A 57671-nucleotide genomic window follows, 5' to 3' on the forward strand; every position below is an offset into this window, starting at 1 on the left:
AAGCAGGTACAAAAGCGTTCCTATGTTATATTATTGGTATTGCCATTGCTTTCTTTGGGGCTGCGGCTATGACGATGTTATTTGGTTTTAAGGATATTCCTGAAGAAGAGGATGCTACGGATGAAGGGTTTGATGAGGCCAAAGAGGATACTCCAAATACCGTAACAGACGCAGAAGTAACCATTCCTTCACCCGTCCAGGGAAAGCTGATCCCATTGTCCGATGTAAAGGATGAAGTTTTCGCATCAGGCGCATTAGGAGAAGGAGCAGCGGTTTACCCGACTGCAGGTGAGGTAGTAGCCCCAGCCAACTGTAAGGTATCCGTTCTCTATCCGACCTTACACGCGATCGGGCTGCAGCTGGAAAATGGCGCTGAATTATTAATTCATATCGGCTTTAACACCGTGGAATTAAATGGTGACGGATTTGAAGCACATGTAAACGCTGGTGATGAGATAAGTAAAGGAACTAAAATTGTCTCATTTAATATAGAAGAAATAGAAACAAAAGGCTATGATCTCACCACCCCAATGGTTGTCACCAATTCTTCACAGTTCCAAGGTGTCTCCATTGTAGAAAGTAATTAGGATAGAGCTGCTTAATAAATAATTATTTAAAAATATATAGGAGTGATGATAATGACAAACTATTTCAGCAAAGATTTCTGGTGGGGAGCTTCCTCCTCCGCCTTTCAGGTTGAAGGAGCATGGGACGAGGATGGCAAGGGCAAAACGGTAGCTGACTACAATGCTTTCCAAAAATCAGATGTACAAGCAGATACCCGCGTTGCCAGTGATTTCTACCATAACTATAAAGAAGATATTCTTTTAATGAAGGAACTTGGGTTAAAGGCTTACCGCTTCTCTATTTCCTGGGCGAGAATTATTCCAGATGGAGACGGAGAAGTGAATCAAAAAGGAATAGATTTCTATAATAACGTGATTGATTTCTTAATAGAGAATGATATTATTCCATTTGTAACGCTGTATCACTTTGACCTCCCATTTGCCCTTGTTGAAAAGTACAATGGCTGGGAAAGCCGTGATTGTGCTTTCGCTTTTGAAAGGTTTGCCAGAACCTGTTTCGAAGCTTTCGGCGATCGTGTAAAGCATTGGCAGGTGCATAATGAACAAAATCTTATGATTCGTGTTAATATCCGCATGAATATGTATGATGTGCCAAGTGAACAGGCTGAAAAAGTAAGAGCACAAATGGATTATCATATGTTTCTAGCACATGCGCTCGCTACTAACGCTTGCCGTGAAATGCTGCCAGGTGTACAAATCGGACCAGCCGTATCTTCAACGATGACGTATCCAAGCTCGAACCGCCCGGAAGATGTATGGGCAGCCAGAATGAATGATAATTTCAAAACAAACTATGCCTTGGAAATGTATTGTTTCGGAGAGTATCCGGGATACTATAAAGAATATCTGAATAAATGTGATATTTATCCGGAAACAAAGCCAGAGGATGAAGAAATTTTAAAGGCATCGAAGCCGGATTATATTGCCGTAAACTACTACCGTACTTTGGTAGCCAGCTATCTTCCTGCGGATGAAGCTCATCCATTTGGAACAAAGAAAAATGATATTGATTTTGATTTATATGGATACTTTAAAATTGAGAAGAACCCAAATCTGGAAGTAACAGATTACGGGATTCAAGTAGATCCAACAGGCTTAAGACTTTTACTAAATGATTATTATGAAAAGTATCGCTTACCGATGATTATCACAGAAAATGGCTTAGGAACTGGCGATCAGCTAACAGAAGATGGTAAAATACATGATGACTACCGTATCGAATACTTGGAGGATCATATTGCTGCTTGTAATGATGCTATTTCAGATGGTGTAGAGCTGTTTGGGTATTGCCCATGGTCTGTCATGGACCTGCTAAGCTCCCGCCAAGGCTTCATGAAACGCTATGGTCTGGTTTATATAGACAGAGAAGATTTTGACCTCAAAGAATTGCGACGAATTAAGAAAGACAGTTTTTACTGGTATCAGGATGTTATTAAAAATAATGGATTAAATTAATCAGCAAAGGAATAGGAACGTGGCCATGCAGATCGTAAAAGTGATGAACAATTCCTTAGTATTGGCAATCAATGATTCAGGAAATGAATACATTTTAATGGGCAAGGGAATCGGATATAAGAAATCAATTGGCTGCAACATTCAAGATTCTGAAATACAGAAAACATTTATCCTAAAAGACAAAACAATTTTGAAGAACTTTATCCAGCTGGCAAGTGAGCTGGATGATACGTATTTTAATCTTGTGAAGGAAATCATTGAATTTGCGACAAAAGAATACGACATGGAAGTGATGGATTATTTATATCTATCCCTGTCTGATCATATTTCATTTGTTGTCCGCCGATTTCATGAAGGAAACCTTGGAGAGAAATTTAACTATGTTGAGGTTGTGAAATACTATCCAAAGGAATATGCAATTGGTAAATTCGCAGTAAGCCTAATCAATCAAACCATGGGTATTGAGCTGCCGGAAAGCGAGGCCTCTGCCATTGGAATGCATTTTGTCAATGCGCGTTTAAATTCAGAATCCTATAACGAGGAAGCGCAAATTGCCAGACTGATCGATCATCTTGAAGCAATCGTTCAAAGAAAAGCCAATGCCAATTTCGACAAAGCTAGTCTTTCTTACACAAGATTTATTACGCATTTAAAGTTTTTTGCGGAGAGAATCATAAAAAATCAAATTTTTAGAGATACCGATACAGACGTACTATTTGATCAATTGAGTCAATCAATGGAGCTGGAAAATAAGATCATTGAGAGCATTACGCATTTTGTGAAGCAAAAATATAATATTGATTTAAGTCGACAGGAGAAGCTTTATTTAATTATTCATATTAACCGGATCTTAAGAGTTGAACCGGATAAATCGTAAGTAACTGCTGTTATAAAAATATCCTCACGGGCTAAAGCCTTTGAGGATATTTTTATCTGATAGAGGGAATTCGTTACCTTCTTATGCAAGGGATTTAAAATCACAAATGCTTATTCCGCTTCGCCGACAACTGTAAAGCGCTCATTTATATGCTTTGGATTTTCAATTTCATCTAATACCGCAATAGCATAGTCTGCATAGCTGATGTAGCTTTTACCTTTTGAATTAACTAAAAGATTATCTTTTCCAGACTGATAGGAGCCGGATTAGTAAAAGTTCAGCCTGGAATTGCAGGAGCTGAACTCGCAAAGAATTTATCTGATATAACATTGTTTGAATGTCGTTTTTTATTTACTATTAAAATCCTTCAGTAATTCAGTTGTGGGGGATGAACTTGTAAAGACCGCCGCGGCGGTACAACAAGGTGCCTTGTATTTCACACACCTCATTATTTTATTCATCTATACCTGAACGTATTTCTTCCGATTCCTCTAAAAATTCACCAATCAGAGCTATTACCGAGCCGGCAGTTTGTATCCAGCTTCCCGCAACTCCAAGCTGTCCTTGATTTATGCTGTTTCCATACAGCACTTGAACACCGCTGAAGGCCTGCAGAGCATTTCCAATACCTTGTAACAGATTTCCAATGATATTCTCCGCCCTGCCCTCCTCTGTACTATCAAAAAATTCATCCGCAAGTCCGGTAAAACTTCCTAAAGCCTGTATCCAATTTCCTGAAATGATTAATTTTTGTTCTGCCTCTGTATCAGATGTGCCATAAAGCAGCAGTCCAGTAATAACCGCTGAATTACCGACAGCCTGTATATTATCTCCAAGTCTTTCAAGCGAAGGCCCGCCCTGCCCGTCAGCTGATAAGGCACTTCCCAACGCCTGCAGTACATTTCCTATCAATCTCCATTGATAGCTTTGATTTTGATTGAAATGAAATTGCGGCGTACTGCCAATAGCTGCTTGTATGGTGCCAATTGTTGAGAGAGAATTACCAAGTATTTCTTTCCAATGGTTGTTCATATGTAAGCCATCCCCGCTCATATTGGTTCTGATTATTGTATTCTTTGTTGGGGTGTTTGGTTCGTTAGATATGAACAATATTTTAATCCGTCTCCTTTAGTTCCCCTTTCATACAACGGCTTAAAAAATCTTTCATCTTCTCTTCAATGTGACCTTCAACTGTCTTTAACCTAAGGATCGGGATATTTACCCTGTTTAGAATAGCATTTTTTTGAGTATCTCTTTCTATTTGAACAGGTTCATCATGACTGCCTCCATCAACTTCAATAACGCCTAAAGGAGCCTTACCCACTTTGTAATAGATTACAAAATCGCAGTTGGATTTTTGCTGCATAAATTCCTTTTCGCGTGGTGTAAAGGAATTATTCACTATAGAAACAAGTTGGATTAAATCTACTTGCATATGAAACTTTAATAATTTAAAGTTATCTTGATTCAGAATATCTTTTAATAGTAGACGAACAATTTTTTCTGACTTTTTCTGAGGATCTGAATAATCTAATCGGGCATTTAATTCATCCAATGACTTGTCGTATTCATCATAAAGTAGATCAAATGCCGACACTACCGGGCTATCATAAATATGCTCTGATTTTGCATAATATTTGATATATCTTGTTAGAGCCGCAATACTTTGATTATTCTTTGTAAAAACTTCATTTCCAGTTACTAATGTGAATTTATTAATTGCTCTTGAAACAGCAACATTGATTAAAGAAGGATTGTCTACAAAGCTCATATGCTTTTGACTATCCTTCTTTTTATCGAGAACTGTAGAGAATATAATTTCCTTACACTCTCTCCCCTGAAATTTATGTGTTGTATCTTTCGTAATTTCTTGCGGAAAATATTTTTCGGATAAATTCACTTGTTTTCTATAAGGAGCAATAAAACCGACATTATCTTTATCACTCCATCCAATTTCCAATATCGATTCAAGTTCCCTTAGATTGGTAAGATTTCTTGTATGGGTTCCTTTTGATGTAATAATTAATTCAATGGAAGACTCTCCGTTATCATGTGTCATTGGAATAAGCTGGTTATCGTAAAATTGTTGATTACAAAACTGAATAATTCTCGGATGGCATCTATAATGCTCTTTTAACATTGTCGAAGGAACTTCTTCTTTGAAAAGCTCAACAAAAGAATCCAATAAGCTATATTTGCCACAGTCATAATATTCAGCCGGGCAACTAACCTCTGCTTTTTCAGGTATATGAGGTAATTGCTTGCGATCACCAACAACAATTACATTCTTTGCACAGCCTAAGCTCAAAATCCCTGGTACAATATCCTGTTGCGAAGCTTCATCAATGATAATATAGTCTAATACCGCTCCATCAGCGATTGAATTAACGATAGAGTGCGTGCTGCTTCCTATTACCGGAAACCGCTTTATGAACTTACTAAACTCTTTTCTATTTTTATAGCTTTTAGTTGTAAAAGGCTCTGTCGATGATAGGATTGTTTCTGCCAACTGATTTTTTAAGTATTTCATGGAATTAACGGTTAGCTCTTCAAGTAAGTTTTGGAAGCCACTTTCCTTTAACTCCTCTTCACATTCATTTAATTGTTGTTCTTTTTGCTGTAGCATCTTGTCGTAATAAGCAAATTGCAGTGAATAAATAAAATTTATACGCTCAGAGTAATTACTTAAGAATCGGGTTCTAATTATTTTGAATTCTAAGAGCAAACGGCATTTATTTTTAAATGAAACCCGTTCTTTCAATAGGGTGTTAATGTAAGCCATTAAATCAGTTATTTTTTGAGGTCTCAACTTATATTTTCCCAAATCCTTTAACTCGACAGATGTATTCTTTTTTAACCATTCCTCCAAATACTGTTTTTCGATACTTAGTTCGTTAATTTCCGCTATCAGTTGAGAAGCTGTGTTTTTTGTTTTCAAATGCCGCTTTATTTTTTCGAGCATATTATCTATTGCTTCTATTTGAATGGTTTCATTTGCTGTTTTAGCGGAAGGCGGTTTTCCTATATTAGCAAAAAAAGCATCTTTATTATCAGCGTTTCCAAGCTTAGCAACCAAATACTCCAAATCATCTTTCGCCATTTTTTCATAGACGTTCTCAACAGCAGTATTATTGTTTGAAACAACTGCGACCGTTTTTTGATTTACTAAAATATTAGATATAATATTAAGGATAGTTTGTGTCTTCCCTGTTCCTGGAGGTCCTTCTATAATACTTATTTGAGATGAAAAGGCATTTTTGACAGCTTGAAATTGACTTTCATTCAATCCAAACGGGAATATAAGATGCTCTAACGCAGTTCTTGTTGTATTTTGCCCATAGCAGTATGCATGTAGCGCTGTTTCTGAATGAGGAGTAACCTTTTCTAGTTGACGAAGGATATTTTGAGCTATAGGTTTATTTTTCTGATCAGCGTTTTTTACTCGTTCTTTTGTAACATTTAGGAAGTAAGAGAACACGTCTTCATTTTTAAAATTACTTTCAGAATTGATTTCGATGTCTGCTGATTTCATTATGTATGACTTTTCCGAAGCTGGATATTTTATTATCACATACTTATCTCCATATTCAACAGCACTTTCTATATTTTGATATATATTCTGCTCTCTACATAAAAGCGTCCCAGTCAATTTTTCCTGTGGAGTAATGCTGCATTCTTCTATAGGTAGAGTAAATTCTTTTCCTGATGGAAACTTTACTGACAGCATTACTTTTTTATCCATTTCTTTGTACCAAAGCCGCCAATCAATTATTTGGTTTGTCTTGTTTTGTCCTTTCATAAAAATAGTAACCATTATATCCCGACACACCTTTTATTTATATATTAATCCCAATTATAACTAAATATTGGTATTTATTCTATTATTGTATTAAAATCATAGTTTATTTGCTGAAAAACTCAATCAATTACATTGCACTTGCCTTTATGGAGCATTTATAAACAGTGTCTCCAAAAGACCGGACATCGCTGAGATAATCGTATCCTTCCGGCGAACCATAACGATTGAACATTCTTACGGCTACTACATTTTCCTCTGGAATGACGAGCAGCGTTACATTTGTATAACCAAGTAATTGATAAGAACCCTTTGGAACTTTATCGCCTATTTGGTTAAAGGTGTTATTTGTGTCTTTTACAAACCATAAAAATCCATTCTTATGAATAGGAAGATTTGGATTCGGAGTCTGAATGGATGTTGCCATCTCAATGATTTCTTTAGGAATAATCTGTCTTTCACTCCACTTCCCTTCTTTTAAATGAAGGTATCCCCATAAGGCCAGCTCTTTTGCAGACACATACATATTCATTCCGGAACCATCTGCTACATCCGTTTCGGTCCAGAAGATGTTATCAGCATCTCGAATAGTATCTGTAATTTTGGAATGAGGCTGGCTCATCTTAATCCATTCTGTCGATTGAAAGCCGGCTGGATTAAGAACCTGTTCTTTTACAATATCAGCAATAGATTGCCCCGTTGTATTTTTGATAATCGTTGCCAGCAATTCGATACTTGGACCTCTGTATGCCCATGATGAACCAGGTTTATATTCACTTACTAATTTACCATCCGCTATTTTAAGGCCATGTGTATGAGTTAATAAGTGGCGAATAGTAACACCTTCATATGCGGATAAATGCGCGTCTTTAACGAAACGGCGAATTGGATCATCCATGGAAAAATAGCCATGATATATCGCATAAGCAGCTGCAAATCCAATATAAGTCTTTCTTACAGATGCAATGTGGAATTGGGTATCTGCTTGAACATCCCAAGCATGTTTCGTATTCGATTGTTTACCAAAATAAGACTCTGTTACGATTTTGTCGTTATGGATAATAAATAGAGCACCACCACTGGAACCCATCTTTTCAGCACTTTCTTTTACATGAGTATGTACATCTTCAAACAAGCTTGCGTATTCTTTTTTTAATAGCAATTTATCCACTCTCCTTTAAAAATAAAGAAAGTGCCCCCAATACAATATGATTGGAGGCACTGCGCAACATTACTGTTTTTAACCGTAAGGACACCAACATAAGTTATCTCACTTATGTCACCTGTATAATTATTATGAGTGTAGCATGGTACAATATTTATTGCAATAATCTGTTAATAAATTTAAAATCGTGTACACTTTAATTAAAACTTGCTTTAGATAATATTATATTAATTTACTTGGTTTTGTTATTTCATGTTTAATGCATAATAAAAGTACAGAGTATTGCAACCAAAATGTTAGAAGGTTGCACAAATAAAAAAAGGCTTGCCAGCCCTAACAAAATACTCTACCGTTAATAGCGACTAAACAAATTAATGGTGGAGGTAAGTGAAAGGATGCTAGCAATGCCCGAAGTTAATCATATCAAAAATTTACGTAATAATAAATCACTATCAATTAATGAAATAGTAAAAAGAACAGGTTTTGCTTGGAAAACCGTTAAGAAATATGCGGATGAAGATCAATTACCCGAGGAAAAAACACCCATAAAAAAAGGTATGATGTATGAAGAAGAGTGGGGAGAAATTGTTTCTGATTGGCTAATGGAGGACCAAGCACTTAAAAAGAAATTGCGAAGGAATAATAAAAATATATTTGAAGAATTACAGCGATTAAAGTTCCCGGGTTCTTATCGAACCGTTTGTAACTATATCGCTGAATGGAAAGATAAAATGTTAGATGAAACTGACACAGTAAAAGAGGAATATGATAGGTTAACACATCCTCCGGCGGAAGCCCAGATAGATTTTGGAGTTACAGAAGTCGTACATGAAGGGAAAGTAAAAGATACGCATTGCTTGGTCTTGAGTTTCCCCTTTAGTAATGGTGGATTTGTAGCACCCTTACCGGCAGAAAATCAAGAATGCTTTTTGGAAGGTATTAAAATACTTTTTGAACAAGCTGGCTTTGTTCCAAGGACACTGTGGTTAGATAATCTATCAGCTGCCGTTGTAAAAGCTAGAGTTCATAATCAGGAAACCATTTTCAATGAGGGTTTTCAACGGTTTGCCAATCACTATGGATTTGAGCCGGTAGCCTGTAATCCAAGAAAAGGAAATGAAAAAGGGCATGTAGAAAATAAGGTTGGTTATGTTCGATATAATTTCTTTACGCCATCACCCGTTGTTCAGGATCTGACACACTTACGTGCGTTATTGCTCAAACATTGTCAGGATGATCATTTAAGGGTGCATTATAAAAAAGGAATTTGTATCGCGGATCTAATAGAGGAAGAAAAGAAATATGGTCTCGCATTACCTGAGAAAGAGTATCCAGTATTTAATAAAACACTGACTTCAGCTAATAAATATGGTGAGGTAAAAATTGATGGACAGGAAATCCACATACCGAATAGTTATCACTATACACAATTGTATGTAATTAAGTACTGGGATGACTTTAAAGTGATTTCTCCACAAGGAGAGGTACTTTATAAGGGACCTAGACAATATATGAATCGGTCTAGGGAAATTCCATGGCAATTCATTTTGAAAAATTGGATGAGGAAACCAAGATCAATTACCTATTCTAGATACTTCCCATATCTTCCAGGAAGAATCGCGCATTATTTGAATAGTGAATCAATGGAACTCAGAAAAGAACGTGTCGATTGGTTACAGAGCTTCATAATAAAATACAGTATGCAAGAAATAGATGAGCGTTTCTATGAATTGTTACCAGTGGATGATAAAGAAAATAGAAATGAATCATTACATGCTTCGGTTGCACATCCGTATGATATAAATTGGAGTATCTACGACTCTCTTCAACCCTTCAACCATTCGTTGACAGGAGAGGAAGTATAGAATGTCTAATTTGATTAGAGAGAAATGCAAATCGTTGCGTTTAGCATATGTCGCAGACATATACGAGCAGATTCCCTTCGAGAATCCTGAGCAGTATATCTCGGCTTTATTACAACAAGAATTAGAACATAGAGAGGTAGCTAAAGGAGAGCGTTTGATCAAAAAGGCGAAATTCATGAATGAAAAAGAACTAAAGGATTACCGGTGGAGTGAACATATTCGTCTCCCTCCACAATTGGATAGAGAAAGTCTCGAATCATTATATTTTATCGATAAAAAAGAGAATTTAATTTTAACAGGTGCGCCTGGGACTGGGAAGTCTCATCTGGTTACAGCGCTTGGTCGAAAGGCATGTAGATCTGGATATGAAGTCCGTTTCTATCGAGTGGCCGATTTGGTAGAACTACTTGAAAAGTCTTGGAGAGAAGGACGCTTTCAAGCCTTACGCAATAGGTTTAATAAAGTAGAGATGATTATTTTAGACGAGATGGGATATGTTCCATTTAGTAAGGAAGGCGCTGAATTATTATTCCAATTGATATCTGATTGGTATGAGAGGTCTAGCCTCGTGATTACATCCAATTTAGAATTTAGTCAATGGAATAGAATATTTACAGATGCGCGTTTAACAGCTGCATTAGTAGATCGAGTTATTCACCACGCGCACATTTTGAGCTTTACTGGGGATAGTTATCGCGTCACACATGCGCTTTCCAATCATCAATCATAATAAAATACGGGCTGGCAAAGTTCTAACCTTTTCATTGCAATCTTGTAACCTTTTAAGTTGCAAAACACATTTCAGCACACCCCTCAACCAACTTTAATCCCAAAAGCAATCCATCTTCCGTCTATATCTTCAACTACAAATTCTTTATTATTGTAATCTGTATCATTTAATGAACGGACTATCTTCACACCAGAGCTGATCATTTCTTCTTGAAGTTCTTCTTGATTTTTTGTAATAAAGTAAGCATCATACCCATAACCATACAAGTCTCTATTCGGAATTACCTTTTGCCCATTCGTTTTGATTAGAATTATTTCTGTTGTATCACGATACAAACAAATATGGGGCTCATTCGCATTCAAATAAGGAATAGCCTTAAACCCCATTTTCTGTTCATAATAATTTGCGGTTTTGATTATATCCTTTGTTGGAAATATACAATGTGACTCTATTAAAAGGTTCTTCATTTTCTATCTCCTTACATATTGGTTAGATTTTTATTCATTATTTTATTGATCCGAAACACACGCAGACGTATACCAAAATGGCTAAACATACCATTGGTGACTCCTAAATTGATTAGAATTACTATTCTAATTAAGATACAACCAAATTAAGATTTCAAATAAAATAAGGAATATAGTATAGGAAACTACATAATATTCCAAGAATGGAAAACAAATAAATCCCTATTAAAACCGGATTAAGCCTTAACCTGAAAATTTTAACTTTATAATCTGTCCCGCCTTGATACCTATCTGTGACTTGCTGATTATTTCCATGGTAATTACCAAAATAGGAGATAATCCAAGTCAGGCATAATATTAAAAAGCATGCAACAAAGAGCGTATCAATAAAAGAGAAATGGTATACTACAGTTATTGCTAAGATGAATAGTAATTGAATAATCATTGTTATCCCTATCGTTATTACTTTTCTCACTTTCATTACACCACCCTGTTCATTTTAAGTTTAGCTGCAATATAATCCCATAAGAAAGCAATGGAAATAACTAAAGATTTAAAAATTCCTACTATCATTATTCTTGTAAAGCAGTAAATAGGATCTACTCCTTTACTTTAGCTGATTACCATCTCGGCACGAAGTCAAAATTATAAAATGTTATTAACCCCCATGTATGTCATATAAGCTATGTAGGATAATTGAAGGAATGATGGATCTTGTTTTGTACCAAAGAAAAAAAGCAATAAGTGCGAATAAACCAGTTAGAACCGGTTTATCTATATGCAGCAAAGCAAAAATCACAGATTGAACGATTACTCCTGACCAAACTGGAATAAATCTGGATAAGAAAATCATTGCACAAACCCGATTAACCAGCTCCTCCCAAACAGGAATGAGAAGGCAAGAATTTAATAAGTACAGTAAAAATTCCGGAAAAGAAATAAATGTATATCTAAACCCTAAGCTATGGAAATTAACTAACTCCTCATTCATAAAGAATCTATATTTAAAGAAAATATGGTTGAGATAATAAAATAATAAATAAGCCAATACAATCCAAAAATAGGTAGAGATTTTTTTCATTACCGAAAAATCTAATACCCTTGTATACAATTTTCTTGTTGGTTTATAGAGGAAGCTAATCAAAATAATAGCAAATGCTGAAACTATTTTAATAGTACTTGGATATAAGAAATAAGATTTATTTAAAATATCCCCTGCGCTAAAAATAATTATTACTGCAAATATGTATATTAACAAAGAAGTGGTGGAAATATCCTGCCCCAGTTTTTTATATTCATCGTACACCTCATATTTATTAGCGAACAATCTAATTATACCCATTTTAGAGAATATTTCCAATATAATTTTATTGCAAAAATATAAGTCGGAGCAAATTCCTTTGATCTTTTATTGAACCAGACTAATCGATATTGTATTCTCATTGTCTTTAGAAGCTGTAAAGCGTGCACCTGTTTCTGTTTTCATCGCAATCAAAAAAGCACTCCCCAAATAAATGAGAAGTGCCATAAACATTGATATAACAATGATATTAACGTTTTGAGAAATATCTAAATGATTTTTAAGTGCACTTAATCCATGGAAATCCTTCTATATCAACGTTTCGGCAATTGTTATATGGTTAAAAATGTATGGAAAAGGATTGAAATTGACATTACTTGAACCAAGTTGCACCATTATTACAGATGCTAGTTGAATACTATTTGTAAAAATAATATTATATATCAATTTGCTCTTCTATCCAACAAGGTGATTTTTTATTTTCCTTATTTGTTCTAATTCAATTTGTTTCATAAGCTTCTTCATATACTGCCAATCAATTTTATTTTCATTGGTAACTGGCAACAGTATTTTTTGTTTCTTTAATCGCTTTGTTCCCATTTTTAATCCATAATCATACTTTTCCTTTTGTAATGTAATCATGTAAGTCAAAAATAATGAACTATACTTATTTCTGTAGTTAGGAATTACCCTTCGAGTATCATTTCCAAATAAAGCTTCATATGGATGATAGAAGGCTTGTCCCACTGCACCATTACGATTAACAGATATTATATCACTCGATAACGTCTTATTTTCATTGGATACAAAGTATCCTATTCCATTATTAGAAGCTCCAGCCGTTACATAAGGAATGTTTCCCTCTATACGTTCTTGAGCGTATATATCTTGTCCCGAAAAAACTTCTGCTATTTCTTGAATTTCAAAAGAATTCCAAGATAACTTATCCCAATTTGATACTTCAATATTATCTATTTCTTTTGCTAATTGATTGTACTTATCAGTTAAATACAGTAGTATTTTTTTTCGTTTGCTTTGATATATTTCATACCCTTGTTTTTCCATGTACTCCCAATAGATTCTGTTCTCATTATTTATAGGCAACATAACACGAGTATTTTTTAATCTTTTTAAAGTGGCTCCATTTCCACCCCAATTAAACTTTTCCATTTGAACCTTTAACAAAGGAATTAAAAAATAAGCAATATATTTGTTCATTCTTTTATGATTTAAAATTTGAATGTTTTGGCCTGTAAAAAAATCTGTTGGTTGATAAAATACTGTCTGTGTATCTAAACCAATAGTAATTACATTTCCTTTATTAATTTGGTATTTTTCTTCTTGATCTTTGGTAACGAACATATCAATTCCATTATTTAGTTCAGATCTTGTGACATAAGGTATATTTCCAGGTTTTTGGTTAAGCTTATTTTTATCTATTTCACTAGTACTCGATGTTATTGAAAATATTCCATTATCCCCACCTATTTGAAAATCATTCCAGCGGATATTATTCATTTTCATCACCAAAATCATTAAACAAATACTCTTTCCCATGAAGTACCATATCTATTTCAAAAGAAAGGTAATCGGAAATATGCTTTTCAAATTCCTCTCTAGAAGGAATTTCTTCATTAAAATAGTAAAATGAGTGTAACCATTCATCTTCAGAATCGATTTTTGTTTCGACACAGAAATTATTTTCAGCATCAATACGATCAAACCAAACATCTAAAAGATACTGTTTTTTATCTTTTGCTTGAGCTGTTTCTATTAACCCTATATGTTTGGATATTTTATATCCATCATCTTTGAAGTTTATAAATTTACATTTTTTATTATTATCATGAGGTATTCCACTAGTGAAAATCGCTATACATGGATTGACACCAAAATTATAAAAAGTATCTTTATTAAGAGTAATAACTCCTTCAAGAGTATGTTTCTTTAATATGTTTCGTTTAATTTCCTTTTCCACATTCGTTTTCCCTGTCATAGAACTTTGAGGAACAATGACTGCCACTCGCCCACCTTCTACAAGGGAATCAAGTAAATGTTCAGTGAATGATATTTCATATAGATCAGGATTTTTAGATGATCCTTGACTATATGGAGGGTTTAACATACCAACATTACAGCCTTTAAGTTGAATCTCAGATGGATTTAATCTTAAGAAATCAGTATTTTCAAGGTTACTTTTTCCATCACCACGTAAAATCATATTTGTGGTAGAAATCGTAAACATATAATTTTGAACTTCAATGCCATAAATTTGATCTTTTTTTATGCTATTTCTTTTTGTTACATCATCATCATCTGTCTGTTCCAACATATGATGCATTGCAGCAACTAAAAAACCACCTGTCCCACAAGCGGGATCAAATACCTTATCATCGGATGATATTTCTAATAAATCACAAAATAAATCCGTAATATGTCGCGGTGTTAGAACAATACCCAAGGTTTGTCCATCTCCACCAGAATAACTCATAAACTCACCATAAAAACGCCCCAAAATATCCTCTGAAGATTTTGAATATACAATATTAGTATAAACACGATTATATAAAAATTCCGTATAATATTTTAACGGCGTTTTACCAAGTGATTCGTTGATTTCATTAATTTGGACGGTATTTTTTATGATATCAAATTGACTCATTAATTTGTCTTTCTTAACGGTAGGAGAAACATTTGACCGTTGTAAATTATTTTCGATTGCACTATATATTTTTTGACCATCAGTCACTGTTGTATCTCCTGTTAAAGATTCAATTGAAAAGCTACCATGTTCTGTTTCCCTCAATGCTAATAAGATTCCAGATACAATTAATGGCTTGTCTTTATCCTGAATAGCTCCATAATTTCTCAAATCTTCATGTAATTCTTGAGCATCTTTCAATATCATTGTTAATTCTTTTTCTTTGTCTGTATCTTCTTCAAGTACTTCTTTTATATAATATTCTTGAATATTTTTATGACTAAATGAAATAAATGTTTCAATTTCAGGAAGTTCTTTGTGCCCGCCTCTTTCATCTACAAATATTGGAGAGATATAATGCCTTTTTTCGTTACCTGACACCCCAATAGCAAAAATCTTTTTAAAGTTTGTTTCTCGTGCAATATGCTTTGCATAATACAATGCACCATTTACCGCATAATCTCTTACTGAGGATGTTTCCCGAATAATTAATCCATCCTCACTTCTATCAATATGTTTGCTCGTATTAAATTTATTTTCTATAATGATAACAAAATCATTGACTACACCAACATATTCAGGTCTTCCTACATTTCCCGATCCACTTTTTGAAGCAGTCTTTAGAGCTTCATTAATTTCTTTAATATTACTTCCTTGTGGAGACATTATTTTTCCAAGACTTGCTTCTTTCAATAAATCATATACCCATAAATCTGTACTTGCTTCATTCGTCATATAATTACCTCTTTTTTATCTAGTATTCTAAGATAATAATATCATACTGTATTAACTAAAATCATTATAAGTATGATATTTCGCACAGTATAGATGACTTGAAGAAAAAAGGGAATGGTTTCTCCCTTTTTAAATATAGCCTCTTTCTTTCAGGCTAGTAAAACTGTTATCACTATTTACCACTAAGTGATCAAGCACTTCGATGCCTAGTAACTTTCCAGCTTCGACTAACCTCTTTGTAACGTTAATATCTTCCATCGATGGTTTTATGTCACCGCTTGGATGCTGATGTGCAACAATGACACTAGCTGCGTTATTAAGTATCGCTGATTTAAACACCTCGCGTGGATGTACAATCGAGGAATTTAACGAACCAACATGACAACGATGAACTGCAACAACATTATTTTTCGTATTTAAACATATAACAAAGAACACTTCACGATCATCACGACCAATAAAGCGAGACGCTATCTTTGCTCCGTCTTCTGGACTACGAATGATATAATCAACACCTTCTTCAGCCTCTCTGATAATTTGTTCAATGCGAACTACTTCTAAAATGGTTTCCATCTAGATCAACCTCTCTATTATTTTTTTGACCTTTTTGGTCACCATAGAGAGAATCTTTGCATCGATTAATGTCAAGTGGCGTTAGTAGCAAAGCTATCGAGTGATTCGTATATGTTTTGAGGAAGCCCAATGAATTAGGGTGCGTTAAAAGCGTTAATTGCTTTCTTACGCACCCTTATCCTACTTGGCTGACTCATAACATCCGAAGAACGAAGACCCTTTACTTAATCGATAATTCGTCTCAGCTTTATAGACGAATTAGAAGATTATAATTAGGAGAGCTGAAAAGGAAAAAAGTAACAACCAAACATAACACACCATCATCTTCTTTTTGACTTAAGAACTATTTAGTTTATTTTTTATAGAACTTCTTTTTAATATATTCGTCCGCTTCAATTCCATCTTGGTGGTAAGGATTTTCACCTCTTATGAACAATTTGTTTTCAAGTTCCTTTTCATCAAATTCAACGTTAGGGAATAAATGCTCAAAACACATTTCTACTTTTTCTTTAAATATTATTTCTTTCGCTTCTTTCTCATACGCATATCCAATGGAGTCAGCATGAGTCATTTCGTCATATCCATTTTCCATCAAGTGGTTTTGATATTCTACAAAAACTTTAAATTGTTCTTCTGCTTTCTTCTCTTTCCACTTTTCATCCAAATATTTGTCTCTACGTTGTAATAGGTTTTTTTGTTTTACATGTTCAATTTTTAAAACATCATCTTTTCTATACTTAATATCTGCATTTCTTTTCGGGGGTGGCGATGTAATGTGCTCAATTTGTAATTCATCTATCCATCTTTTGATTGTTTTCGGAGTCACAATATAAGGCGTCTGATATTTCTCTTCAAAATACATTAAAATTTCCTTTGGGCTTACTTCATCATTTAATTCATTGATTTTCTTAAGCAAGATAAACATCCCCTTTGTTTTCTAGTTACACCACACCTCACAAATGTCGTTATAAATAAACGAAATTTCCTTATAATATATACTATCATATAGATATTTAAGTGTAAATATTCTATTTCTATGTCCTTATACAAGTCCGTATAATCATTGTATAATTAGAGTAAGTTAAAAAAGAAAAGAGGTGAGTCGCCTATGCTTAGAGAAAAGCATAATCTATCAAACATGGAGCCGTCATATTCTGATCTAGACAGCTTTCTGGAAGATTTAAAAAATGAAATAATCTACAATTCTTTTAGCACACAACTTGAGTTACTAAAAAATTACAGACAGGAACAAAGAACAGACGCAATTACATTAGATTTCTACAATTATACCTTGGAGTTACCTGGCACTAATGAAGTAGTTGAAGCAATGCGCTGCTTAGAACATGCAATAGAAAAAACAAAAAATAATTAAAGAAAGAGGTAATGCACTATGCCGATTGCAAACGCGTGGGTATTCACGGAGACAAAGTTCAAGGCTGAAGAATTCTTAAATAACACAGGGAACATTTTCAGGTTGGTATCACAAAGAGCTTATGTGAGTAAAAAAGATCCAGAGGAAAAAGGAGTTACTCTGAATCTGCAAATCACAAAAGATGACACGGATTATGGCGTTGATAAAAAGACTGGATTCCAACGTGATAACAACATCCTTAACACGTTTGAAGTTACAATCCTAAATAACAAGGAACACCTTGATATTAAAAAAGGGGAATATCTACGTTTAGTAGATTATATACCAGAAAAATCCTTTATTATCGGATTCGATTTAATACTCCGATTTAAAGATGTAGAGAAAGTTAATGTTAAAACGAAGTAAGTTAAGAACACAAAGACAGCAGAATGGAATCTTCATAACTAACATGTTTATATTGCTGTCAATAGTAATGTTGCTTGTAAACATTATTGATTCCCAACTTATGTTGGGAATCAATAAACATGTGAATTTATTACTTATCGGTTTTATGATAGTCGTATCTTTGATTCAAACTATCATATGGCTATTTCGAAATAAAGCTCATATGGGCATTAAGTATGCTATTTATCACTATTTAACTGTTATAAAAATAAGAAAAGCATTTCTCGATGCTAACTATTATAACAAAAGGTTCTATTTCAATAATGAAATAGCTGATTTGCCGAAAGTGAAATTGGAATTTTCCAATTCCTTCTCGAAGGCAACCTTATTTATCGAGAACATCAATATCAATAAAGCCATTGGTGACATAAATATTTCCTTTGCACTGAGTAATTTTGTAGTTGACGTTGCTTATCTATCGAATGATGAAAATTTCCATGTGTTCGAAATATACGATAGCAATATAGACCAACAGTATAAGTTTGATAGTTTTACTTCCTTTAAGAAACAGTCAGATCAAATTGGAAATTACTCTTTGTTTATTGATAAGTCGATTGAGATCTCTCTATACGGTACATTACTAGTTGGACAAACAGGTTCTGGAAAAACCTATGCACTTTATTCACTCATCCTACAAATGCTTACTAAAAAGGTGCATTATAATCTTTACTTTGCTGACCCTAAAAATTCTAGCCTTGCTGTACTTGGAGACAAGATTTCAAAGGAAAATACGGTTACTGAAATAGAGGGTATTATTGAACTATTATGGAGATTCAATCAATCAATGATAGAAAGAAAAGAATCTATTAAAGAAAAGCTGAACACTAAGTTGGAAGGAACATATGCCGACTTTGGATATGAACCGCATATTTTCATCTTTGATGAATTTGCAAGTTTTCAAACTGTCTTACAGACTATGGAAAAGAAAAAACGTGATGAGGTAATGAAATTATTATCACAGGTGGTTTTACAAGGAAGACAATTGGGATTTTTCCTATGGATTGTTATGCAAAAATCAGATGCTTCTTTATTGCCTACGAATTTACGTGAGAATTTGCCTGTTAAATTCGTACTCGGAAATGCTGAAAGTCAAACTTATACAACAGCATTTGGAAATGGTGTAGATATACCAGAGAAAAATTTCAAATTAGGACAAGGTGTCTTTACTTGTCCAATTATCGCTAAAAGACCTAGACTATGTCATTTTAGTTACTTGAACTTTGACATATTGAAAGCTGTGAATCACTTAAACAAGGGACGGGGGTTTTGTAAAAACCCCCGTCCCACAAAACAAGAAAACCACAGTTTCCATTGATATATCAACGTTTATTGACTTGAAAGGAGTGATCTCTTGTTAGATGTTCAAGTCGATGAATTTACACTTGTCCTCCAAACCACAAAAAGACCTAATTATATGGAACAATGGGAAGGTATGGCAACTAACATCATTATGGAATTCGTTAGATTGGCAAAGATAGAACCAGCATTAGGAAGAATCGAAGATGCAACACAGCCATTGCCACAGGGTTATTCAAATGGCTATACATGCGAAGGAGCAACGTATTATTTTGCAATTGCATATCATATCGATTTTATTCAGATGGGTATTTGTGTAAAATTTTCTGCTCATGCTTGGATGGAATACAGAAAACAATACGAAGCATTGTTTGGTCATTCCATACAGTTACACAATTTCATTGCAAATATTAATAATACTGACCTATACACATCACGACTTTCAAGAATAGATATTGCAATTGATTTTATTAATGAGAAGGTTTCCGTAAATACGATTTACAATCAGCTTTCTAAAAAAAATCAAATTGTTAAAACTGCTACTGGCAGAAAAAATCACTCTAATCTATCTGGAATAACGCAAAACAATATAACTTCAACCTTTTATCTTGGTACAAAGGGTAAAAATATTAAAGCTTTGTTACGAGTCTATGATAAGAAAAAGGAACAGTTTGAAACAATGGGTACTCGTTACGAGGAAGCTCTACAATACGATAACTGGGTACGTTTTGAAGCCTCATATAAAGGTAACTATGCACATGATTTATCGTATGAATTAGAAAATATAAAAAGCGATACAGAACTGAAGGATATGCTCGTATCAGCTTTAACCGACCGTTATCAATTTTATTATGCTAAAACTGATAGACTGGCAACTTATAGTAAAAAGATGCTTGATTTGCTTAACCAGAAAAGTTTTATGTTTAGTTCTCCTTCTCCCCGAATGAATTTGTTGGAGCAGTCACAGAAACATATTTTAAATGGTTCTGGATTATTTCCATACTTGTATAAGATTCATCATATCTGGGGGGACAAAGGTTTAAAAGATTGCTTAACTTTTTTGTACGATGAATATGAAAATTATGAGCCAAATGATGACGTGCTATTATGGCTAAAAAAATATTCTGTATTGTATATGAAACAAGGTTATCCATTTAAATAATAAATTCAAGGAGGACGATATCTCTATGAGCACCAATACGATTTCAAAAAATTATCCATATCTTTTAACCAGAGAACAAGCGTCTCGTTTCCTAGGTATAGACCCAAAGTCTTTCGATAAATACATTCGACCACATGAAGAGCTAAATCGCTTTATGGTTGGTAAACAGGAACGATACACAATGAAATCATTAATAAACTTTATCGAAAAACACTCCGTTTAAACTGACGACAGTTGATAATATGCTAGTTTCAGAATACAATACAATTGTATTCAACTAGCATCTATCAACTATTTTTATGAAAGGGATTGATAGTATGGCTAGTATTGTAAAAAGAGGAAAGTCATATCGAGCACAAGTTTCTTTATACAAGTATGGAGAACATAATAGACTAACTAAAACTTTTCCAACAAAGAAGGAAGCAAGACTTTGGGGTTTAGAAATGGAAGTAGCGAAAGGAGAAGGTAAAGAGCTTGCTCATAGAACAACTACATTTGCGGATTTTTTCGAGAATTGGATTTATCTTGTAAAGGTAAATGACGTTAAAGAAACGACATTTCAAAATTACGTTCGTACGTTAGGTATTATTCGAAATTTATTTCAGGATATCCAATTAAAAGATTTGAATGATATTGTTGTTCAGAAGAAAATTGATGAATATGCTAAAACACACTCTAGGAAGACAACACATGAAGTGTTGCTTAAAATTAAAACATCTCTACGTGATGCATATGCTCGTGGTTATATTGCAAACGACTTCGCACCATTAGTAAAAACACGTGGTGTAAATCCACCAAAGCGAAACAAAGCATTATCTATCACTGACTTTAGAAAGCTTCGTAAATATGTTTTACAGCATCCAGAAGACGAATTTAACTTACTGGTATTACTTGCATTAGAAACAGGGATGCGACGTGGAGAACTGCTAGCAATACGCCCAGAGAGTCTATATGAATACGGAATAAAAGTGAGACATTCCATCAGTCCTACTTCTGATGACACTTCATTAAAGACACAAAATGCAAAACGTGATGTTTCAATTAACAAAGAGGTGTATGAACTTATTCGTCAAATTCCAGTGAAAGAAAATGGTTATATTTTTAGTTTTGGTGGCTTTAAACAGTCGGAACAATTAACGGAGTTATTGAAGAAATTAGGTATTCAGAAAACAACGTTTCACGGTTTAAGAGATACGCATGCATCGTTCTTATTTGCTCAAGACATTGATATTGCTTATGTATCTAAACGATTAGGACATATAAATATACAAACGACACAAAATTATTATCTGGAATTAATGCCAGAAAAAAAGCACCAGCAAGATGCCGATGCTTTAAATCTGTTAAGTGCTTTATAAGATTAACGTTAATTTGCACCAACTTGCACCAAAAAACCTTTGCAAACGTTGGTATATCAACAATCCTATTAACGTTTTGAAAACTGAGGAGCACGACGAGCTTTTTTAAGACCGTATTTTTTACGTTCTTTCATACGAGCATCACGAGTAAGGTATCCTTCAGTTTTAAGTGATCCACGATATTCAGGATCTGCTTGTAATAATGCACGTGCGATTCCGTGACGGATTGCACCTGCTTGACCAGTGAATCCACCGCCGTGTACATTTACAAGAACATCATAAGTTCCTTGAGTTTCTGTAGTAGCAAGCGGCTGGTTCAAGATTAGTAATTGTGTTTCATATGGAAAATAGTCTCTAGCATCGCGACCATTGATTGTAATGTTTCCTGTACCGGGTACGAGACGTACGCGGGCAGTTGACTTTTTACGGCGTCCTGTGCCGTAGTATTGTACTTGTGCCAATTCATTTACCTCCCTTTAATTATCCACGAAGTTCGTAAGCTTCTGGTTTTTGAGCCTGATGGTTGTGCTCAGCGCCTCTATATACATACAATTTCTTCTTCATTTTACGTCCTAAAGGTCCTTTTGGAAGCATTCCTTTGATTGCAACTTCAAGCATTTCTTCAGGATATTTCGTACGCATTTCGTATGCGTTACGAGCTCTCAATCCACCTGGATGATGGGAATGATTGTAGTACATTTTGTCGTTGATTTTGTTCCCTGATAATTCAATTTTGTCTGCATTGATGATAATTACATAATCACCAGTGTCTGCATGTGGTGTGTACGTAGGTTTATGTTTACCACGTAAGATAGCAGCTACTTCGCTTGCTAAACGTCCTAAACGTTGCCCTTCCGCATCCACAACTAGCCATTTGCGTTCAATATTTGCTTCATTTGCCATGAAAGTTGTGCGCATAATTTTTTCCCTCCATATATCAATCATTCTTTACTATTCGTAATCATATTTTTATTCTTAACATAATTAGATTCCGGGGCTAATCATGGTTTAGAAATAAAATGCCATATATCATCTTATAACTTTCAAGACCAAAAGTCAAGCCTAGTATGAAAGTAATTTAAAAAATTCTCGTTTTTTCTTGCTCTTTTTCATTCAAGCTCTAAAATCCTTCTCTTCCCCCTGTTCAGGATAGCTTACTTCCCATAAATACAGTCCATTCGGAGAAATCGTCTTCCCGAGCTTTCCTCTTTCTTTTGCAGCTAAAAGTGCTGGTATATCCTCTGGATTCCGCTTTCCAATCCCTACATCCAGCAATGCGCTCACCATGATCCGGACCATATTATACAAAAAGCCGCTTCCACGAAAAACAAATTCAATATCATTTTCTTTTTTCTTACAGGAAGCATGGTACAATGTGCGCACTTTAGAGCCCTTCACAGTCGATTTTGCTGAAGAAAAGGTGGTAAAGTCGTGTGTGCCCTCTAAATGCTTACAGGCAGCCTTTATAGCTTCTATATTGAGGCTTTTAGGAAAGTGTAATACATAGTTATGCCGGAATACATCCGGCTCTTCCCTGTTTAAGACAATATAATGATACTCTTTCTGCTTCACACTGTAACGGGCATGAAATGAATCACAGACCTTCTCGATATGAATTATATGGACATCATCGGGCAAAAGTGTATTGATAGCCCGCTTCCAATTTGGTTCAGGAATCGTTAAAGGTGTATCAAAATGGATGACCTGTCCGACCGCATGAACACCAGTATCTGTCCTTCCTGACGCCTGGATCCGGATTGCTTCACCCTTATGGATTTTTGCTAAGGCCTTCTCCAGCATGCCTTGGACAGTCCGTTGGCCGGGCTGTACTTGAAAGCCTGCAAAGCCTGAACCGTCATAAGAAATCGTGCATTTTAACCTTTCCATTTGTACAGTTCCTTTCCTTCCATTACTGTCTTAAGAAAAACAACGCCACGAGCATTAGTAAAAAGCCGATTAAAACCAGGATATCTTTTGCACCTACATGCAGTTCACGTAGCTTGCTTCTTCCTTCCCCGCCCTGATAGCCACGGGCTTCCATCGCCATTGCCAAATCCTCAGCGCGCTTAAATGCACTGACAAACAACGGAACCAATAATGGAATAACTGCCATTACCCGATCCTTAACAGGTCCTGTCCGAAAATCAACACCTCTGGCCGCCTGTGCACGGGATATTTTATCCGTTTCCTGCATCAGCGTTGGGATAAAGCGTAAGGAAATAGACATCATCAATGCCAGCTCATGGACAGGAAACTTTATCTTCTTCAACGGGTGAAGCATTTCCTCCATCGCATCGGTAATTTCAATCGGCGTTGTCGTTAATGTTAATAAAGAAGTCGTCAGGATAAGCAGGAAAAAGCGTAAAGAAATCGCAAAACCCTGGATAACCCCGCCGCTGTAAATTTTGATAAAGCCCCAATTGACTAAAAGGTTTCCTTCATTTGTAATAATTAAATGCAGAATAAATGTAAAAATAATTAAGAACCAGACGGGCAGCAGCCCTTTTAATATAAATTGCAGCGGTACTCGTGAAATAAGCACACAAAGCACCGAAAAAGCCGTTAATAGGCTATATGATGAAACATTATTTGCAAAGAATACAATAATAACAAAGAAAAAGACTACTGTAATTTTGGTTCTTGGGTCCAGCCGGTGAATAAGGGAATTTCCAGGAACATACTGGCCGATAATCAGAGCATTATTCATGAGAACCCACCTCCAGCTGCTTCTTTATCTCTTCTGCTAATTCCCGCATGGATTGATACTGATAGTTCAAAGAAGTGCCAAAGCGTTCATTATACTGGTTTAGAAAGTGGATGACCTCCGGGATACCTAATTGGACCTTTTGCAGCTTGTCTGCTTGTTTAAATACCTCAAGCGGAGGACCTTCCATATACTTTTGTCCTTTATTTAGAATAATGATTTTATCTGCATAGGCCAGCGCATCCTCCATGCTGTGTGTCACTAATACCGTTGTCAGATTTTGTTCCTGGTGCAGCTGATAAAACATATCCATCATTTCACGCTGCCCGCGCGGATCAAGTCCTGCGGTAGGCTCGTCCAATACGAGAACTTGCGGAGCCATTGCCAATACTCCTGCAATAGCGACACGCCGCTTCTGTCCGCCACTTAAATCAAAGGGGGAACGCTCTAATATTTCTTCGGGAAGACCGACAGCAGGAAGAAGCTTCTCTATTCTGTGATCAATTTCCTCCTGCGTGACACCAAAATTCTTTGGACCAAAGGCGATATCTTTGGCGACTGTCTCTTCAAATAACTGATGCTCGGGATACTGGAAAACAACACCGACTTTTCTTCTTAAATCACGGATATTCTTTGGCTTTCCGTCTGCACTCAGCCGGAAATCACCAATGGTTATTTCTCCCCTGCTTGGAAGACTCAGTCCATTGAGATGCTGAATGAGTGTTGATTTCCCGGAGCCTGTATGACCGATAACTGCCACAAATGAACCAGAATCTACCATAAAGGAGATGTTCTCAAGGGCTTTATGGGCAAAAGGTGTATTCTCTTGATAAATATAACTTACATCTTTGAATTGAATTTCCATAATTCCTCCAACAACTCTTCGTGGTTTAATGCTGCTTCTTTTAAGGGAACTCCCTGCTTCCTCAGCTCATCGGTTAATTGGCCAACAAATGGCACATCCAGCCCAATTTCACGTAATTCTCCCCGCTGTAAAAAAAGCTCTCTTGGCGTTGTTTCTTCCCAGATCTGTCCCTTATTCATTACAATCACACGGTCTGCCTGAACAATTTCCTGCAGGTCATGTGTTATGGTAATCAGGGAAAGGCCCTCTGATTCCTGGATATCATTCACCGTATGCATAATTTCTTTTCTGCCTGTCGGGTCGAGCATAGCCGTTGCTTCATCCAAAATTAATACCTTAGGAGCTATTGCTAAGACACTGGCAATGGCTACACGCTGCTTTTGTCCACCGGATAGACGGTGCGGCTCTGTTATTAAGTAATCCTGCATACGTACAGCGGATAAGGTGCGCTGGATTCTCTCTCTCATCTCTTCTCTGGGAACGCCTCTGTTTTCCATACCAAATGCAACATCATCCTGAACAGTCGCACCAACAAATTGATTATCTGGATTTTGAAAGACCATTCCTACATCTTTCCGTATATCCCAGACAGTATCATCATCTACTTTCTTTCCATCAACAATAATCTCGCCATCTTTTGGCATCAGTAATCCGTTCAGCAGCTTGGCAATGGTTGATTTTCCAGAACCATTATGACCGATAATAGCAACCCATTCACCTTCATAAATATCAAAAGAGACCTGATTTAATACAAGCGCCCTTTCTTCTTCATATTGAAAGGAAACATTCTTAAACTCTACTAGCTTTTTTCTATCCATCCAGACACCCCCTTCTCCTGTTGTTTATTATGTAATTTGTTTTATCTATTATGGTTATTATTTTACTCATAGCGGCTGATGAACGAAAGTATTTACTTAAACATTAAACAAAAGTTAATAAAGTTTAAGGGCATCTCTAGCCAACGCTCCGGAAATACACTACGCTTTCCGTGGGCTTGTCCTCAGCCTCCTCAAAAAAAAGAAGTTCGCTTTTTTTCTCCGGGGTCTTCACACTACGCATTCCCACAGGAGTCTTCGTGTATTTCCTCCGCTGGGTATTGAGTAAAAAATTTCGTTCTTCTCTTCCCTATAAACCAAAAACAATGAATATCTTAATCGAAACAATATATATCAAAGCTTAGTGAATAATCATTTTTCAATACAAAAAAAGGGCTTGGATAACCTCTGAGAGAGATTGAGTCCTGCCCCTTGCCGTTTTTAGTAATTAAACCAACTCAATGATTGCCATTTTAGCGCCATCGCCTTGGCGTTCACCAAGTTTAAGAACGCGTGTATATCCACCTTGTCTATCTTCATAGCGCGCAGCAACATCATCAAATAATTTTTGAACTACGTTGTTTTCTTCATCCGCTTCTTTGTTGTATAAAAATGCTGCAGCTTGACGGCGGGCATGTAAATCGCCACGCTTTCCAAGAGTAATCATTTTATCTACAATCGATCTTAACTCTTTCGCTTTTGCTTCTGTTGTTTCAATGCGTTCATGAATGATTACATCAGCTGCAAGGTTGCGAAGAAGAGCCATACGACTATCTGTTGAACGTCCTAATTTTCTAGCCACGGACTATCCCTCCCTTTTTTGAAACTAGTCAGGTGACTGTTATATCAGTCATCATCTCGAAGACCTAGTCCTAGATCCTCTAATTTTACTTTTACTTCTTCTAATGATTTACGTCCTAAATTACGAACCTTCATCATATCTTCTTCAGATTTATTTGCAAGCTCTTGAACGGTGTTGATACCAGCACGCTTCAAGCAGTTGTAAGAACGAACAGAAAGATCAAGCTCTTCAATGGTCATTTCCATTACTTTTTCTTTTTGATCTTCTTCTTTTTCAACCATAATTTCCACGTTCTGCGCTTCATCCGTTAAGCCGACAAAAATATTCAAATGCTCTGTAATAATTTTCGCGCCTAGAGAAACAGCTTCTTCCGGGCGAATACTACCGTCAGTTGAAACATCCAATGTCAGTTTATCATAATTAGCGATTTGACCTACACGTGTGTTCTCTACTTGATACGTAACACGTGATACTGGTGTGAAAATCGAATCAATTGGGATAACGCCAATCGGTTGATCATCAAACTTATTTTCATCTGCCGGACGATAACCGCGACCTCTTTCAGCAGTTAACTTCATATGAAGATTAGCTTTACTGTTTAATGTAGCAATATGAAGCTCTGGATTCATCACTTCTACATCACTATCATATGTTAAGTCTGCAGCTGTTACGACTCCTTCACCTTGAACATCAATTTCTAATGTTTTCGGCTCATCAGAGTAGATTTTAAGTGCAAGTTTTTTCAAGTTAAGAATGATAGTTGTTACATCCTCTACAACCCCGTCAATCGTTGAAAATTCATGCAGTGCTCCGTCGATGTGAACAGTTGTCACAGCAGCACCCGGTAGTGAGGATAGTAAGATACGACGCAAGGAGTTTCCAAGTGTGGCACCATATCCACGTTCTAGCGGTTCAACTACGAATTTACCAAAAGTAGCGTCATCGCTAATTTCAAGCGTTTCAATTTTTGGCTTTTCTATCTCGATCATTTAACAAACCCTCCTTTAAAACGTCGAAACCCCGGCTAGACCACAAAGTCTAACCGAAATTCCTCAAATAGGCAGTTGGCGTTTCTGCTCTACCTAAAAATCCTTCGTACGAACTGTCTTTGGAATCTGTTTATCTACAACATGTAGATAACCGTATATTTATCAACCATTATGACCAAGGCTGACAAATTTTATACGGTTAAATTAAACACGACGACGTTTTGGTGGGCGGCAGCCATTATGAGGAACTGGAGTTACGTCAACAATTGCAGTAACTTCTAATCCAGCAGCCTGTAAAGAACGGATTGCAGCTTCACGCCCAGCGCCAGGTCCTTTAACAGTAACTTCTAATGTTTTCATGCCATTTTCGATTGCAGACTTGGCAGCTGTTTCAGCAGCCATTTGTGCAGCAAACGGAGTTGATTTTTTTGATCCTTTAAATCCTAGAGCACCAGCAGAGCTCCAGCCGATAGCATTACCTTGCGTGTCCGTAATTGTAACAATTGTATTGTTAAAAGTAGAACGGATATGAGCAATGCCCGATTCTATATTCTTTTTCACACGACGTTTACGCGTATTTGTTTTACGTGCCATTTGTAAGCTTACCTCCTTACATTACTTTTTCTTGTTAGCCATTGTTTTACGTGGGCCTTTACGAGTACGAGAGTTGTTCTTTGTCTTTTGTCCACGAACCGGCAGTCCGCGACGATGACGAATACCTCTGTATGAGCCGATTTCAATTAAACGTTTGATATTTAAAGATACTTCACGACGAAGGTCACCTTCTGTAGTGTAGCTATCAATCGCTTGACGGATTCTTGTTAATTCGTCTTCCGTTAAATCACGGACACGAGTATCTTCAGAAACGCCTGCTTCTTTAAGGACTTCCTGTGCGGTAGTTTTTCCAATACCATAAATATAAGTTAAAGAAATTACTACACGTTTATCACGTGGAATATCAATACCTGCAATACGTGCCATAGAATGCTAGCACCTCCTGTTTTTTAGCCTTGTTTTTGTTTGTGTTTTGGATTTTCACAAATTACCATTACTTTACCTTTGCGTTTGATGACTTTGCATTTCTCGCAAATTGGTTTTACAGATGCTCTTACCTTCATCATCATTACCTCCTTTTAGATCGGAGCTCGTTTATTTATAACGGTACGTAATTCGTCCTTTGGTTAAATCATACGGAGAAAGTTCAACCGTTACTTTATCGCCTGGTAAAATGCGGATAAAGTGCATACGGATTTTACCAGATACATGTGCCAATACTGTATGGCCATTCTCAAGCTCAACTTTAAACATCGCATTCGGCAATGTATCTGTCACTGTACCTTCTACTTCAATAACATCATCTTTCGCCATTGTGTGTGATCTCCCTTCTTCAAATCAGTTACAACCTTATCTAAATCAAGGATAAAGCCTCATTTCCCTTTTGTGACAAACCATTCCCTATGAATGGTATCCTGCAGGGAAATATTAAACGTACATTTAGCGTACTATCATCATTTGAAATGATTTATTAGAACACTGCTTCCTCCATTGGCCAGCGTAGGACAACCGGCCGTTCACAACCGAGATATCAATTGTACTGACCTGAATCACTATCCTGCCTCATACGGACAAATGGATTCCTGTTAAGAGAACCAATTTGTTAACGTATATCAGCACTCACCATCACCTAGGCAATTGTTCGTTTTATATCAAAAGGTTGATGAACCAATTTTTTAGCGTATTTGATAAAAGCATTACACATTATCTCACCTATTATAACTCTCAAGTTCCGGTTTTGCACCTAATCTGTTCATTAAATAGTTGACTTATTTATCCAAAATGGACTCAATGTCGGAGAAGACGTCGTCGATATCACGATCACCGTCTACCTTCACAAGATATCCTTTATCTTGATAAAAATCAAGTAATGGCTGTGTTTGCTCTACGTTAACGGCTAACCGTTTCTTCACCGTTTCAGGTTGATCATCATCTCGCTGAATTAACTGGGAGCCATCCTTATCACAAATACCTTCCTCTTTTGGAGGATTGTAAACGACGTGATAAGTTGTTCCGCAAGTCGGACAAATTCTCCGTCCAGTTAAACGCTCTACCAATTTTTCTTCTGGTACATCCACATGTAATACATAGTCGATGGTTTTATTCAAATCAGCTGTCAATTCTTGCAGTGCTTCAGCTTGAGCAATTGTACGCGGGAATCCGTCTAATAGAAACCCATCTGCACAATCATCCTTCGCCAGGCGCTCTTTGACAATACCGATAGTTACTTCATCTGGAACAAGATTTCCTTGGTCCATATATTCCTTCGCTTTTTTACCAAGGTCTGTACCTTCTTTAATAGCTAACCGGAACATATCCCCAGTTGAAATGTGAGGGATATTGTATTTTTCATTAATTTTTTCGGCCTGTGTACCTTTACCGGCACCAGGTAATCCCATTAAGATCAAATTCAATTGTTTCCCCTCGCTTTTGTAGGCAGGAAATTTACTTAATAAACCCTTTATAATGTCGTTTCACAAGCTGACCTTCTAATTGCTTCATCGTTGTTAATGCGACACCGACAACGATTATTAAGCTAGTACCGCCGATCTGTACTGTCGATGGTAAATTTGCAAGACTGCCCAAGATAATTGGGAATACAGAAACAGCTGCTAAGAATAGCGCCCCAACAAAGGTCAGTCTATTGATAACCCTTGTTAAATACTCTTCTGTATTGTGTCCCGGGCGAATACCAGGGATATAGCCACCTTGTCTTTGCAAGTTCTCTGACATTTGCTCCGGATTAACCTGAACAAATGTATAAAAATATGAGAAAGCAACAATCAGTGCAACATAGATTACCATACCAACAGGCTGTGTGTAATCAAAAATGTATGTCACGATACTTGCTACTTGGTTTCCTTCAAAAAATCCAGCAATAGTAGATGGAGCAATCATGAAGGCTATCGCAAAGATAACTGGAATTACTCCTGCCGCATTTACTTTAATCGGTAAATGCGTTGATTGACCGCCTACCGGTGAACGATTAACTAACTTCTTCGCATACTGTACTGGAATTTTTCGTAATGCTTGGTTTACGAAAATAATTCCGACCGTAACCGCGATAACAACCAGTACAATTAACGTTACAATAACGATATTGATAAACAATTCACTTCCCGGATTAGAGAAGTATTGATTGTACAGTTGTCCAGCGCCGTTTGGAATAGCAGCAACGATACCGCCGAAGATAATGACAGAAATACCATTACCAACACCGTGAGCAGTAATCTGTTCCCCTAACCACATAAGAAAAGCTGTTCCGCCTGTTAACACGATAGCAATCATTAAGAATTTCATGACGCCAGGATCATGAATCAGTAATCCGCCAGCCATGGCGTTAAAGCCGATAGACATGGCAATCGCCTGAACAAACGCAATACCAATAGCTGCATAGCGTGTTACCTGGGCGATTTTCTTACGTCCCATTTCTCCTTGCTTCTTCCATTCAGCAAACTTCGGAACAACATCCATTTGCAGCAGCTGCATAATGATTGATGCGGTGATGTAAGGCATAATTCCCATCGCAAAGATGGAGAAATTCTGCAATGCACCGCCGCCAAATGTATTGATAAAGCCAAACATGCTTTGCTGATTCATCATAAAATCAATAGCGGCTTTATCTGTAAAAGGCACGGTAATAAACGTGCCGATACGGAATACAATAAGCATAAGCAGTGTAAATATAATTTTATTTCTTATATCTGCTACACGCAAAAAATTGGAGAGTGTCTGAAACAAATTAGATCACCTCAGATTGACCGCCCGCTGCTTCAATTGCTTCTTTTGCAGATGCAGAGAATTTATGAGCTTTAACAGTCAGTTTCTTTTCTAATTGCCCTTTTCCAAGAATCTTAACTCCAGCATTCAATTTGCTTACGACACCAGTTTCTAATAATAGCTCTGGAGTAACTTCAGTTCCTTCTTCAAAGCGATTAAGTGTGTCAAGGTTCACAATTGCATATTCTTTACGGTTAATATTTGTAAAACCACGTTTTGGCAAACGTTGGAATAAAGGCATTTGACCACCTTCGAAACCAAGTCTTACTCCACCACCGGAACGTGCTTTTTGACCTTTATGTCCACGACCAGAAGTTTTACCGTTACCTGAAGAAGTTCCGCGGCCTACACGGTTTCTTTCTTTACGGGATCCTTCTGCTGCTTTTAATTCATGAAGTTTCATGCGAGCACCTCCTCTTTACACAAAATTTAATTAAACTTCTTTAACTGTCAATAAGTGGGACACTCTGTTGACCATACCGCGAACGGCTGGAGTATCTTCACGTACAACCGATTGACGAATTTTCTTTAACCCTAACGCCTCAACAGTTTTACGTTGAACGTCAGTGCCGCCGATAACACTACGAGTGAGGGTTATTTCCAATTTTTTAGACATTGTGTTTCCCTCCTTATCCTAACAGTTCTTCAACAGACTTTCCACGTAATTTAGCTACGTCTTCAGCTGTTTTTAAATTAGTTAAACCGTTCAATGTAGCACGAATTACGTTGATTGGTGTGTTAGATCCTAATGACTTAGTCAGGATATCACCTACACCAGCAAGCTCTAAAATCGCACGTACAGGACCACCAGAGATAACTCCAGTACCTTCAGAAGCCGGCTTCATCAATACGTTTCCAGAACCAAACTGTCCATGAATTTGATGTGGAATAGTTGTGCCTACGATTGGTACAGTAATTAAGTTTTTCTTTGCATCATCTACTGCTTTTTTAATAGCTTCAGGTACTTCTTGCGCTTTACCAGTACCGAAACCTACATGACCGTTTTTGTCACCGACAACTACTAATGCTGCGAAGCGGAAACGACGTCCACCTTTTACAACCTTTGCAACACGGTTGACCGTAACAACACGTTCTTCAAGATCTAATTTGCTCGGATCAATATTCGTAATCATTATAGATGGTTACCTCCTTTTACTCTTAAAATTCAAGGCCTTCCTCACGAGCAGCCTCTGCTAAAGCTTTGATACGTCCATGATATAAATAACCTCCACGATCAAATACGATGGATTTATATCCTTTATCAATTGCACGTTTTGCAATAGCTGTCCCTACTTCTTTCGCAGCGTCAACATTGCCGCCGTTAATTCCAAGCTCTTTATCTACTGTAGAAGCGCTTGTCAGGGTTACATTATTTACATCATCAATTAATTGAGCATAAATATTTTTGTTCGAACGATACACATTTAAACGTGGACGCTCTGCAGTTCCTGATAATGTTTTACGTACACGATTGTGACGTTTTTTACGAGTAACATTTTTGTCAGGCTTTGTGATCATCTGGGTCACTCCTTTCTCGGGCTAAAAAACTTACTTAGCAGTTTTACCTTCTTTACGACGTACATATTCATCCGCATATTTAATTCCTTTACCTTTATAAGGCTCTGGCGGGCGGATTGCTCGGATATTAGCAGCAACTGCTCCTACTAATTCTTTATCGATACCTTTAACAATGATTTGCGTGTTTTTAGGTACTTCGATTTCAATACCGTCAATGGGTTCAAGTTCAACAGGATGTGAATAACCAGCGTTAACAACAGTTTTGTTTCCCTGCTTTTGAGCACGATAACCAACACCGTTAATTTCCAATGATTTTTCAAAACCTTTGCTTACTCCAACTACCATGTTATTGATTAAGCTGCGAGTAGTACCATGTAATGCGCGGTGGTCTTTATGATCACTCGGGCGAGCTACAGTTAAAATATTACCCTCAACGTTAATTTTAATATCTGGATGAAAATCTCTTGTTAATTCACCCTTTGGTCCTTTGACTGTTAGTGTAGTTCCGTTGAATTTCAACTCTACACCTTCTGGAATTTCTACAGGCTTAAGTCCGACACGAGACATTCCCTACACCTCCTCATTAAAAAATAGTGATTACCAAACGTACGCTAATACTTCGCCGCCAACTGCCTGGGAACGTGCTTCTTTATCAGAAAGCATTCCGTTAGAAGTTGATACGATAGCAATGCCAAGACCGTTCAATACACGAGGTACTTCATTTGCTTTAGCATATACGCGTAAACCTGGTTTACTGATACGTTTAATTCCTGTAATAACTCTATCTTCGTTTGCACTGTATTTTAAGAAGATACGTAATATACCTTGCTTGTTGTCTTCGACTAGCTCATAATCCTTCACAAAACCTTCGCGCTTTAGGATATCAGCGATCTCTTTTTTAATTTTAGAAGCAGGAAGCTCTAATTGTTCATGTTTTACCATGTTCGCATTACGAATGCGAGTAAGCATATCTGCAATTGGATCTGTCATAACCATTACTAATTACCTCCTTCCCGAATCGGGGTTTACCAACTTGCTTTTTTGACACCAGGAATTTGACCTTTATAGGCAAGTTCACGGAAACAAATACGGCAAAGTTTGAATTTACGAATTACTGAATGCGGGCGTCCACATCGTTCACAGCGTGTATACTCTTGCACTTTATATTTTTGCGGGCGCTTTTGTTTCGCTATCATAGATTTTTTAGCCAAAATTTTCCCTCCTTTTATTAGCTCATGTCTATTTTTGGAAAGGCATGCCCAATCCAGCTAAAAGTTCACGAGCTTCTTCGTCAGTGTTAGATGTTGTTACGATAACAATATCCATACCACGAACTTTACTTACTTTATCGTAATTAATTTCTGGGAAAATCAACTGTTCTTTCACACCTAGAGTGTAATTTCCACGACCATCAAATGCTTTTTTAGAAATACCGCGGAAGTCACGTACACGTGGAAGAGATACAGCAACCAGTTTTTGCAGGAACTCATACATGCGTTCTCCACGTAGAGTAACTTTTGCACCGATTGGCATTCCTTCACGAAGACGGAAACCTGCGATTGATTTCTTAGCACGAGTAACTAATGGTTTTTGACCAGAAATTAAAGCTAATTCTTCAACAGCACTATCTAATGCTTTTGAATTTTGTACTGCGTCACCAACACCCATGTTGATCACGATTTTCTCTATTTTAGGTACTTCCATTACGGAATCATAGTTAAATTTATTCATTAAAGATGAAGTGATTTCATCCTGATATTTTTGTTTTAATTCGTTCATGCGTTAGCCCTCCTTTCACAGAAAAACTTATTTATCTAATGCTTCACCGGATTTTTTTGCAATACGGATTTTCTTACCATCTTTTACTTCATAGCCAACACGAGTTGGTTCTCCGGACTTCGGATCGATTGGCAATACATTAGAAGCATGAATTGGAGCTTCGATATTCAAGATTCCGCCTTGCGGGTTGTCTTGAGAAGGTTTCGCATGTTTTTGAATCATGTTCACGCCTTCTACTAATACGCGCTCTTTCTTCGGATATGCTTCTAGTACAGTACCCTCTTTACCGCGGTCTTTACCGGATAAAACTTTGACTTTATCACCTTTTTTTACATGCATGCTTTACGCACCTCCTTGATGAGGAAATTTCTTATTATAAAACTTCTGGAGCTAGAGATACGATTTTCATGAATTGAGCATCACGTAATTCACGTGCAACAGGTCCGAAAATACGAGTTCCTCTTGGACTTTTATCATCACGAATAATTACGGCAGCATTTTCATCAAAACGGATATAAGAACCATCTTTACGACGAGCGCCAGATTTAGAACGTACAATTACTGCTTTTACAACGTCGCCTTTCTTGACAACGCCCCCTGGTGTTGCTTGTTTGACCGTACAAACAATTACATCACCAATGTTGGCAGTTTTACGACCGGAACCGCCTAATACTTTAATGGTTAATACTTCACGAGCACCAGAGTTATCTGCAACCTTCAAACGAGTTTCTTGTTGAATCATAACACTGTGACCTCCCTTCGGATACCTTCCGAGCGAACTTTATTAAATAATTACCGCTTCTTCTACGACTTCTACCAGACGGAAACGTTTTGTAGCTGATAGCGGGCGAGTTTCCATGATACGTACGATGTCGCCTGTTTTTGCAACATTGTTTTCATCATGCGTTTTGAATTTCTTAGAATACTTAACACGTTTTCCATAAAGCTTATGGAACTTGTAAGTTTCAACTAAAACTGTAATAGTTTTATCCATTTTGTCGGATACAACACGACCAGTATAAACTTTACGATCATTACGTTCAGACATTGAGGTTAACCTCCCCTCTGGAATCTTTAGTTATTTGCGCTTAGTTCGCGTTGGCGAACTACTGTTTTAAGACGAGCGATTGATTTACGTACTTCACGGATACGTGCAGTGTTTTCCAATTGGCCAGTAGCTAATTGAAAACGTAAGTTAAATAACTCTTCTTTTAATGATTTTACATTTTGTTCAATTTCGGCAGTGGTTAAATCTCTAATTTCTTTAGCCTTCATTGCTTTCACCACCAATTTCTTCACGTTTTACGAATTTCGTTTTAATAGGTAATTTATGAGCTGCCAGGCGAAGTGCTTCACGAGCTACCTCTTCAGATACACCTGCGATCTCAAACATAATTTTACCTGGTTTTACTACTGCTACCCATCCTTCTGGAGCACCTTTACCGGAACCCATACGAACTTCTAAAGGCTTTGCAGTGTAAGGTTTGTCTGGAAAGATTTTGATCCAAACTTTACCGCCACGTTTCATGTAACGAGTCATTGCAATACGCGCTGCCTCGATTTGGCGGCTTGTAATCCAAGAAGCGTCAAGTGCTTGTAAACCATATTCTCCGAAAGAAACAGTTGTACCGCCTTTTGCTTGGCCTCTCATTTTACCACGATGTTGTCTACGATATTTAACACGTTTAGGCATTAACATAGTAATGAGCCCCCTCCCTTATTTGTCGGTTTTTGTTGGAAGGACTTCTCCACGATAGATCCATACTTTAACACCTAATTTACCATAAGTAGTATCAGCTTCTGCTGTACCATAGTCAATGTCAGCACGTAAAGTATGAAGTGGCACTGTTCCTTCACTATAATGTTCTGCACGAGCGATATCCGCACCGCCTAGACGTCCAGATACTTGTGTTTTAATTCCTTTTGCTCCAGCACGCATCGCACGTTGGATAGCTTGCTTTTGAGCACGACGGAATGAAATACGATTTTCTAATTGACGAGCAATATTATCAGCTACAAGTGTTGCATCAATATCAACTTTTTTGATTTCAAGAATATTGATATGAACTCGTTTGCCAGTTAAGTTGTTCAAAGATTTACGTAAAGCTTCAACTTCAGATCCGCCTTTACCAATAACCATTCCTGGCTTACCAGTATGAATTGTAATGTTCACACGGTTTGCTGCACGTTCGATTTCAATAGAAGAAACAGCAGCCGTTTTAAGACGTCCTTCAAGATATTCTCTGATTTTAATATCTTCATGCAATAAGTCTGCATAGTCTTTACCAGCGTACCATTTAGACTCCCAGTCTTTAATGACACCTACGCGTAGACCTGTTGGATTTACTTTTTGACCCACTGACTATCCCTCCTTCTTTTCAGTTACCACAACTGTGATGTGGCTAGTACGTTTATTGATTTTGCTTGCACGTCCTTGTGCACGTGGACGGAAACGTTTCAAAGTAGCGCCTTCGTTAACAAATACTTCAGATACTACTAAGTTGTCTGCATCCATTTCATAGTTATGTTCTGCGTTAGCAACTGCAGAGTTTAATACTTTTTCTACGACCGGGGAAGCTCCGCGCTGTGTATATTTTAAAATAGCGATTGCTTCGCCAACCTCTTTTCCTCGAATTAGATCTACAACTAAACGAACCTTACGAGGAGCAATACGAACTGATTTCGCAACGGCTTTAGCTTGCATGCCTAGTACCTCCTCTCATTAGCGTTTTGTTTTCTTATCGTCACCAGCGTGTCCTCTATACGTACGAGTTGGTGCGAATTCACCTAATTTATGACCCACCATATCTTCAGTGATATATACTGGCACATGCTTACGTCCATCATATACTGCAACTGTATGACCAACGAATTGCGGGAAAATTGTAGAACGGCGAGACCAGGTTTTTACTACCTGTTTCTTGTCTTCAGTGTTTAACACTTCAATTTTCTTTAATAGATGATCATCTGCAAAAGGTCCTTTTTTCAAGCTACGGCCCATGGATAAGCCTCCTTCCAGGGATTAGAGACGGGTACTTTAGCCCGCCCGTTTTTCCGTTTATTTTTTACGTTTACGAACGATATACTTATCAGATGGTTTGTTACGTTTACGTGTTTTGTAACCAAGTGTTGGTTTACCCCAAGGTGACATTGGTGATTTACGTCCGATTGGTGCGCGTCCTTCACCACCACCATGCGGGTGATCATTAGGGTTCATTACAGAACCGCGAACTGTTGGACGGATACCTTTCCAACGGGAACGACCAGCTTTACCTACACGGATAAGTTCATGCTCAATGTTACCTACTTGACCGATTGTAGCACGGCAAGTTGTTAAGATTAAACGAACTTCTCCAGAAGCAAGACGTACTAAAGTGTACTTTTCTTCGCGTCCAAGGATTTGAGCTTCTGCACCAGCAGAACGAGCTAATTGTCCTCCGCGTCCCGGTTTCAATTCAATATTATGGATAACTGTACCTACCGGGATACTTCCAAGCGGTAATGCGTTACCTACTTTAATATCTGCCTCTACACCAGATTCAATAACTTGCCCTACTTTAATATTTTTTGGAGCAAGGATGTAACGTTTCTCACCATCAGCATAGTGAATTAATGCAATGTTTGCTGAACGGTTAGGATCGTATTCAATTGTAGCAACGCGTCCTGGCACACCGTCTTTATCGCGTTTGAAATCGATAATACGATATTGGCGCTTGTGACCGCCGCCGTGATGACGAACCGTTAATTTCCCTTGGTTATTACGTCCACCACGCTTAGATAATGGAGCTAAAAGGGATTTCTCAGGGGTACTCGTAGTAATCTCTGCAAAATCTGAACCAGACATATTACGTCTACCATTTGAGGTTGGTTTATACTTTTTAATCGCCATCGTTGTCCCTCCTTCTACTTCTAAAATTTATTTATTCGTTTTATTAAGCCTCAAAGAAATCTAAATCTTTGCTATCCTCGCTCAGTTGAACGATAGCTTTTTTGCGGTCAGGGCGATATCCACCGTAACGGCCCATTCGCTTAAATTTACCTTTAAGGTTCATTGTGTTTACTTGTTCTACTTTCACACCAAAGATTGTTTCTACAGCATCTTTGATTTGCGTTTTGTTAGCTTTTACGGCTACTTCAAAAGTGTATTTCTTCTCTGCCATTAAGTCAGCAGAATTCTCTGTAATGACAGGGCGTTTAATTACATCGCGTAGATCTTTCATTATGCGAGCACCTCCCCTGCTTTTTCAGCTGCATCTTTAGTGATGATCAGCTTGTCATGCGTAAGCAAGTCAAGTACATTCAATTCTTCTACAGTCAATACCTTCACGTTTTGTAAGTTGTTTGCAGAACGGGCAACTGTTTCATCTTTCTCTGAAAGAACGATCAGTGCTTTCTCTTCAACTTTCAATCCGTTTAAGATGTTAATAACTTCTTTTGTTTTTGGAGCATCAATTGTGATAGCTTCTAAAACAAACAAGCCTTCTTCTTTCACTTTAGAAGATAATGCAGACTTCAACGCTAAGCGACGAACTTTCTTTGGTAATTTGTAGCTGTAGCTACGCGGAGTTGGTCCGAAAACTGTTCCACCGCCAACCCATTGTGGTGAACGGATAGATCCTTGACGTGCACGGCCAGTTCCTTTTTGGCGCCATGGTTTGCGGCCTCCACCACGAACTTCAGAACGGTTTTTAACAGCGTGTGTACCTTGACGTAAAGATGCACGTTGCATAACTACCGCTTCATGAAGTACATGTGTGTTTGGCTCAATACCAAAAACAGCGTCATTTAATTCGATTTCTCCAACATTACTTCCATCCTGTTTTAAAAGTGCTACTTTAGGCATGACATATCCTCCCTTCGTTTATGTGATTAGTTACCTTTTACTGCACTAGTAATTTTCACGTAAGATTTTTTTGCACCAGGAATGTTTCCTTTGATTAGAATTAAATTCTTTTCAGCATCTACACTAACCACTTCAAGGTTTTGAATCGTTTTTTGTTCAGAACCCATGTGACCTGGTAATTTTTTGCCTTTGAAAACACGCATTGCATCAATTGCTGCCATTGCACCAGGGCCTCTATGGTAATGAGAACCGTGGGACATTGGTCCGCGTTGTTGATTGTGACGCTTGATAGCACCCTGGAATCCTTTACCTTTCGATGTACCTGTCACATCAATTTTTTCTCCGGCTTCAAAGATATCAACGTTGATTTCCTGGCCAACTTCATAGCCTTCAACGTCTGCGCCACGGATTTCACGAACGTAGCGCTTAGGGGCAGTGCCTGCTTTCTCAGCATGACCTTTTTCCGCTTTGTTTGTACGTGATTCCTTTTTATCAGCAAAACCGATTTGCAACGCTTCATAACCATCATTTTCTAATGTCTTCTTTTGCAACACAACATTTGCCTCAGCTTGAACGACTGTTACTGGTACAAGTTCTCCATTTTCAGAGAAAAGCTGAGTCATGCCGATTTTACGACCTAAGATTCCTTTCGTCATCCGTTACACCTCCTGTATTTAAAACGAATTATAATTTGATTTCAATATCTACACCAGATGGAAGATCTAAACGCATCAGCGCATCAACCGTTTTTGGTGTAGGCTCAAGAATATCGATCAGACGCTTGTGCGTACGCATTTCAAACTGTTCACGAGAGTCTTTGTACTTATGAACCGCACGAAGAACTGTGTAAATAGCTTTTTCAGTCGGCAGTGGAATTGGACCAGACACTTTTGCTCCGGAACGTTTTGCAGTAGCCACTATTTTTTCAGCAGACTGATCTAAAATACGGTGATCGTATGCTTTTAAACGAATTCTGATTTTCTCTTTTGCCATCATTTTCCCTCCTTCTCGCCTATATCATTATAGACATTCTCCGCGAAAATTTCCTTAGCACCTCGCCATGACAAAGGGGCCGGGTGTGCCAACAACCTTCCGCATCATCGCATTAATTGACCAACTATTACATTATACTAGAATTGTTTGGTCATAGCAAGCTTGTAATTAAGCATCTATAAGTTTGCACATTTTTATATTATACATAGTTCCCTGTACGATTGCAAGCAAAATTTAAAAGTTTTTTTCTTCCTTTTATAATAGATGTATTTCCACTCCCTTTTTATTTCGGAGATTCTCCAATCACCCGCCAATAATATAGTAGAAACCCGATTGCGATTGGAATAAAACTAAATAGTAAAACCATGACACAAAAGCCCAGAATGGCTGAATCATATTGGTTCAGGAATCACCCCGGGCAACTGCCATTGCTGTTTTAGCTGTATCTGCGCCAATTGTCCAGTGCAGTCTGAATCATAATCGGTCCCTGCACAGCCCATTGACCGCCTCTAGAAGACACTAAAGCATTAACAATGGTATTGGAGCCGGAAAAACCACCATGCCCGATGACCATTCCACTATGCGCATTGGCAATTAGTATCCGATAATCTGATGAAAATGTCTGCGCTTTTTTATTTGCGGTCCTAATAGGTATGTTAATTGCTGCCATCGCATTCGTATCAAAATACGTAACTGGAATTAAGCGCCGATCCAGATTTAGCATACTCTAATCATCTATTTTATCTTTTAAAACAAAAGATAAAAATAATAAACAAAAACAAATAAAAGATATTGATATAAAACGATAATTATATTACTATTAAAGTTAGATATTTCTTTTTCACAAAATGAAAACTCTAAAGGAGATGGTAGTTATGAATCAGTTCATCCAAGATTTTCTGCACGTTACGGAGTCAGCAGCACTTGCGACATACCCGTGGATAGGGACAGGAAATAAAATAGAAGCTGATCAGGCAGCTACAGATTCTATGCGTACTTTATTAAATAAAATCCCTATGGATGGCGAAGTAGTTATTGGTGAAGGAGAAATGGACGAAGCCCCAATGTTATTTATCGGCGAAAAAGTTGGAACCGGGAATGGTGCAGGTATCGATTTAGCAGTTGATCCAATTGATGGGACTACCTCTACTTCTAAAGGAAAGAATAATGCTATCGCAGTAATTGCTGCCGCTAAGAAAGGAACATTGTTGCATGCTCCCGATATGTATATGGAGAAGTTTGTAACCGGTCCGGAAGCTGCAGGGAAGATTGATATTGATTATCCACTCGAGAAGAATCTGCGGATTATTGCAGGTGCAAAAGGAAAAAAGCTTGAAGAATTAAAAATGATTGTACAGGATAGAGAAAGACATAATCATTGGATTGAAGAAGCGCGTGCTTTAGGTGTCAGAACAGAGCTATTTGAAGAAGGAGATGTCATTCCTGCAATAGCAACCTGTATCCAGCGGAGTGATATAGACTTATTCATTGGAATTGGCGGTGCTCCAGAAGGGGTTCTGGCAGCTGTAGGAGTGAAAAGTTTGGGTGGAGAAATGCAGGCAAGATTACTTCCAAAAACTGATGAACAATGGGCGCGTTGTGTATCGATGGGAATTACAAACCCTAAAGAAGCACTTGCTCATAATCAGTTAGTCGGTACAGATGAATGTGCTTTTATCGCTACAAGTATTACCAGCAATATGCTGCTGCAAGGAATAGAAAATAATCAAAATGTCTTTACAACACATTCCATTGTTTTAGATGGTTTAAATAAATGCTATCGTCATGTAGCAACAGAGCATTCTAAGTCCCCTGTCTGATTTTTAAACTTCATTGAAATGAATAGTAAGACATTATAATATACAAAAAAAGACAGCGTCGTCACGCTGTCTTTTTCATTCAAGCATTTATTATTTTTCGATAGTAGATACAACGCCAGATCCAACTGTACGTCCACCTTCACGAATAGAGAAACGAGTTCCGTCTTCGATTGCGATTGGTGAAATAAGTTCTACAGTCATTTCAATGTTGTCTCCAGGCATTACCATTTCAGTTCCTTCTGGAAGGCTGATTACGCCAGTTACGTCCGTAGTACGGAAGTAGAACTGAGGACGATAGTTAGTGAAGAATGGAGTATGACGTCCACCTTCGTCTTTTGATAATACATAAACTTCAGCTTTGAAGTTAGTATGTGGAGTGATTGTACCAGGCTTAGCAAGTACTTGACCACGGTTGATATCTTCACGTGCAACACCACGCAGTAATGCACCAATGTTATCACCAGCTTCTGCATAGTCAAGAAGCTTACGGAACATTTCTACTCCAGTTACAGTTGTTTTAGAAGATTCTTCGTTAAGACCGATGATTTCTACTTCGTCTCCAACACGAACTTGTCCGCGTTCAACACGACCTGTAGCAACAGTACCACGACCAGTGATAGAGAATACATCCTCAACTGGCATCATGAATGGTTTGTCAGTATCACGTTCTGGAGTTGGAACATACTCATCAACTGCAGCCATAAGTTCAACAACTTTTTCTTCATATTCTTCAACGCCTTCAAGAGCTTTAAGAGCAGAACCAGCGATAACTGGTACATCATCACCAGGGAAGTCATATTCGCTTAGTAAATCACGAACTTCCATTTCTACTAATTCAAGTAACTCTTCATCGTCTACCATATCTGTTTTGTTAAGGAATACTACGATAGAAGGTACCCCAACGTTACGAGATAATAGGATATGCTCACGAGTTTGTGGCATTGGGCCATCTGCAGCAGATACTACAAGGATAGCTCCGTCCATTTGTGCAGCACCAGTGATCATGTTTTTAACATAGTCAGCGTGACCTGGGCAGTCAACGTGTGCATAGTGACGAGTTTCAGTTTCGTACTCTACGTGAGAAGTTGCGATTGTAATTCCGCGTTCTTTCTCTTCTGGAGCACCATCAATTTGGTCATAAGCCATTGCAGTGCCATCACCATTTCTTTTTGCCATTACTGTAGTGATTGCAGCAGTTAAAGTTGTTTTACCATGGTCAACGTGACCAATTGTTCCAATGTTTACGTGACTTTTCGAGCGGTCGAATTTTTCTTTAGCCATTTATAGTTCCTCCTTTAAATATATAGCAATTTTTATTATCCGGGAAAGTCGGTTGGAATTTCCCGGCCTTTACTAAATGTTATACGTCAGATTGAAGAAAAAATCAATTATTGACCTGCATTTTTCTTGATAATTTCTTCTGTAATGCTTTTAGGTGTTTCTTCATAGTGGTCAAAGTGCATTGTGTACACTCCGCGACCTTGCGTGTTTGAACGTAATGCTGTTGCATAACCGAACATTTCTGCAAGTGGTACGAACGCTTTAACTACCTGAGCAGTTCCGCGTGCTTCCATACCTTCTACGCGTCCACGACGAGAAGTTACATCGCCCATGATGTCTCCCATATATTCTTCTGGGACAACAATTTCTACTCTCATCATTGGTTCAAGCAGAACTGGGTTACATTTATTTTTAGCAGCTTTAAGTGCCATAGAAGCAGCTACTTTAAACGCCATTTCGTTGGAATCGACATCGTGATAGCTTCCATCATATAATGTAGCTTTCACATCGATTAACGGATATCCAGCAAGAACACCATTTTCCATGGATTCTTCGATACCTTGTTGAACAGCCGGGATGTATTCACGAGGAACCACACCACCAACAATATTGTTAACAAATTCAAATCCGGCGCCTTCTTCGTTTGGCTCAAATTTAACCCAAACGTGACCGAATTGTCCACGTCCACCGGACTGACGTACGAATTTACCTTCTACTTCAGCAGCAGCACGGAAAGTTTCTCTGTAAGAAACCTGTGGAGCACCAACAGTTGCGCCAACTTTAAATTCACGTTTTAAACGGTCAACAATGATATCAAGGTGAAGCTCACCCATACCAGAGATGATAGTTTGCCCAGTTTCTGTATTTGTTTCTGTACGGAAAGTTGGATCTTCTTCCGCAAGTTTAGATAGAGCAATACCCATTTTATCCTGGTCTGCTTTTGTTTCTGGTTCAATAGCAACCGAGATAACCGGCTCAGGGAATTCCATGGACTCAAGAATAACTAGATCCTTTTCGTCACATAGTGTATCGCCTGTTGTTGTATCCTTCAAACCTACTGCAGCAGCAATTTCACCTGCGTAAGCAACAGAAATCTCTTCACGGGAGTTTGCATGCATTTGCAGGATACGTCCAATACGCTCACGTTTATCTTTTACAGAGTTTTTTACGTAAGAACCTGAGTTAAGTGTACCTGAGTACACACGGAAGAATGTTAATTTACCAACATAAGGGTCCGTCATAACTTTAAACGCTAATGCAGAGAACGGTGCATCGTCTGTTGATGGACGAGTTACTTTTTCTTCTGTTCCAGGAATAATACCTTCGATTGGAGGTACATCTGTTGGAGCAGGAAGATAAGCAAGTACCGCATCCAGCATTAACTGAACGCCTTTGTTTTTAAATGCTGATCCGCAAAGTACCGGATAGAAATCTACATTTAATGTTGCCTGACGAATTGCATTTGCAAGTTCCTCATTAGAGATTTCTTCTCCTTCAAGATACTTCATCATCAGATCTTCATCTGTTTCAGCAACTGCTTCTACCAAGTTAGCACGCAGCTCTTCAGCTTCGTCTTTTAACTCAGCAGGGATTTCAGTAGTCTCATCAGTTTGACCTAAATCATCAAGATAGATATGTGCTTCCATCTTAACTAAGTCAATAATTCCACTAAATTCATCCTCAGCGCCAATAGGCATTTGGATCGGATGTGCATTTGCACCAAGGCGCTCTTTTAATGTATTTGTTGAATACAAGAAATCTGCACCTGTTTTGTCCATTTTATTAATGAACACAATACGTGGAACACCGTATGTTGTCGCTTGACGCCATACTGTTTCCGTTTGTGGTTCAACACCAGATTGCGCATCTAGAACTGTTACCGCACCATCCAGTACACGAAGAGAACGTTCAACTTCAACTGTGAAGTCTACGTGTCCAGGTGTGTCAATGATATTAATACGGTGATCCTTCCAAGCAGCAGTTGTTGCAGCGGAAGTAATTGTAATTCCACGCTCCTGCTCCTGCTCCATCCAGTCCATTTGAGATGCACCTTCATGTGTTTCACCAATTTTATGAATACGTCCTGTATAGAAAAGAATACGCTCAGTAGTAGTGGTTTTACCCGCATCAATATGCGCCATAATACCGATATTACGTGTCTTTTCCAAGGAGAACTCTCTAGCCATGTATTCTTCTCCTTCCTATAGCAAGCGAATGCTTTAATTTAGATTACCAACGGTAGTGAGCGAATGCTTTGTTTGCTTCTGCCATTTTATGCATATCTTCTCTTTTCTTAACAGCAGCTCCTGTATTATTAGAAGCATCAAGAATTTCATTAGCAAGACGTTCTTCCATTGTTTTTTCTCCGCGTAGACGGGAGTAGTTAACAATATAACGTAATCCTAAAGCTTGACGACGTTCCGGACGAACCTCCACTGGTACTTGATAGTTTGAACCACCAACACGGCGGGCACGTACTTCAAGTACTGGCATAACATTTTTCATTGCTTGCTCAAAAACTTCCATTGCGTTTTGGCCGCTTCTTTCAGCAACTAATTCAAACGCATTATAAAGGATTTTTTGTGCTTTTCCACGCTTCCCGTCTACCATAATCTGGTTGATGAGGCGTGTAACTAATTTTGAGTTATAAAGCGGATCTGGTAATACATCACGCTTTGGTACTGGACCTTTACGAGGCATTGTACATCCTCCTTTCCCTTATATTATTTAAATTACTTATTTTTTAGGTCTTTTCGTTCCATATTTAGAGCGTCCTTGCATACGGCCTTCTACTCCAGCAGTATCAAGTGCTCCACGTACGATATGATAACGTACCCCCGGTAAGTCTTTTACACGACCGCCACGGATAAGAACAACACTGTGCTCTTGCAGGTTGTGACCAATCCCAGGAATGTATGCAGTTACCTCCATGTTGTTAGACAAACGTACACGCGCATATTTACGAAGTGCAGAGTTTGGTTTCTTAGGAGTTAATGTACCTACACGAGTACATACACCACGTTTTTGTGGAGAGCTCTGATCAGTCATTTTCTTTTTAAAGCTGTTGTAGCCTTTATTAAGTGCAGGTGAGTCAGATTTTTTTGTCTTTGTCACACGGCCTTTACGAACTAGCTGATTAATTGTTGGCATTGAATCTTCCTCCTCTCAATTTCAATTTAGTAATCAAAGTAACAACCTTTTGTAATACCACACATCCAGGTGGTTCATTTTTAGTGATAAAAAAATCTCTCACAATTTTTGCGAAAAATAATTAACCTATACTCAGATTGTCTTTGTTATTATCGTTTAAAGTAAACCGAAGTTCCGATTATGGTTTGCTCCGAAAATTACTTTTGCAAGCATAATCAGAAGCACCTTGAATATAATACCACCCCATATATTGTTTGTCAATATATTCTTGGTATTTTTTCGGCGCTCCTAAAAATAACTTACAATGTGATTACAGGAAGGGGTTTACCCCCTTCCTGAACAACATTTCATTTTATACTCTTTGTGTGCTTTCTTCATCTGTTGTTTCTTCATCCGATTCCGGCACATCAAGCTCAGCTTCTAAAGTCCGATATTGCGGCATTCCTGTACCAGCCGGAACAAGTTTACCAATAATAACATTCTCTTTCAGCCCAAGTAATTCATCACGTTTTCCTTTAATAGCAGCATCTGTCAGGACACGTGTAGTTTCCTGGAAGGACGCAGCTGACAGGAAGGAGTCCGTTTCAAGAGATGCTTTTGTAATACCAAGTAATACCGGGCGGCCTGTAGCAGGATCTGCGCCTTCCTTGAATACTTTGTGGTTTGCATCTTTGAATTGATGTAATTCAAGCAGAGAGCCTGGCAATACATCTGTATCTCCAGAAGATACAACACGGATCTTACGAAGCATTTGGCGGACCATTACTTCGACGTGTTTATCTCCAATTTCTACCCCTTGCATACGATATACACGCTGTACTTCTTTCAGCAAGTAATCTTGAACGCCTTCTACACCTTTCACGCGAAGAAGTTCTTTTGGATCAACAGAACCCTCTGTGAGCTCTTGCCCAGTTTCCACCTGATCTCCTTCTTGAACTTTCAAACGGGCGTTATAAGGAACAGCATAGCTGCGTTGCTCGACATTACCCTGAATTACAATTTCCTGTTTATCTTTAACTTCCTTCATTTCAAGAACAGTACCGGCAATTTCAGTAATGACTGCCTGCCCTTTTGGATTACGGGCTTCAAACAGCTCCTGGATACGAGGTAAACCTTGTGTAATATCATCTCCGGCAACCCCGCCTGTATGGAAGGTACGCATGGTTAACTGTGTACCCGGTTCACCGATGGACTGTGCTGCAATAATTCCAACAGCTTCGCCAACCTCAACATCTGATCCAGTAGCTAAGTTACGGCCATAACATTTCTGACATACGCCATGCTTCGTATTACAAGTGAAGGCAGTACGGATTGTTACCTCTTCAATACCAGCTTCAACAATCGTTTTTGCCTGATCCTCATGGATGAGTTCATTTTTCTTCACAATGAATTCACCAGTTTCAGGATGCTTCACATTTTCGAACGCTGTTCTGCCGATCAAACGATCTAACAATGGTTCAATCACTTCTGATCCATCTACGAGTGCAGCAACTTTCAATCCGCGGTCCGTTCCACAATCTGCTTCACGAATGATAACATCCTGTGCAACATCTACAAGACGACGGGTCAAATAACCTGAATCGGCTGTTTTCAGTGCTGTATCGGCAAGTCCTTTACGGGCACCGTGGGTAGAAATAAAGTATTCCATTACGGTTAATCCCTCACGGAAACTTGATTTGATTGGAATTTCAATGATTTTACCGGACGGATCGGCCATCAGACCACGCATACCAGCAAGCTGTGTGAAGTTTGATGCGTTACCACGGGCACCGGAATCACTCATCATATAGATTGGATTTCGGTTACTCAATGATCCCATCAAACGATCCTGAATAACATCTTTCGCCTCTGACCAGATAGCAATTACACGATCATAACGCTCTTCCTCTGTAATCAGACCACGGCGGAATTGTTTTAATACTTTATCTACTTTAGATTGAGCCTCATCTAAGATTCCTTGTTTTTCCGGAAGTACAACGATATCGGAAATACCAACTGTCATACCGGCTTTTGTAGAATAACTGAATCCTAAATCTTTCATCCGGTCAAGCATCTTAGAGGTTTCTGTGATTTTGAAACGCTTGAAGACCTCAGCGATGATATCACCTAAGAAGCCTTTCTTAAACGGTTTAACCACTTCACGGTTTTTAATTTCTTCTTTAATATCTGTTCCGGGATCAACAAAATAGATTTCCGGTGTTTTCTCTTCTAAATTCACCCTTGTAGGTTCATTCATATACGGGAAGGAATCCGGAAGAATTTCATTAAAGATCAGCTTACCAACAGTTGTCAATAATAGCTGGCTATTTTGTTTTTCTGTAAATGTTTTATTATTTAAGCTGGAGGCCTGCACTGCAATACGTGTATGCAGATGAGCATATCCAGTTTGATAAGCAATTAATGCTTCATTTGTGTCTTTAAAATAAGAACCTTCTCCAATGGAGTCTTCACGCTCTAATGTAAGGTAATAGTTTCCAAGTACCATATCCTGAGATGGTGTAACAACCGGCTTTCCATCCTTAGGATTAAGGATGTTCTGAGCCGCCAGCATTAAGATTCTGGCTTCTGCCTGTGCTTCTGCTCCAAGCGGAACGTGCACAGCCATTTGGTCTCCGTCAAAGTCAGCGTTATATGCAGTACATACAAGCGGATGCAGACGGATTGCACGGCCATCAACCAGCGTAGGTTCGAATGCCTGGATACCCAATCTGTGAAGGGTTGGTGCACGGTTAAGCAGTACCGGATGTTCTTTAATAACATCTTCTAAAACATCCCATACATCAGGGTGCACTCTTTCAATTTTTCTTTTTGCTGATTTAATGTTGTGCGCAAGACCTCTGGTTACCAGTTCTTTCATAATAAATGGTTTGAACAGCTCTAACGCCATTTCTCGAGGCAGACCGCATTGATACATTTTTAAATGAGGTCCCACAACGATAACAGAACGGCCAGAGTAGTCCACACGTTTACCTAACAGATTTTGACGGAAACGGCCTTGCTTCCCTTTCAACATATGAGAAAGAGATTTTAACGGGCGATTTCCCGGACCTGTAACTGGACGGCCGCGACGGCCATTATCGATTAAAGCATCGACAGCTTCTTGAAGCATACGCTTTTCATTTTGAACAATAATGCTTGGAGCGCCTAAATCAAGCAGGCGTTTTAAGCGGTTGTTACGGTTGATGACACGACGGTAAAGATCATTTAAATCAGAAGTAGCAAAACGTCCGCCGTCTAATTGAACCATTGGACGAATTTCTGGAGGGATAACCGGAAGAACATCTAAAATCATCCAGCTTGCATCATTTCCAGAGTTACGGAATGCTTCCATTACTTCCAGCCGTTTAATTGCACGGGTACGGCGCTGACCGTGAGCTGTTTTAAGCTCTTCACGCAGTGCATCAACTTCTTTTTCCAAATCAAGATCCTGCAATAATTTACGGATAGCTTCTGCTCCCATTTGAGCTTTGAAGTTATTGCCGTATTTATCATAATAAGAACGGAACTCTTTCTCAGAAAGCAGCTGTTTCTTTTCAAGAGGTGTGCTTCCCGGATCCGTTACGATATATGCTGCAAAATAGATTACTTCCTCTAATGCACGAGGAGACATATCTAATACTAATCCCATACGGCTTGGAATTCCTTTGAAATACCAAATGTGGGATACAGGAGCAGCAAGTTCAATATGCCCCATACGCTCACGGCGCACTTTAGCTTTTGTCACCTCTACGCCACAACGGTCACATACAACGCCTTTGTAACGGACACGTTTGTACTTACCACAGTGACATTCCCAATCTTTTGTCGGTCCAAAGATACGCTCACAGAACAAACCGTCTTTTTCCGGCTTTAAAGTACGATAGTTAATTGTTTCTGGTTTTTTCACTTCACCATAAGACCAAGAACGAATCTTTTCTGGTGAAGCGAGCCCTATTTTCATGTACTCAAAATTATTTACATCCAACAAGGGGCAATCCTCCCTTTTACAAGTTAAGAAAGTTTGAGAAAACCTGGCTTATCGTCATGTCTTGGCGAAAGTCTGGGATTTCTTTAAACGAAATTTTATAGAAAGCGCAGAATGATTCAAAAGAAAAAGGAACTTCTACGTTACCCACATCGTGTGGGCAACATAGAAGTCACCACATCACATGAGAAGTTTGAACCATTGCTGCACAAATTTTATTGATTTAACGGTTCTTCCACTTCAATGTTAAGCTTCGTTGACGTTTGACTGTCATCGTCCTCTAGTTCACGCATATCAATTTCATCTTCTGTACTAGAGAGCATCTTAACATCCATACCAAGACTTTGAAGCTCTTTGATTAATACCTTAAACGATTCAGGAACGCCCGGTTCTGGTGCATTATCACCTTTTACAATGGCTTCATATGTCTTCACACGACCAACTGTATCATCCGATTTAACAGTCAAGATCTCTTGAAGTGTATATGCGGCACCATAAGCTTCTAATGCCCAAACTTCCATCTCCCCAAAACGTTGTCCACCGAATTGTGCTTTACCACCAAGCGGCTGCTGTGTTACGAGAGAGTATGGTCCTGTTGAACGAGCATGCAGTTTATCATCAACCATATGCGCAAGTTTAATCATATACATGACCCCTACAGATATACGGTTGTCAAAAGCTTCTCCTGAACGGCCATCATAAAGAACCGTCTTCGCATCTCTTGGCATGCCTGCTTCTTCAAGTGTTTCCCAAACATCTTCCTCTGTTGCACCATCAAATACCGGACTTGCTACATGTAATCCAAGCTGTCTGGCAGCCATTCCCAAATGCAGCTCAAACACCTGTCCGATGTTCATACGTGATGGTACCCCCAAAGGGTTCAACATAATATCGATCGGTGTACCATCTGGCAGGAACGGCATATCCTCTTCCGGTAAAATTTTGGAGATAACCCCTTTATTACCGTGACGGCCTGCCATTTTATCTCCTTCGTGAATTTTACGTTTTTGAACGATATATACACGAACAAGCTGATTCACACCTGGTGGTAACTCATCGCCATCTTCACGATTGAAGATTTTTACATCCAGGACGATTCCGCCGCCGCCATGAGGAACGCGTAAGGATGTATCTCTTACTTCACGTGCTTTCTCACCGAAAATCGCATGTAATAAGCGTTCTTCTGCTGAAAGCTCCGTCATTCCTTTAGGTGTTACTTTCCCTACAAGAATATCACTGTCAGTTACTTCTGCACCGACACGGATAATTCCATGTTCATCAAGGTTTTTAAGTGCATCTTCCCCGACGTTAGGAATATCTCTTGTGATTTCTTCTGGTCCAAGTTTTGTATCACGAGATTCTGATTCAAATTCTTCAATATGAATAGAGGTATATACATCATCTTTTACAAGTCGTTCACTCATAATGATGGCATCCTCGTAGTTATAACCTTCCCAAGTCATGAAGCCTACAAGAACGTTTTGACCCAGTGCTAATTCTCCGTCTTCCATAGAAGGACCATCAGCAAGAACCTCACCTTTTGTTACACGGTCTCCTTCAGCAACGATAGGACGTTGATTATAACAAGTACCCTGGTTGGAACGTTTATATTTTTGTAATCCGTAACGATCTGCGTCGCCTTCTACTTCTTTGCCATCTACATTGGAAATGCGGCGAACAATAACTGTACTTGCTTCAACACGTTCCACAACTCCGTCATGACGACAGATAACAGCAGCACCAGAGTCTTTACCGTTCACGTATTCCATACCCGTACCAACGATTGGTGCCTTTGGATTCATCAATGGAACTGCCTGACGCTGCATGTTAGCTCCCATTAATGCGCGGTTGGAGTCATCATTTTCCAAGAACGGAATACATGCAGTCGCAGCGGACACAACCTGTTTCGGCGATACGTCCATATAATCAATTTTATCGCGGGATACGATAATATTATCTTCACGGAAACGGGCAGTTACTTCTTCGTTTACAAAGAAGTTATCATCATCTAACGGTGAGTTTGCCTGTGCAACGATATAATTATCTTGTTCATCAGCTGTAAGATAATCAATTGTGCTCGTTACTTTCCCGGTTTCAGGATCAACACGACGATATGGTGATTCAATAAATCCAAACTTATTCACTCGTGCATAACTGGACAGAGAGTTAATCAAACCGATGTTTGGTCCCTCCGGTGTCTCAATCGGACACATACGGCCGTAGTGAGAGTAGTGAACGTCACGCACTTCAAACCCTGCACGTTCACGTGTCAAACCACCAGGTCCCAGTGCTGACAGACGACGTTTATGCGTCAGTTCACCTAACGGATTTGTCTGATCCATAAACTGTGACAACTGTGAGCTGCCAAAGAATTCTTTTATCGATGCAATAACCGGACGAATATTAATCAACTGCTGCGGTGTTACGCTCGAAGTATCCTGAATAGACATTCTTTCACGAACAACACGTTCCATACGGGATAACCCGATACGGAATTGATTTTGCAATAATTCCCCGACTGAACGCAGACGACGGTTACCCAGATGGTCAATATCATCTGTATCTCCTACTTGATGAAGCAGGTTGAAAAAATAACTGATAGAAGCCAGAATATCAGCTGGTGTGATATTTTTTATTTCTTTCGTTACTTCCCCATTTCCGATTACAGTCAGTTCACGTTCTCCATTTGGATCTGTAGGATCAAGAATCTTCACTGATTGTATTGTGATTTCTTCTTCCAGAACACCATCATGCGGTGTAATAGTTTTATCTCCAAAACGATCTTCCCGACGCTCAAGATAAGGAAGAATCTTATCTAATAATTTTCTTTCCAGACGATCGCCCTGATTCGCAATAACTTCACCAGTCTCTGGATCCACAACCGGCTCAGCAAGCACCTGATTGAATAAACGATTTTTAATATGGAGCTTTTTATTCATTTTATAACGGCCCACATGTGCTAAATCATAGCGTTTTGGGTCAAAGAAACGAGATACTAATAGACTCTTCGCATTATCTACTGTTGGCGGTTCACCAGGACGTAAACGCTCATAGATTTCTAAAAGAGCTTTTTCAGCGTTCTCTGTATTATCTTTTTCTAACGTATTTCGTAAATATTCATTCTCGCCTAACAAATCAACAATCTCTTGATCTGTTCCAAATCCTAAAGCTCTTAATAGAACTGTAATTGGTAATTTACGAGTACGGTCAATACGGACATAAGCAACATCTTTTGCGTCTGTTTCAAATTCTAACCATGCTCCACGGTTCGGAATGACTGTTGTTGTAATACCACGTTTACCATTTTTATCAATTTTTTCGTTATAATAAACACTTGGGGAACGTACAAGCTGTGATACAATAACACGCTCCGCTCCATTGATAATAAATGTTCCCGTATCTGTCATTAACGGGAAGTCTCCCATAAACACTTCCTGTTCCTTTACTTCTCCGGTTTCATTATTAATTAAACGAACCTTCACGCGAAGGGGAGCATTGTATGTCACGTCTCTTTCCTTTGCTTCGTCTACAGGATATTTCGGATCACCCAAACTATAATCCACAAACTCAAGTGATAGATTTCCTGTAAAGTCTTCAATTGGAGAGATATCCTGGAACATCTCTCTCAAACCTTCTTCTAAGAACCATTCATAAGAAGCGGTTTGGATCTCGATTAGGTTAGGTAATTCTAACACTTCGTTAATACGTGCATAGCTCCTGCGTTGGCGGTGCCGTCCATACTGAACTAGTTGACCTGTCAACTGCTTCACCCCTTAAATCATCCATTTTGGTAGTTGTTTCTACAAAATGTAACTCATATTTAAAAGAACGTCTGAATAAATCATCTGTTCTTTAAAAAATAAAACTATAAACTCATTATCCTATCATTCACACCATGTATCACTTTCCTGTTCTACAGCTTATCTTTCTTCGGATTAAACTTTATTTTCACCTGTTGAAAAAACAACTGTTTTAAGGATATTGTGATTTTAGATTGTGCAGATGAAAGAATTTTGATAAACTATAGAAAAGCAATTTGTCGAATCTTGATTTTCCCGATTCTACAAGCCTTTCCCATTTATAAAGATTTTATACATTCACCTAATAAAAACCTCCTAGGCAAACGTATCCTCATCTTAGCATCTTCCAATCTTAGCATAACCCCAACCATTAGTCAAACCTTTTTGCTCGCAATATAAAATAACCTTTTTTCTTTGTAACTACTTCCACATTACCAAAAATCTCTTCCATCTTATCTTTTGCAGATGGCGCTCCCTGCTTTTTCTGAATAACTACCCATAAATCTCCATGATCTGCTAAATGGTTGTAAGCTTCTTCAAATATAGCATGCACTACTCGTTTGCCAGCTCGTATCGGCGGGTTTGTAACAATAGAAGCAAAAGATTTTTCATTCAACTGCTCATATAGATCACTTTGAAGAATAGTTGTATTCGTAATTTTATTGATTTCTGCATTTTTACCGGCCAGTTCAACAGCCCGCTCATTCACATCAACCATAAAAATATGCCTTTCCGAAAAATCGGAAGCTAAAGACAACCCAATTGGTCCATAACCGCATCCAACATCTAATATCGGTCCATTAATCTCAGGCTCATGAAAAGCCTCAATAAGCACTCTCGAGCCAAAATCCACTTCACTTTTCGAGAACACACCAATATCACTCGTAAATTGAAACGTCCTCCCCCGCAAATCAAAAGACCAGCTTTGAGGAGATGACTTCGCCTGAGGCTGCTTTGAATAGTAATGCTCTGTCATATGGATCAGCACCCACTTTATATTGGTTAAAAAAAGGCCACCTGTTCAACTAAAAATCATTCTCGTATATAAACTTGAACTTTTTCTAGTGACAAAGGTGACCTTTTATGAATTCGTGATAAAAGAGCCCGTCTAAAATACGACGAGCTCTTTTTCTTATATTCGTTAAATTATTTAACTTCTACAGAAGCACCAGCTTCTTCAAGTTTACCTTTAACTTCTTCAGCTTCTTCTTTAGATACAGCTTCTTTAATTGCTTTAGGAGCGTTATCTACTAAGTCTTTAGCATCTTTTAAGCCAAGGCCAGTGATTTCGCGAACTGCTTTAACAACTTTGATCTTAGAAGCTCCAGCTCCAGTAAGAACAACGTCAAATTCAGTTTTTTCTTCTTCAGCAGCACCGCCTGCAGCACCTGCAGCAGCAACTGGAGCAGCAGCAGTTACGCCGAACTCTTCTTCGATTGCTTTTACTAAATCGTTTAATTCAAGTACAGTCATTTCTTTAATTGCACTAATCATTTCTTCGTTTGTCATGATTAAATTCCTCCTGATATAAGTTTGTTTTTTATTTGTGAGCAAGCATGTGGTTTTATCACAATTTTACTCTTACGCTTGAAATATAGCTATCCAGCTCCGAGCGCCAAAAACTAGGAGATTTCACGTCGCCCCCTACGATAAGTCATCATCGGTTCGTTACCTCACCGTGATTCCTTTATCTCAGGTACACCGCTCCAATCTCTACGTTTTTAAACGGGCACTCTGCGCTTTTCGTTATTAAACCGTTTGGTGTATTACGCACCTTGTTCTTCTTTTTGCTCTGCAACAGCTTTTGTAGCATAAGCAAGATTACGGATTGGAGCTTGAAGTACGCTAAGCAGCATAGATACCATACCTTCGTAGTTTGGCAGGTCTGCAAGCTCTTTAATTTGATCTAGTGAAGCAACATTTCCTTCAATAATTCCGCCTTTAATTTCTAAAGCTTCATGATCCTTACTGAAGTTGTTCAAAATTCTTGCCGGAGCAACAACATCCTCACTAAATGCAATAGCGTTAGGTCCAGTTAATACGTCACTAAGCTCATTTAGCTCAACAGCTTCTACAGCACGGCGAACCATTGTATTTTTGTATACTTTGAATTCAACACCTGCTTCGCGAAGCTCTTTACGTAATGCAGTAACCTCTGAAACGTTAAGTCCACGATAGTCAACTACTACTGCAGTTTGGCTATTACGAAACTTATCTGCAATTTCTTCTACTAATTGTTTCTTTTGTTCAATAATCTCTGACATCTTTCCACCTCCTATAATAACCGTCGCTATTATTACACCGTTCGAACGTGCTTTTCTATAAAAAAAGCTCTCATGCAGACATGAGAGCTTACCTTAGATCGGCAAAACGGTTTGCCTTTCTATAAATAAACACCTCGGCAGGAAAATTAAGCTCATGCAGAGCCCCTGCTGTCTACGGTATAACATTCGATTTTATTAAACCGAAAATTAGTATATCGAACGTTGGCTTAAAAGTCAACTACTAATTAACGGAAGTTTGAAACGTCAACTTTGATTCCTGGTCCCATTGTAGATGCAATGGAAGCATTTTTAAGGTAAGTACCTTTAGAAGACTGAGGTTTAACTTTTACAAGTTGATCAGTAAGTG

Annotated in this window: 65 protein-coding genes, 3 pseudogenes and 1 other annotated feature (2 of these 69 running past the window's edge); of the genes and pseudogenes, 12 read left to right on the plus strand and 56 right to left on the minus strand. The window is 38.1% G+C overall.

Translation table 11 applies throughout. The annotated features are described in order from the left end of the window. The 3 genes in view from BN1068_RS22845 to BN1068_RS22855 are tightly spaced (at most 51 nt apart) and all read left to right on the plus strand, a layout consistent with a single transcriptional unit that may run on beyond the window. A protein-coding gene (locus BN1068_RS22845) for a beta-glucoside-specific PTS transporter subunit IIABC (RefSeq protein ID WP_077605077.1) crosses the window boundary here: on the plus strand, window positions 1–587 show its 3' end. It extends 1261 nt beyond the left edge of the window; the window shows 587 of its 1848 coding nt (coding positions 1262–1848); its start codon lies off the left edge, out of view; the stop codon is at window positions 585–587. A 51-nt stretch (window positions 588–638) separates the two neighbouring features. After that, complete coding sequence (locus BN1068_RS22850; RefSeq protein WP_077605078.1) at window positions 639–2042, plus strand: glycoside hydrolase family 1 protein; 1404 nt, start codon at window positions 639–641, stop codon at window positions 2040–2042. 25 nt (window positions 2043–2067) lie between these two features. Then, window positions 2068–2919: a PRD domain-containing protein gene (locus BN1068_RS22855; protein ID WP_077605079.1), complete on the plus strand. Its 852-nt coding sequence runs from the start codon at window positions 2068–2070 to the stop codon at window positions 2917–2919. A 110-nt stretch (window positions 2920–3029) separates the two neighbouring features. On the opposite strand, the pseudogene BN1068_RS23485 reads toward BN1068_RS22855, so the two are convergent. Continuing rightward, window positions 3030–3185, minus strand: a pseudogene (locus tag BN1068_RS23485) (NAD(P)-dependent oxidoreductase); the annotation flags it as partial. On the opposite strand from BN1068_RS23485, the pseudogene BN1068_RS24470 reads away from it, so the two are divergent. After that, window positions 3171–3257, plus strand: a pseudogene (locus BN1068_RS24470) (Rrf2 family transcriptional regulator); the annotation flags it as partial. The pseudogenes BN1068_RS23485 and BN1068_RS24470 overlap by 15 nt on opposite strands. A 115-nt stretch (window positions 3258–3372) precedes the next feature. Here the strand turns inward: BN1068_RS24470 and BN1068_RS22860 are convergent. The 3 genes from BN1068_RS22860 to BN1068_RS22870 form a co-directional block, all read right to left on the minus strand. Continuing rightward, on the minus strand, window positions 3373–3951 hold the full coding sequence (locus tag BN1068_RS22860; protein ID WP_077605080.1) for a DUF6944 family repetitive protein: 579 nt from the start codon (window positions 3949–3951) through the stop codon (window positions 3373–3375). Window positions 3952–4033: 82 nt separating this feature from the next. Further along, entirely contained in the window at window positions 4034–6733 is a 2700-nt protein-coding gene (locus BN1068_RS22865) for an AAA domain-containing protein (protein WP_077605081.1), read from the minus strand. A 112-nt stretch (window positions 6734–6845) separates the two neighbouring features. Beyond that, window positions 6846–7877, minus strand: a complete 1032-nt coding sequence (locus BN1068_RS22870; protein ID WP_077605082.1) for a serine hydrolase domain-containing protein — start codon at window positions 7875–7877, stop codon at window positions 6846–6848. 380 nt (window positions 7878–8257) lie between these two features. Here BN1068_RS22870 and istA point away from each other — a divergent pair, with 380 nt between their 5' ends. Together istA and istB are read left to right on the plus strand one after the other, a co-directional pair. Further along, window positions 8258–9745 (plus strand): IS21 family transposase, encoded by a 1488-nt coding sequence (gene istA, locus BN1068_RS22875; RefSeq protein ID WP_254846678.1) that lies wholly within the window; start codon window positions 8258–8260, stop codon window positions 9743–9745. A gap of 1 nt (window position 9746) precedes the next feature. Next, on the plus strand, window positions 9747–10475 hold the full coding sequence (gene istB, locus BN1068_RS22880) for an IS21-like element helper ATPase IstB (RefSeq protein WP_077601273.1): 729 nt from the start codon (window positions 9747–9749) through the stop codon (window positions 10473–10475). Window positions 10476–10558: 83 nt separating this feature from the next. Here istB and BN1068_RS22885 read toward each other — a convergent pair whose 3' ends face one another. The 6 genes from BN1068_RS22885 to BN1068_RS22910 all read right to left on the minus strand — a co-directional run bounded on the left by BN1068_RS22885 (window position 10559) and on the right by BN1068_RS22910 (window position 17167). Further along, window positions 10559–10942, minus strand: a complete 384-nt coding sequence (locus BN1068_RS22885; protein ID WP_077605083.1) for a VOC family protein — start codon at window positions 10940–10942, stop codon at window positions 10559–10561. 658 nt (window positions 10943–11600) lie between these two features. Further along, complete coding sequence (locus BN1068_RS22890; RefSeq protein WP_175637231.1) at window positions 11601–12269, minus strand: CPBP family intramembrane glutamic endopeptidase; 669 nt, start codon at window positions 12267–12269, stop codon at window positions 11601–11603. Window positions 12270–12698: 429 nt separating this feature from the next. Next, window positions 12699–13778, minus strand: a complete 1080-nt coding sequence (locus tag BN1068_RS24140; RefSeq protein WP_254846863.1) for a restriction endonuclease subunit S — start codon at window positions 13776–13778, stop codon at window positions 12699–12701. Beyond that, window positions 13753–15678, minus strand: a complete 1926-nt coding sequence (locus BN1068_RS22900) for an HsdM family class I SAM-dependent methyltransferase (RefSeq protein ID WP_077605085.1) — start codon at window positions 15676–15678, stop codon at window positions 13753–13755. The genes BN1068_RS24140 and BN1068_RS22900 overlap by 26 nt, the downstream gene beginning before the upstream one ends. Window positions 15679–15807: 129 nt before the next feature. Continuing rightward, window positions 15808–16251, minus strand: coding sequence for a RadC family protein (radC, locus tag BN1068_RS22905; RefSeq protein ID WP_077605086.1), 444 nt, complete (start codon window positions 16249–16251; stop codon window positions 15808–15810). Between the two features lie 352 nt (window positions 16252–16603). Continuing rightward, window positions 16604–17167: a hypothetical protein gene (locus BN1068_RS22910; RefSeq protein WP_077605087.1), complete on the minus strand. Its 564-nt coding sequence runs from the start codon at window positions 17165–17167 to the stop codon at window positions 16604–16606. 192 nt (window positions 17168–17359) lie between these two features. Between BN1068_RS22910 and BN1068_RS22915 the strand changes: the two genes are divergently transcribed. From BN1068_RS22915 to BN1068_RS22940, 5 genes are all read left to right on the plus strand, one after another. Beyond that, window positions 17360–17623: a hypothetical protein gene (locus BN1068_RS22915; RefSeq protein ID WP_077605088.1), complete on the plus strand. Its 264-nt coding sequence runs from the start codon at window positions 17360–17362 to the stop codon at window positions 17621–17623. Window positions 17624–17641: 18 nt separating this feature from the next. Further along, window positions 17642–18028, plus strand: a complete 387-nt coding sequence (locus BN1068_RS22920; protein ID WP_077605089.1) for a hypothetical protein — start codon at window positions 17642–17644, stop codon at window positions 18026–18028. Window positions 18029–18149: 121 nt separating this feature from the next. Beyond that, window positions 18150–19382: an FtsK/SpoIIIE domain-containing protein gene (locus tag BN1068_RS22925; RefSeq protein ID WP_217697346.1), complete on the plus strand. Its 1233-nt coding sequence runs from the start codon at window positions 18150–18152 to the stop codon at window positions 19380–19382. Window positions 19383–19418: 36 nt separating this feature from the next. After that, window positions 19419–20525, plus strand: a complete 1107-nt coding sequence (locus tag BN1068_RS22930) for a replication initiation factor domain-containing protein (protein WP_077605091.1) — start codon at window positions 19419–19421, stop codon at window positions 20523–20525. Window positions 20526–20842: 317 nt separating this feature from the next. Continuing rightward, window positions 20843–21883 carry a tyrosine-type recombinase/integrase gene (locus tag BN1068_RS22940; protein ID WP_077605093.1) on the plus strand — a complete coding sequence of 347 codons (1041 nt, stop codon included), beginning with the start codon at window positions 20843–20845 and terminating at the stop codon, window positions 21881–21883. A 68-nt stretch (window positions 21884–21951) separates the two neighbouring features. Here the strand turns inward: BN1068_RS22940 and rpsI are convergent, their stop codons facing one another. The 36 genes and pseudogenes from rpsI to BN1068_RS23495 form a co-directional block, all read right to left on the minus strand. Further along, on the minus strand, window positions 21952–22344 hold the full coding sequence (rpsI, locus tag BN1068_RS22945) for a 30S ribosomal protein S9 (RefSeq protein WP_077605094.1): 393 nt from the start codon (window positions 22342–22344) through the stop codon (window positions 21952–21954). A 19-nt stretch (window positions 22345–22363) separates the two neighbouring features. Then, a complete protein-coding gene (gene rplM / locus BN1068_RS22950) occupies window positions 22364–22801 on the minus strand; it encodes a 50S ribosomal protein L13 (protein WP_077605095.1) in 438 nt (145 codons plus the stop codon). A gap of 195 nt (window positions 22802–22996) precedes the next feature. Further along, complete coding sequence (truA, locus tag BN1068_RS22955) at window positions 22997–23770, minus strand: tRNA pseudouridine(38-40) synthase TruA (protein WP_077605096.1); 774 nt, start codon at window positions 23768–23770, stop codon at window positions 22997–22999. A gap of 22 nt (window positions 23771–23792) precedes the next feature. Continuing rightward, complete coding sequence (locus tag BN1068_RS22960; RefSeq protein WP_077605097.1) at window positions 23793–24590, minus strand: energy-coupling factor transporter transmembrane component T family protein; 798 nt, start codon at window positions 24588–24590, stop codon at window positions 23793–23795. Further along, window positions 24583–25452 carry an energy-coupling factor ABC transporter ATP-binding protein gene (locus BN1068_RS22965; RefSeq protein WP_077605098.1) on the minus strand — a complete coding sequence of 290 codons (870 nt, stop codon included), beginning with the start codon at window positions 25450–25452 and terminating at the stop codon, window positions 24583–24585. Before BN1068_RS22965 ends, BN1068_RS22960 begins: the two co-directional genes overlap by 8 nt. Further along, window positions 25428–26270, minus strand: a complete 843-nt coding sequence (locus BN1068_RS22970) for an energy-coupling factor ABC transporter ATP-binding protein (protein WP_077605099.1) — start codon at window positions 26268–26270, stop codon at window positions 25428–25430. Before BN1068_RS22970 ends, BN1068_RS22965 begins: the two co-directional genes overlap by 25 nt. 445 nt (window positions 26271–26715) lie before the next feature. Next, window positions 26716–27069, minus strand: a complete 354-nt coding sequence (rplQ, locus tag BN1068_RS22975) for a 50S ribosomal protein L17 (RefSeq protein ID WP_077605100.1) — start codon at window positions 27067–27069, stop codon at window positions 26716–26718. A 44-nt stretch (window positions 27070–27113) separates the two neighbouring features. Then, complete coding sequence (locus tag BN1068_RS22980; RefSeq protein ID WP_077605101.1) at window positions 27114–28058, minus strand: DNA-directed RNA polymerase subunit alpha; 945 nt, start codon at window positions 28056–28058, stop codon at window positions 27114–27116. 204 nt (window positions 28059–28262) lie between these two features. Continuing rightward, the gene (gene rpsK / locus BN1068_RS22985; protein WP_040985036.1) at window positions 28263–28652 is read right to left on the minus strand and encodes a 30S ribosomal protein S11; all 390 of its coding nucleotides are present in this window, start codon (window positions 28650–28652) and stop codon (window positions 28263–28265) included. 21 nt (window positions 28653–28673) lie between these two features. Then, a complete protein-coding gene (gene rpsM / locus BN1068_RS22990) occupies window positions 28674–29039 on the minus strand; it encodes a 30S ribosomal protein S13 (RefSeq protein ID WP_077605102.1) in 366 nt (121 codons plus the stop codon). A 23-nt stretch (window positions 29040–29062) separates the two neighbouring features. Next, window positions 29063–29176: a 50S ribosomal protein L36 gene (gene rpmJ, locus BN1068_RS22995; protein ID WP_010095733.1), complete on the minus strand. Its 114-nt coding sequence runs from the start codon at window positions 29174–29176 to the stop codon at window positions 29063–29065. 31 nt (window positions 29177–29207) lie between these two features. Continuing rightward, window positions 29208–29426: a translation initiation factor IF-1 gene (infA, locus tag BN1068_RS23000; protein ID WP_040985051.1), complete on the minus strand. Its 219-nt coding sequence runs from the start codon at window positions 29424–29426 to the stop codon at window positions 29208–29210. Window positions 29427–29881: 455 nt separating this feature from the next. Beyond that, complete coding sequence (locus tag BN1068_RS23005; protein ID WP_077605103.1) at window positions 29882–30526, minus strand: adenylate kinase; 645 nt, start codon at window positions 30524–30526, stop codon at window positions 29882–29884. Window positions 30527–30557: 31 nt separating this feature from the next. Next, a complete protein-coding gene (gene secY / locus BN1068_RS23010; protein WP_077605104.1) occupies window positions 30558–31853 on the minus strand; it encodes a preprotein translocase subunit SecY in 1296 nt (431 codons plus the stop codon). 1 nt (window position 31854) lies between these two features. Then, complete coding sequence (rplO, locus tag BN1068_RS23015) at window positions 31855–32295, minus strand: 50S ribosomal protein L15 (RefSeq protein WP_077605105.1); 441 nt, start codon at window positions 32293–32295, stop codon at window positions 31855–31857. A gap of 30 nt (window positions 32296–32325) precedes the next feature. Next, window positions 32326–32508, minus strand: coding sequence for a 50S ribosomal protein L30 (rpmD, locus tag BN1068_RS23020; protein WP_077605106.1), 183 nt, complete (start codon window positions 32506–32508; stop codon window positions 32326–32328). A gap of 13 nt (window positions 32509–32521) precedes the next feature. Next, on the minus strand, window positions 32522–33022 hold the full coding sequence (gene rpsE / locus BN1068_RS23025; protein WP_139089182.1) for a 30S ribosomal protein S5: 501 nt from the start codon (window positions 33020–33022) through the stop codon (window positions 32522–32524). Between the two features lie 28 nt (window positions 33023–33050). Continuing rightward, window positions 33051–33410 (minus strand): 50S ribosomal protein L18, encoded by a 360-nt coding sequence (rplR, locus tag BN1068_RS23030; RefSeq protein ID WP_077605107.1) that lies wholly within the window; start codon window positions 33408–33410, stop codon window positions 33051–33053. Between the two features lie 30 nt (window positions 33411–33440). Next, complete coding sequence (gene rplF / locus BN1068_RS23035; RefSeq protein WP_077605108.1) at window positions 33441–33977, minus strand: 50S ribosomal protein L6; 537 nt, start codon at window positions 33975–33977, stop codon at window positions 33441–33443. Window positions 33978–34007: 30 nt separating this feature from the next. Then, the gene (gene rpsH / locus BN1068_RS23040) at window positions 34008–34406 is read right to left on the minus strand and encodes a 30S ribosomal protein S8 (protein WP_077605109.1); all 399 of its coding nucleotides are present in this window, start codon (window positions 34404–34406) and stop codon (window positions 34008–34010) included. Between the two features lie 29 nt (window positions 34407–34435). Next, a complete protein-coding gene (locus BN1068_RS23045) occupies window positions 34436–34621 on the minus strand; it encodes a type Z 30S ribosomal protein S14 (protein WP_010652082.1) in 186 nt (61 codons plus the stop codon). Window positions 34622–34649: 28 nt separating this feature from the next. After that, window positions 34650–35189, minus strand: coding sequence for a 50S ribosomal protein L5 (rplE, locus tag BN1068_RS23050; RefSeq protein WP_077605110.1), 540 nt, complete (start codon window positions 35187–35189; stop codon window positions 34650–34652). A gap of 27 nt (window positions 35190–35216) precedes the next feature. Beyond that, on the minus strand, window positions 35217–35528 hold the full coding sequence (rplX, locus tag BN1068_RS23055; RefSeq protein WP_077605111.1) for a 50S ribosomal protein L24: 312 nt from the start codon (window positions 35526–35528) through the stop codon (window positions 35217–35219). A 34-nt stretch (window positions 35529–35562) separates the two neighbouring features. Beyond that, complete coding sequence (rplN, locus tag BN1068_RS23060; RefSeq protein ID WP_077605112.1) at window positions 35563–35931, minus strand: 50S ribosomal protein L14; 369 nt, start codon at window positions 35929–35931, stop codon at window positions 35563–35565. 42 nt (window positions 35932–35973) lie between these two features. Then, window positions 35974–36237, minus strand: coding sequence for a 30S ribosomal protein S17 (rpsQ, locus tag BN1068_RS23065; protein ID WP_077605113.1), 264 nt, complete (start codon window positions 36235–36237; stop codon window positions 35974–35976). 26 nt (window positions 36238–36263) lie between these two features. Beyond that, the gene (gene rpmC / locus BN1068_RS23070; RefSeq protein ID WP_077605114.1) at window positions 36264–36464 is read right to left on the minus strand and encodes a 50S ribosomal protein L29; all 201 of its coding nucleotides are present in this window, start codon (window positions 36462–36464) and stop codon (window positions 36264–36266) included. Continuing rightward, entirely contained in the window at window positions 36454–36888 is a 435-nt protein-coding gene (rplP, locus tag BN1068_RS23075) for a 50S ribosomal protein L16 (RefSeq protein WP_042530797.1), read from the minus strand. Before rplP ends, rpmC begins: the two co-directional genes overlap by 11 nt. Before the next feature lie 18 nt (window positions 36889–36906). Continuing rightward, window positions 36907–37548, minus strand: coding sequence for a 30S ribosomal protein S3 (gene rpsC, locus BN1068_RS23080; RefSeq protein WP_077605115.1), 642 nt, complete (start codon window positions 37546–37548; stop codon window positions 36907–36909). 3 nt (window positions 37549–37551) lie between these two features. Continuing rightward, window positions 37552–37893, minus strand: coding sequence for a 50S ribosomal protein L22 (gene rplV / locus BN1068_RS23085; protein ID WP_077605116.1), 342 nt, complete (start codon window positions 37891–37893; stop codon window positions 37552–37554). Between the two features lie 18 nt (window positions 37894–37911). Next, complete coding sequence (rpsS, locus tag BN1068_RS23090) at window positions 37912–38190, minus strand: 30S ribosomal protein S19 (RefSeq protein WP_077605117.1); 279 nt, start codon at window positions 38188–38190, stop codon at window positions 37912–37914. Between the two features lie 57 nt (window positions 38191–38247). After that, window positions 38248–39078 (minus strand): 50S ribosomal protein L2, encoded by an 831-nt coding sequence (gene rplB, locus BN1068_RS23095; protein ID WP_077605118.1) that lies wholly within the window; start codon window positions 39076–39078, stop codon window positions 38248–38250. A 43-nt stretch (window positions 39079–39121) separates the two neighbouring features. Further along, window positions 39122–39409, minus strand: coding sequence for a 50S ribosomal protein L23 (rplW, locus tag BN1068_RS23100; RefSeq protein ID WP_077605119.1), 288 nt, complete (start codon window positions 39407–39409; stop codon window positions 39122–39124). Next, window positions 39409–40032: a 50S ribosomal protein L4 gene (rplD, locus tag BN1068_RS23105; RefSeq protein WP_077605120.1), complete on the minus strand. Its 624-nt coding sequence runs from the start codon at window positions 40030–40032 to the stop codon at window positions 39409–39411. Before rplD ends, rplW begins: the two co-directional genes overlap by 1 nt. A gap of 26 nt (window positions 40033–40058) precedes the next feature. Continuing rightward, window positions 40059–40688, minus strand: a complete 630-nt coding sequence (gene rplC, locus BN1068_RS23110) for a 50S ribosomal protein L3 (RefSeq protein WP_077605121.1) — start codon at window positions 40686–40688, stop codon at window positions 40059–40061. A gap of 28 nt (window positions 40689–40716) precedes the next feature. Then, window positions 40717–41025: a 30S ribosomal protein S10 gene (gene rpsJ / locus BN1068_RS23115; protein ID WP_077605122.1), complete on the minus strand. Its 309-nt coding sequence runs from the start codon at window positions 41023–41025 to the stop codon at window positions 40717–40719. Between the two features lie 283 nt (window positions 41026–41308). Further along, window positions 41309–41560: pseudogene (locus BN1068_RS23495) on the minus strand (TIGR00366 family protein); the annotation flags it as partial. 340 nt (window positions 41561–41900) lie between these two features. On the opposite strand from BN1068_RS23495, the gene glpX reads away from it, so the two are divergent. After that, window positions 41901–42845, plus strand: a complete 945-nt coding sequence (gene glpX, locus BN1068_RS23125) for a class II fructose-bisphosphatase (protein WP_077605124.1) — start codon at window positions 41901–41903, stop codon at window positions 42843–42845. Window positions 42846–42935: 90 nt separating this feature from the next. Here the strand turns inward: glpX and tuf are convergent, their stop codons facing one another. The 10 genes from tuf to rplA all read right to left on the minus strand — a co-directional run. Next, window positions 42936–44126, minus strand: coding sequence for an elongation factor Tu (gene tuf / locus BN1068_RS23130; RefSeq protein ID WP_077605125.1), 1191 nt, complete (start codon window positions 44124–44126; stop codon window positions 42936–42938). 107 nt (window positions 44127–44233) lie between these two features. Beyond that, a complete protein-coding gene (fusA, locus tag BN1068_RS23135; RefSeq protein ID WP_077605126.1) occupies window positions 44234–46312 on the minus strand; it encodes an elongation factor G in 2079 nt (692 codons plus the stop codon). A gap of 43 nt (window positions 46313–46355) precedes the next feature. Beyond that, window positions 46356–46826: a 30S ribosomal protein S7 gene (gene rpsG / locus BN1068_RS23140; RefSeq protein WP_077605127.1), complete on the minus strand. Its 471-nt coding sequence runs from the start codon at window positions 46824–46826 to the stop codon at window positions 46356–46358. 36 nt (window positions 46827–46862) lie between these two features. Then, window positions 46863–47276, minus strand: coding sequence for a 30S ribosomal protein S12 (gene rpsL / locus BN1068_RS23145; protein ID WP_077605128.1), 414 nt, complete (start codon window positions 47274–47276; stop codon window positions 46863–46865). 352 nt (window positions 47277–47628) lie between these two features. After that, window positions 47629–51243 (minus strand): DNA-directed RNA polymerase subunit beta', encoded by a 3615-nt coding sequence (gene rpoC / locus BN1068_RS23150; protein ID WP_077605129.1) that lies wholly within the window; start codon window positions 51241–51243, stop codon window positions 47629–47631. Window positions 51244–51455: 212 nt separating this feature from the next. Next, entirely contained in the window at window positions 51456–55001 is a 3546-nt protein-coding gene (rpoB, locus tag BN1068_RS23155; protein WP_077605130.1) for a DNA-directed RNA polymerase subunit beta, read from the minus strand. A gap of 409 nt (window positions 55002–55410) precedes the next feature. Next, a complete protein-coding gene (locus tag BN1068_RS23160) occupies window positions 55411–56016 on the minus strand; it encodes a class I SAM-dependent methyltransferase (protein WP_077605131.1) in 606 nt (201 codons plus the stop codon). A gap of 170 nt (window positions 56017–56186) precedes the next feature. Continuing rightward, window positions 56187–56549, minus strand: a complete 363-nt coding sequence (rplL, locus tag BN1068_RS23165; protein WP_077605132.1) for a 50S ribosomal protein L7/L12 — start codon at window positions 56547–56549, stop codon at window positions 56187–56189. Window positions 56550–56806: 257 nt separating this feature from the next. After that, window positions 56807–57304 carry a 50S ribosomal protein L10 gene (rplJ, locus tag BN1068_RS23170; RefSeq protein WP_077605133.1) on the minus strand — a complete coding sequence of 166 codons (498 nt, stop codon included), beginning with the start codon at window positions 57302–57304 and terminating at the stop codon, window positions 56807–56809. Window positions 57305–57355: 51 nt separating this feature from the next. Next, window positions 57356–57500 (minus strand) — a sequence feature (ribosomal protein L10 leader region). Window positions 57501–57549: 49 nt separating this feature from the next. Continuing rightward, a protein-coding gene (rplA, locus tag BN1068_RS23175) for a 50S ribosomal protein L1 (protein ID WP_077605134.1) crosses the window boundary here: on the minus strand, window positions 57550–57671 show its end. The gene runs 571 nt beyond the window's last position; the window shows 122 of its 693 coding nt (coding positions 572–693); its start codon lies off the right edge, out of view; it ends in the stop codon at window positions 57550–57552.

It is taken from the genome of Oceanobacillus sojae, from assembly GCF_900162665.1.
GTDB classification, from domain to species: domain Bacteria; phylum Bacillota; class Bacilli; order Bacillales; family Amphibacillaceae; genus Oceanobacillus; species Oceanobacillus sojae_A.

Excerpts from the sequence above, each read along its gene's own strand:
- BN1068_RS22850 (WP_077605078.1), top strand. The coding sequence starts at position 639 with ATGACAAACTATTTCAGCAAAGATTTCTGGTGGGGAGCTTCCTCCTCC.
- BN1068_RS22855 (WP_077605079.1), top strand. The coding sequence starts at position 2,068 with ATGCAGATCGTAAAAGTGATGAACAATTCCTTAGTATTGGCAATCAAT.
- BN1068_RS22860 (WP_077605080.1), bottom strand. The coding sequence starts at position 3,951 with ATGAACAACCATTGGAAAGAAATACTTGGTAATTCTCTCTCAACAATT.
- BN1068_RS22865 (WP_077605081.1), bottom strand. The coding sequence starts at position 6,733 with ATGGTTACTATTTTTATGAAAGGACAAAACAAGACAAACCAAATAATT.
- istB (WP_077601273.1), top strand. The coding sequence starts at position 9,747 with ATGTCTAATTTGATTAGAGAGAAATGCAAATCGTTGCGTTTAGCATAT.
- BN1068_RS22885 (WP_077605083.1), bottom strand. The coding sequence starts at position 10,942 with ATGAAGAACCTTTTAATAGAGTCACATTGTATATTTCCAACAAAGGAT.
- BN1068_RS24140 (WP_254846863.1), bottom strand. The coding sequence starts at position 13,778 with ATGATTTTGGTGATGAAAATGAATAATATCCGCTGGAATGATTTTCAA.
- BN1068_RS22900 (WP_077605085.1), bottom strand. The coding sequence starts at position 15,678 with ATGACGAATGAAGCAAGTACAGATTTATGGGTATATGATTTATTGAAA.
- radC (WP_077605086.1), bottom strand. The coding sequence starts at position 16,251 with ATGGAAACCATTTTAGAAGTAGTTCGCATTGAACAAATTATCAGAGAG.
- BN1068_RS22915 (WP_077605088.1), top strand. The coding sequence starts at position 17,360 with ATGCTTAGAGAAAAGCATAATCTATCAAACATGGAGCCGTCATATTCT.
- BN1068_RS22920 (WP_077605089.1), top strand. The coding sequence starts at position 17,642 with ATGCCGATTGCAAACGCGTGGGTATTCACGGAGACAAAGTTCAAGGCT.
- BN1068_RS22940 (WP_077605093.1), top strand. The coding sequence starts at position 20,843 with ATGGCTAGTATTGTAAAAAGAGGAAAGTCATATCGAGCACAAGTTTCT.
- rplM (WP_077605095.1), bottom strand. The coding sequence starts at position 22,801 with ATGCGCACAACTTTCATGGCAAATGAAGCAAATATTGAACGCAAATGG.
- truA (WP_077605096.1), bottom strand. The coding sequence starts at position 23,770 with ATGGAAAGGTTAAAATGCACGATTTCTTATGACGGTTCAGGCTTTGCA.
- BN1068_RS22960 (WP_077605097.1), bottom strand. The coding sequence starts at position 24,590 with ATGAATAATGCTCTGATTATCGGCCAGTATGTTCCTGGAAATTCCCTT.
- BN1068_RS22965 (WP_077605098.1), bottom strand. The coding sequence starts at position 25,452 with ATGGAAATTCAATTCAAAGATGTAAGTTATATTTATCAAGAGAATACA.
- BN1068_RS22970 (WP_077605099.1), bottom strand. The coding sequence starts at position 26,270 with ATGGATAGAAAAAAGCTAGTAGAGTTTAAGAATGTTTCCTTTCAATAT.
- BN1068_RS22980 (WP_077605101.1), bottom strand. The coding sequence starts at position 28,058 with ATGATCGAGATAGAAAAGCCAAAAATTGAAACGCTTGAAATTAGCGAT.
- rpsK (WP_040985036.1), bottom strand. The coding sequence starts at position 28,652 with ATGGCACGTAAAACAAATACGCGTAAACGTCGTGTGAAAAAGAATATA.
- rpsM (WP_077605102.1), bottom strand. The coding sequence starts at position 29,039 with ATGGCACGTATTGCAGGTATTGATATTCCACGTGATAAACGTGTAGTA.
- rpmJ (WP_010095733.1), bottom strand. The coding sequence starts at position 29,176 with ATGAAGGTAAGAGCATCTGTAAAACCAATTTGCGAGAAATGCAAAGTC.
- infA (WP_040985051.1), bottom strand. The coding sequence starts at position 29,426 with ATGGCGAAAGATGATGTTATTGAAGTAGAAGGTACAGTGACAGATACA.
- rplO (WP_077605105.1), bottom strand. The coding sequence starts at position 32,295 with ATGAAACTTCATGAATTAAAAGCAGCAGAAGGATCCCGTAAAGAAAGA.
- rpmD (WP_077605106.1), bottom strand. The coding sequence starts at position 32,508 with ATGTCTAAAAAATTGGAAATAACCCTCACTCGTAGTGTTATCGGCGGC.
- rplR (WP_077605107.1), bottom strand. The coding sequence starts at position 33,410 with ATGATCACAAAGCCTGACAAAAATGTTACTCGTAAAAAACGTCACAAT.
- rplF (WP_077605108.1), bottom strand. The coding sequence starts at position 33,977 with ATGTCTCGTGTCGGACTTAAGCCTGTAGAAATTCCAGAAGGTGTAGAG.
- rpsH (WP_077605109.1), bottom strand. The coding sequence starts at position 34,406 with ATGGTTATGACAGATCCAATTGCAGATATGCTTACTCGCATTCGTAAT.
- rplE (WP_077605110.1), bottom strand. The coding sequence starts at position 35,189 with ATGAACGAATTAAAACAAAAATATCAGGATGAAATCACTTCATCTTTA.
- rplX (WP_077605111.1), bottom strand. The coding sequence starts at position 35,528 with ATGCATGTAAAAAAAGGTGATAAAGTCAAAGTTTTATCCGGTAAAGAC.
- rplN (WP_077605112.1), bottom strand. The coding sequence starts at position 35,931 with ATGATTCAACAAGAAACTCGTTTGAAGGTTGCAGATAACTCTGGTGCT.
- rpsQ (WP_077605113.1), bottom strand. The coding sequence starts at position 36,237 with ATGTCTGAACGTAATGATCGTAAAGTTTATACTGGTCGTGTTGTATCC.
- rpmC (WP_077605114.1), bottom strand. The coding sequence starts at position 36,464 with ATGAAGGCTAAAGAAATTAGAGATTTAACCACTGCCGAAATTGAACAA.
- rplP (WP_042530797.1), bottom strand. The coding sequence starts at position 36,888 with ATGTTAATGCCTAAACGTGTTAAATATCGTAGACAACATCGTGGTAAA.
- rplV (WP_077605116.1), bottom strand. The coding sequence starts at position 37,893 with ATGCAAGCTAAAGCCGTTGCGAAATCAGTTCGTATTGCTCCTCGTAAG.
- rpsS (WP_077605117.1), bottom strand. The coding sequence starts at position 38,190 with ATGGGCCGTAGCTTGAAAAAAGGACCTTTTGCAGATGATCATCTATTA.
- rplB (WP_077605118.1), bottom strand. The coding sequence starts at position 39,078 with ATGGCGATTAAAAAGTATAAACCAACCTCAAATGGTAGACGTAATATG.
- rplW (WP_077605119.1), bottom strand. The coding sequence starts at position 39,409 with ATGAAAGATCTACGCGATGTAATTAAACGCCCTGTCATTACAGAGAAT.
- rplD (WP_077605120.1), bottom strand. The coding sequence starts at position 40,032 with ATGCCTAAAGTAGCACTTTTAAAACAGGATGGAAGTAATGTTGGAGAA.
- rplC (WP_077605121.1), bottom strand. The coding sequence starts at position 40,688 with ATGACGAAAGGAATCTTAGGTCGTAAAATCGGCATGACTCAGCTTTTC.
- rpsJ (WP_077605122.1), bottom strand. The coding sequence starts at position 41,025 with ATGGCAAAAGAGAAAATCAGAATTCGTTTAAAAGCATACGATCACCGT.
- glpX (WP_077605124.1), top strand. The coding sequence starts at position 41,901 with ATGAATCAGTTCATCCAAGATTTTCTGCACGTTACGGAGTCAGCAGCA.
- tuf (WP_077605125.1), bottom strand. The coding sequence starts at position 44,126 with ATGGCTAAAGAAAAATTCGACCGCTCGAAAAGTCACGTAAACATTGGA.
- fusA (WP_077605126.1), bottom strand. The coding sequence starts at position 46,312 with ATGGCTAGAGAGTTCTCCTTGGAAAAGACACGTAATATCGGTATTATG.
- rpsG (WP_077605127.1), bottom strand. The coding sequence starts at position 46,826 with ATGCCTCGTAAAGGTCCAGTACCAAAGCGTGATGTATTACCAGATCCG.
- rpsL (WP_077605128.1), bottom strand. The coding sequence starts at position 47,276 with ATGCCAACAATTAATCAGCTAGTTCGTAAAGGCCGTGTGACAAAGACA.
- BN1068_RS23160 (WP_077605131.1), bottom strand. The coding sequence starts at position 56,016 with ATGACAGAGCATTACTATTCAAAGCAGCCTCAGGCGAAGTCATCTCCT.
- rplL (WP_077605132.1), bottom strand. The coding sequence starts at position 56,549 with ATGACAAACGAAGAAATGATTAGTGCAATTAAAGAAATGACTGTACTT.
- rplJ (WP_077605133.1), bottom strand. The coding sequence starts at position 57,304 with ATGTCAGAGATTATTGAACAAAAGAAACAATTAGTAGAAGAAATTGCA.